Here is a 57,671-nt window from a genome sequence, read left to right as displayed (position 1 = left end):
GGGGACGTATACGAGCAGCGCCCACACGGGGACGAAGACCAGCCACGCGGAGAATTTCGCCCGGTCGGCGATCGCGCCGCTGACCAGGGCGGCGGTGACGATCGCGAAGGTGAGCTGGAAGGTGGCGAAGAGCAGGGTGGGCACGGTTCCCCGGACGCTGCCCGGGCCGAGCCCGGCCATTCCGGCGTGCGCGAGCCCGCCGACGAGCCCGCCGCCGGCGTCGTCCCCGAAGGCCAGCGAGTAGCCGCCGGCCAGCCACACCACCGTCACCAGGGCGATCGAGACGAAGCTCATCATCAGCATGTTGAGGACGCTCTTCGTGCGGACCATGCCGCCGTAGAAGAGGGCGAGGCCCGGGGTCATCAGCAGGACGAGGGCGGTGGCGGCGAGCAGCCAGGCGGTGTCGCCGGTGTCGACGTGCGCTGCGTGTGCTGCGTGTGCTGCCTGCGCTGCGGCGAGGATCACGGGTGTCTCCAACGGTGCGGGGCCTCGTCAGAGGGTCACCGGCGCGCGTTTCCGGTTGCGTACGGGTGTGTTTCCGTGACGTTTCGTTGCGCGCGGGTTTCCGGAACCTCACGGGGAGGGCCGATGGTGCCCGCCGGTGCGGCGGGGCCTTGTGGATCAGGGACAATGAACGCCATGAGCGTGCGTACCCAGTCATCCGAAGAGCCGGGCGAGACCGTCCACCGTGCCGGCTTCGCCTGCTTCGTGGGCCGCCCCAACGCGGGCAAGTCCACCCTTACGAACGCTCTGGTCGGGCAGAAGGTGGCGATCACCGCGAACCAGCCGCAGACGACGCGGCACACGGTACGCGGCATCGTGCACCGGCCCGACGCGCAGCTCATCCTGGTGGACACCCCCGGGCTGCACAAACCACGCACGCTGCTCGGCGAGCGGCTGAACGACGTGGTCCGCACGACCTGGGCCGAGGTCGACGTGATCGGTTTCTGCCTGCCCGCGAACGAGAAGATCGGTCCCGGTGACCGCTTCATCGCCAAGGAGCTGGCCGGGATCCGGAAGACCCCGAAGATCGCCATCGTCACCAAGACCGACCTGGTGGACTCCAAGACCCTCGCCGAGCAGCTGATCGCCATCGACCAGCTGGGCAAGGAGCTGGGCTTCGAATGGGCGCAGATCGTGCCGGTGTCGGCGGTCGGCGACAAGCAGGTGGGTCTGCTGGCCGACCTGCTGGTCCCCCTCCTGCCCGAGGGCCCGGCGCTCTACCCCGAGGGCGACCTCACGGACGAGCCCGAGCAGGTCATGATCGCCGAACTCATCCGCGAGGCGGCGCTGGAGGGCGTCCGCGACGAGCTGCCGCACTCCATCGCGGTGGTCGTGGAGGAGATGCTTCCGCGTGAGGACCGCCCGGCCGACAAGCCCCTCCTCGACATCCACGCCAACGTCTACATCGAACGGCCCAGCCAGAAGGGGATCATCATCGGTCCCAAGGGCAAGCGTCTGAAGGACGTCGGCATCAAGTCCCGCAAGCAGATCGAGGCGCTGCTGGGCACGCCGGTCTTCCTGGACCTGCACGTGAAGGTGGCGAAGGACTGGCAGCGGGATCCGAAGCAGCTGCGCCGACTGGGCTTCTGACCCTCCGACCCCGCCGGAGGACCGCGCCGGCCCCGTGGCCCCCGCTCGGCCCGCCCGGTACTGGCGGTCACTCGACCCCTCTGATCCGGTCCACCAGCACCGCCCCCGCCAGCCCGATCACGGCCGCGACCAGGTACAGCACCCGGTAGCCGCCCAGGTAGGTCACGATCGGCGCGGCGAGGGCGGGGGCCGCGACCTGGGGGAGGGCGTTGGCGACGTTGATCACGCCCAGGTCCTTGCCGCGGTCCAGCGCCTTGGGCAGGACGTCCGTCATCAGCGCGAAGTCGACGGAGGTGAACACGCCGAAGCCGACGCCGAGGACCGCCGCCGCCACGATCGCGCCGGGCCAGGTCTGCCAGCCGGCCAGGACCGCCGTCGCGACCGCCATCAGCACGCCCGACCACACCACGAACGGCTTGCGCCGGCCCACCCGGTCCGACCACACGCCGCCGACCACCACCGTGGCCAGCAGGGTCACCCCGTTCACCGCGGTCAGGACCAGCACGCCCTCGTCGGGGTCGTGGTAGTGCAGGCGGTCGCGCAGGTAGTACAGGAGGTACAGCAGCACCAGCGCGTTGCTGAGGTTGATCAGGAAGCGGGTCAGCCAGGCCCAGCCCAGGTCGGGGTACCGGCGCGGGCTCAGCCAGAAGCCCGCGAGGAAGCCGCGCCAGGACCACGGCGGGCGGTCCTCGACGGCCAGCCGGAGGTCCGCGTAACGCCACACGTACGGCAGCACGCCCACCGCCGTGAACACCGCGCAGGCCGCGTAACCCGCCCCGACGCCCCCGGCGGCCGTCGCCAGTCCCGTCCCGCCGACCACGCCGAGGATCTGCGCCGCCCCCAGCCAGCCGCCGACCGAGCCCCGCTGGAGCCGGGGCACCCGGTCGGGGACCGCCGCCGTGACCGCGGCGAAGGCCGCGTTGAGCGTCAGCTGGACCAGGCACCAGCCCAGCGTCATCGTGGCCATCCGGCCCGCGCCCGCGAGCAGCAGCAGGGACAGCGCGCCGCCCGCCGCCCCGGCCACGATCCACGGCGTGCGGCGGCCCCGGCGGGACGTCGTACGGTCGGACAGCGCGCCGAAGAGCGGGTTCGCCACCAGCGACACCACCGCGCCGGCGCCCGTCACCCACGCCAGCATCGTCTCCTTCGACATGCCGGAGCCGGGCGCGAAGTCCCCCGCCTGCGAGGCGAGCAGGATCTGCAGGGGGCCGTACCAGCCCACCCAGATCGCCCCGTTGGCGAGCGAGAGGGACGCCGTCCAGCCCCGGCCGACTGGTTCGACGGGCTCGGTGAGCGCGCCGGGCGCGCGGACGGTGGTCATCTCTGCGCCCGCAGCAGCTCCCGGTACCAGCCGTACGACGCCTTCGGGGTGCGCTCCAGCGTCGCGTAGTCCACGTGGACCAGCCCGAAGCGGCGCGTGTAGCCCTCCGCCCACTCGAAGTTGTCCAGCAGCGACCAGACGAAGTAGCCGCGCACGTCCACCCCGGCCTCCAGCGCCCGGTGCAGCGCCCGTACGTGGCCGTCCAGGTAGGCGATCCGGTCCTGGTCGTCGACGCCCTCGTAGGAGCAGCCGTTCTCGGTGACGACGACCGGCGGGAGGCGGTCGCCGTAGCGGTCGCGGAAACCCGTCAGCAGCTCCGTCAGTCCCTCCGGGACGACCGGCCAGCCGAAGTCCGTGACCGGGCGGCCCTCGATCTCCCTTACCGAGAAGGGAAGTTCGGCGGGCATGGTGATGCCGCCGAACTCGATCTCGGTGCCCTGCGGGGCGCCGACCCTCGTCGGGGCGTAGTAGTTGACGCCGTACCAGTCGACCGGTTCGGAGATGACCTTCAGGTCCGCGGCGACATCACCGGGCATCAGCTCGCCGAGCCCGGCGGGGTACTCGCCGAGGATCAGCGGGTCCGCGAAGAGCCGGTTCAGCAGCAGGTCGTAGAAGTCCGCCGCCTCGACGTCGGCGCTCTCGGCGGAGGCGGGCCAGGTCGGCCCGTGCGAGTTGGCGATCCCGATGTCGGCCGCGCCCGCCGCGCGCAGCGCCCGTACCGCGAGGCCGTGGGCCAGCAGCTGGTGGTGGGCCACCGGCAGCGCGTCGAACAGGAGCTTCCTGCCGGGCGCGTGGACGCCGAGGGCGTGGCCGAGCAGGGTGTGCTCGGCGGGCTCGTTGAGGGTGATCCATTTCGGCACGCGGTCACCGAGCCGTTCGGCGACCACCGCCACGTGATCGGCGAACCGGGACGCCGTGTCCCGCTCGAGCCAGTCCAGCGCGGCCGGCAGGTCCCAGTGGAAGAGGGTGGGGACGGGCCGTACGCCCGCCGCGCACAGCTCGTCGACCAGACGGTCGTAGAAGTCCAGACCGCCGGGGGAGTTCACCCGGGGCCAGGAGACGGAGAAGCGGTACGCGTCCACGCCCAGCCCGGCCAGGAGGGCCACGTCCTCCCGGTAGCGGTGGTAGTGGTCGCAGGCCACGTCCGCCGTCGAGCCGTCCCTCACCCGTCCCGGCCCGGCCGTGAACGCGTCCCACACGGAGGGCTCGCGCTCGCCCGCGGCTCCCTCGATCTGGTGGGCCGAGGTCGACACGCCCCACAGGAAGCCGGCCGGGAACCGGGGTATCGGGTTGTCTGCATCAGTCGCCATGGGCGTGATCATCCGTACCGCCGGTAACGGAAGTCAACGCCCGGGCGTGAAGTGCCGGTTACGCACCCTCCTTGAGGACGCGCGAGACCAGTTCCCGCTGCTCCGGCGTCAGGCGGGGATCGGCGGCGTACACCGTCGTGCCGTCCACGGTGATCGCGTAGCCGAAGCCGTCCGGCACGCCCGCGGGGGGCGTGCCCCGGCCGTCGGCCAGTGCCTTCTCGGCCAGGGCCCGCCACTCCTGGGCGTCGGGCCGCCCCGAGGTGTCCACCTCGGCGCGGCGCTCGATGCCCGCGAAACCGCCTGTGCGCCTCACCCGAATCCGCATGGGTCCTGTCTAGTACGGATCCGCCCGGAATCACAGCGTCCGCACGCCGACCTCCTCCCACGCCTTCTGCACGGCCTGCAGCTCGTCCCCGGCGCCGTACCGCTCGCGCGCGGCCTTCACGGTCAGGGTGGCGAAGTCCGCGAACAGGGCGTCGGTCCGCAGCTCGCCGCCGGTCAGCACGTCGTACCAGATCTGGCCGGCCTTCTCCCAGGAGTGGCCGCCGAGGGCGGTGGCGGCCAGGTAGAAGGCGTGGTTGGGGATGCCGGAGTTGATGTGGACGCCGCCGTTGTCGCGGCCGGTGCGGACGTAGTCGTCCATGGTCGCGGGCTGCGGGTCCTTGCCGAGGACGTCGTCGTCGTAGGCCGTGCCCGGGGCCTTCATCGAGCGCAGCGCGGTCCCGGTGACGCGCGGGGCGAGCAGCCCGGCGCCGATCAGCCAGTCGGCCTCGGCGGCGGTCTGGCCGAGGCCGTACTGCTTGATCAGGGAGCCGAAGACGTCGGAGAGCGACTCGTTCAGCGCGCCGGACTGGCCGTAGTACTCCAGGTTCGCGGTGTACTGGGTGACGCCGTGGGTCAGTTCGTGGCCGATGACGTCGACCGGGATGGTGAAGTCGAGGAAGATCTCCTCGTCCCCGTCGCCGAAGACCATCTGCTCGCCGTTCCAGAAGGCGTTGTCGTAGTTCTCGCCGAAGTGCACGGTGGCGTCCAGCGGCAGCCCGTTGTCGTCGATGGAGTGGCGGCCGTACGCCTTCAGGTACAGCTCGAAGGTGGCGCCGAGGCCCGCGTAGGCGCGGTTGACGGTGGCGTCGTCGCCGGGGTCGGAGCCCTCCGCGCGGACCTTGTCGCCGGGCAGGTCCTCGGTGTGTCCGGCGTCGTAGACCGTGCGGTGCGGCTGGTCGGCGGCGGCACCGGCGGGCGGGGCGGCGGCGGGTACGCCGAGGACCGTGTTCAGGTGGCGGCGGGTGCGCTGGTAGGCGTCGTGCTCCAGGGAGCGGCGGGCGGGCGCGGAGATCGCCGGGTCCTCGTGCCGGGCGAGCCGGTCGAGGACGTGCGGCGGCACGATGGTGCAGAAGACGGGCTGGAAGCCCCCGTTGGTCGTCATGTCCGGCACCATCGCACTGAGTGACGTCCGTGTCACTACGCGCCACCATGATTGGTGAAATACCCGGACATCCGGCGTAGCGGAGCGTCACGGAGTGGTATGGCGCACTTTTTGTCCGGTTCATTCGCGCGGTCCCGCATACTGGGACGGTCCCGCGTATCCAGCGGGGCTCGGCTAGGCTGCGGAGCATCATGCGTTTCGGGCTGCTTCTCCTTAGCTGCCGCGGCGAGGGCCTGTAGACAAGGCCGACTCCCTCCCCGCGGAGCTTGGTGCTGCGTCGTCGGCCGTCCTTCCGGACACCGGTCACACCGGACTTCTCGAGGAGCCCACGCAATCATGGCGAACCGCCAGCAGCCCACTTCCATGCCGATCCACAAGTACGGCCGGTACGACCAGGTCGACATCCCGGACCGCACCTGGCCGAACAACCGGATCACCGTCGCCCCCCGCTGGCTCTCCACGGATCTGCGCGACGGCAACCAGGCCCTGATCGACCCCATGTCGCCCGAGCGCAAGCGCCGGATGTTCGACCAGCTGGTCAAGATGGGCTACAAGGAGATCGAGGTCGGCTTCCCCGCCTCCGGCCAGACCGACTTCGACTTCGTGCGCTCCATCATCGAGGAAGAGGGCGCGATCCCCGAGGACGTGACGATCTCCGTCCTGACCCAGGCCCGCGAGGACCTGATCGAGCGGACCGTGGAGTCCCTGAAGGGCGCCCGCCGGGCCACCGTCCACCTGTACAACGCCACCGCGCCGGTCTTCCGCCGGGTCGTCTTCCGCGGCTCCAAGGACGACATCAAGCAGATCGCCGTCGACGGCACCCGCCTGGTGATGGAGTACGCCGGGAAGCTGCTGGGCCCGGAGACCGAGTTCGGCTACCAGTACAGCCCGGAGATCTTCACCGACACGGAGCTGGACTTCGCGCTGGAGGTCTGCGAGGCGGTCATGGACGTCTGGCAGCCCGGCCCGGGCCGCGAGATCATCCTCAACCTGCCCGCCACCGTGGAGCGTTCGACGCCGTCCACGCACGCGGACCGCTTCGAGTGGATGCACCGCAACCTGTCCCGCCGCGAGTACGTCTGCCTGTCGGTCCACCCGCACAACGACCGGGGTACGGCCGTCGCCGCCGCCGAGCTGGCCCTGATGGCCGGCGCCGACCGCGTCGAGGGCTGCCTGTTCGGCCAGGGCGAGCGCACCGGCAACGTCGACCTGGTCACCCTGGGCATGAACCTGTTCTCGCAGGGCGTCGACCCGCAGATCGACTTCTCCGACATCGACGAGATCCGTCGTACGTGGGAGTACTGCAACCAGATGGAGGTCCACCCGCGCCACCCGTACGTGGGCGACCTGGTCTACACGTCCTTCTCCGGCTCCCACCAGGACGCCATCAAGAAGGGCTTCGACGCCATGGAGGCCGACGCGGCCGCCAAGGGCGTCACCGTCGACGACATCGAGTGGGCGGTCCCGTACCTGCCGATCGACCCCAAGGACGTCGGCCGCTCCTACGAGGCCGTCATCCGCGTCAACTCCCAGTCCGGCAAGGGCGGCATCGCCTACGTCCTGAAGAACGACCACAAGCTGGACCTGCCCCGCCGGATGCAGATCGAGTTCTCCAAGATCATCCAGGCGAAGACGGACGCCGAGGGCGGCGAGGTCACCGGCTCCGACATCTGGGCGGTCTTCCAGGACGAGTACCTGCCCAACCCCGAGAACCCCTGGGGCCGCATCCAGGTCCGCACCGGCCAGTCGACCACCGACACCGACGGCGTGGACACCCTCACCGTCGAGGCCACGGTCGACGGCGAGGACACCGTCCTGAGCGGTTCCGGCAACGGCCCGATCTCCGCCTTCTTCGACGCGCTGGAGTCCATCGGCGTCGACGTACGCCTGCTGGACTACCAGGAGCACACGATGAGCGAGGGCGCCTCCGCGCAGGCCGCCTCCTACATCGAATGCGCGATCGACGGCAAGGTCCTGTGGGGAATCGGCATCGACGCGAACACGACGCGTGCGTCACTCAAGGCGGTCGTGTCGGCCGTGAACCGCGCGACCCGCTGACCCCCTCCGACCAGCGCTTTCGGTGCCCTGACCACCCTGTGCGGCGGTCAGGGCACCGTCATGTATCGGCCATCTGTTCGTGAAGGTCACGGACAGGTCTCGTACGGGGTACTGACTCCACCTCGACAATGTGGCTAACATCACGCCAGCGCGGCGATGATGCCGCGCCCTTACGGAGGTGCGACGTGCTGCCAGTACGGGGACGAGACGGCCGTGCCACCAGGCTTGTCCGCATCGCGGGTACCCGCGTCGCGTGGACGCCCGTGGGCGACGGTGAATTCTTCTGCCCGGGCTGCGGGGGCGACCGCAATTACGAGCGCCTCACCGGCCGCCGCCGCTTCACCCTCCTCGGCGTGCCCGTGCTGCCGCGCGGGGTGACCGGACCGGTCGTGGAGTGCGCCTCCTGCCGTCACCACTTCGGCACCGAGGTCCTCGACCACCCCACCACCACCCGCTTCTCCGCCATGCTCCGCGACGCCGTGCACACGGTCGCCCTCGCCGTCCTCACGGCGGGCGGCACCTGCGCCCGCGCCTCCCTGGAGACCGCGGTCGGCGGGGTCCGCGCCGCCGGCTTCCAGGACTGCACCGAGGAGCAGCTCGCCGCGCTCGTCGAGGCGCTCCACGCGGACACCGGCCGGGTCTTCGAGCAGCCGGGCGGCGCGAGCCTGGCCATAGAGCTGCACGAGTCCCTCGACCCGCTCGCCCCGCACCTCGCCCCCGCCGGCCGCGAGGCGATCCTCCTCCAAGCCGCCCGCATCGCCCTCGCCGACGGCCCCTACACCCCGGCCGAACGCGACGCCCTGATCACCGTCGGCGCCGCCCTGACCATCCGCGCCGACGACGTGACCCGGCTGCTCGCGGCGGCCCGGACACCGTCGTAGGCCTCCCTGCCCGCGTCAGCCGGATCATGGACGAGCCGGGCGCGCGGGGCCGGGCCCGGCTGGTCGTCGTGGCCTACGAGTCGTGGCCTACGAGTCGTGGCCGACGAGTCGGGACCGGTGACTGCGGGAAACATGACACCGTGACCCCCCTCAGCCGCGTCCTCCTCGCCGCCACCGTGCTCCTCGCCCCGCTCGCCACCACGCGGGCCGCCCACGCCGCACCCGGTTGCGTGTCCTCCGTGCCGTACGTCTCCGGCGAGGGCGGCTACGACACGTACCGCGTCCCGGCCGCGGTCGTCACCCAGAACGGCACCCTGCTGGCCTTCGCCGAAGGCCGCCACGCCGGTGCGGGCGACACCGGTGACATCGATGTCGTCCTGCGCCGCTCCACCGACGGCGGCTGCACCTGGGGCCCGCTGCGGGTGGTCGCCGCCGGGCACGGGGACACCCGGGGCAACCCGGCACCGGTGGTGGACCCGCGCACCGGCACGATCGTGCTGCTGACCTCCTACAACAGCGGTGCCGTGACCGAGGCGCAGATCATGCGCGGCGAGGTCGCCCCCGGGCAGGGCCGCCGGGTGTTCGTGCAGCGCAGCCGGGACGACGGCCGGCACTTCACGCGCCCCCGGGACATCACCGACGAGGTGAAGCCGCGCGGCTGGCGCTGGTACGCGACGGGACCGGGGCACGCGGTGGCGCTCACCCGCGGCCCGCACGCGGGACGGCTGGTGGTCCCCGCCAACCACTCGGCGGCCCCGCCCGCCGGTTCCGCCGACACCGGCCGGGAGGCGAAGTACTACGGCGCCCACGCGCTCTACAGCGACGACGGCGGGCACAGCTGGCGGCTGGGCTTCGTGGACGACTCCTACGACGGCCGGGACAACGCCAACGAGAACACGGCCGCCCAACTCCCCGACGGACGGCTCTACTTCAGCGCCCGCGACCAGAACGGCGCCGACCCCGGCAATCGCCTCGACACCTACTCCAGTGACGGCGGGCAGACCCTCGACCGGCCCTACGCCGTCCAGCCGGCGCTGGACGACGTGCCGGTGGTCCAGGGCAGCGTGCTCCAACTGCGCGGGCCCGGGGCCCCGTTGCTGTTCTCGGCGCCGTCCGTGCCCACTGCCCGCCGCGCCATGGCGATCTGGCGCAGCACGGATGACGGGGCGACCTTCACCAGGGCGCTGACCCTGTCCGACCGGCCGGCCGCCTACTCCGACCTCGTGCAGCTCGATGACGGCACCGCCCGGGCCGTCGGAATCCTGTACGAGACGGGCACGACGGGACCGTACGAGACCATCGAGTTCCGCCGGCTGGACCTCTCCCGGCCGTCCTAGAGCAGACCCGCCGCCGCCAGGAACTTCCCCACCTGCTCGACCTCCTCCGCCGACAGCGGGATCTGCGGCTCGGCGGTCAGCGGGCAGTCGATCACGCCCCGCAGGTGCAGTGCCGCCTTGAAGGCGCCGATGGCCGACGAGTTCCCGCCCATCCGCGCCGGGTCGCCGACGCCCACCATCCGGTACAGGGCGCACAGCCGTTCCTGCTCGGCCCGGGCGGCGTCCCGGTCACCCGCCCGGCACAGCTCGTCGAGGCGGACGTAGCCGTGCGGGTCGACGTTGGCGAGGCCGGGCACGGCCCCGTCGGCGCCCAGGGCGAGGGCGGCGTCGACGATCAGCTCGGAGCCGGTGAGCACACTGAAGCCGCTGATGCCCCGGCCGCCGGTGACGACCTGCCGGAACCCGCCCAGGTCACCGCTGGAGTCCTTCAGCCCGGCCAGCACGCCGTCGGCGGCCAGCTCCAGCACGAGCTCGGCGGGCAGTTCGGTGTGCACGGCCGTCGGGATGTCGTACGCGAACACCGGGACCGGGCAGACGGCGGCGATCCGGCGGTAGTGGCGGGCGATCTCCGCCGGATGGGTGCGGGTGTAGAAGGGGGCGGTGACGACGACGGCACGGGCGCCGGCCGTGGTGACCTTGCGGACGTCGTCCAGCACCCGGGGCGTGGTCATCTCGATCGCCCCGGCCAGCACCGGGAGCTGACCGCCGACGTGGCCCACGACCGCCTCCACCACCAGCCTGCGCTGGAGGTCCGTGAGGAACGCCGCCTCGGAGGTCGAGCCGAGCACGAACAGGCCGTGCACCCCGGCCGCCACCAGATGGTCGACCAGCCTGAGGAGCGAGGGGACGTCCACCTCGCCGTCCGGTGTCAGGGGCGTGCACACGGGCGGTACGACACCGCAGAGCGGGGCGGGCAGGGTCATGAGGGCTCCCTGGTCTGGTTCTGGGGTACGAGATCGCGGGTCGGACGGTCCTCCTCCACAGGATGGTGGCAGCGGTAGCGGTGCCCGGGGTCCGACGCGGCCGAGAATTCCGGCATCCGGGCCGCGCACGCCTCGTCCGCCTTCCAGCAGCGGGTGCGGAACGGGCAGCCGCTCGGCGGCCGGGTGGCCGACGGCACCGGCCCGGTCAGCGGGATCGGGTCGATCGGGTCCAGCAGGCCCGGCGTCGCGGAGAACAGGGCGCGGGTGTACGGGTGGCGGGAGCGGTCGGTGACCCGGCCGGCCGGGGTCTCCTCGACGATCCGGCCCAGGTACATGGTGATCACGCGGTCGCTCATCCGCCGTACCGTCTGGATGTCGTGCGAGACGAAGACCATGGCCAGGCCCAGGCGTTCCCTCAGGTCGAGCAGCAGGTTGAGGATCTGGGCGCGCACCGACACGTCCAGCGCGCTGGTCGGTTCGTCCGCCACCACCAGCTCGGGGTCCAGGGCGAGTGCCCGCGCGATGGCCACCCGCTGCCGCTGCCCGCCCGAGAGCCGGCCCGGCAGCGCGTCGGCGAGGGCTCCGGGGAGGCCCACCAGGGACATCAGCTCCCGCACCCGCTCCTCCCGCTGTGCCTTCGTCCCCCGGTGGTGCACGTCCAGCGGGTCGCGCAGGATCCTGCCGACCGGCAGCCGGCGGTTCAGCGCCGTGGACGGGTCCTGGAACACCATGCCCGTCCCCGCCCCGACGGCGGCCCGGCGCTCGCCGGCGGACATGGACCACAGGTCGCGGCCGTGGAAGGACACCGTCCCGGAGGCCGGCCGCTCGATCCCCATCAGCACCTTCGCCAGCGTCGACTTCCCGCACCCCGACTCGCCGACCACCCCCACCGTCTCACCCGGGGCCACGGTCAGATCGGCGCCGGTCAGGGCGTACACCCGGTCCCGGCTGAACAGACCCCCGCTGCGGGCCCGGTGGACGACGTGGACGTCCGCCAGCTCCACGACGGCGTTCACGTCACCGCCCCGCTTTCCGGGCGTCGCGTGCCGTCCGTGCCGTCCGTGACGTCCGGCGAGGCCGGACCGACCGCCGGGTGGTGGCAGGCCGCCCGGTGCGTGGGGGTGCCCAGCAGGCCGGGGACGGTCGTGCGGCAGAGCCCGGTCGCCAGCGCGCAGCGGTCGGCGAAACGGCAGCCCGCCGGGAAGTCGCCGGGGGACGGTACGACCCCCTTGATCTGCGTCATGCGTGCCTCGGCCGACTCCAGTGAGAGCACGCTGCCGAGCAGCCCGCGCGTGTAGTGGTGGGCCGGTGCCGCCACCAGGTCGGCGGTCACGCCCGTCTCCACGATCTGCCCGCCGTACATCACCGCCACCCGGTCGGTGACGTCCGCGACCAGTGCCAGGTCGTGCGAGACCAGGACCAGCGCGAAGCCCAGCTCCTCGCGCAGCCGCAGCAGCAGCTCCATGACCTGGGCCTGCACGGTGACGTCCAGGGCGGTGGTCGGCTCGTCGGCCACGATCAGGGCGGGGTCGCGGGAGAGGGCCATGGCGATCAGGACGCGCTGGCGCTGGCCGCCGGAGAGCTCGTGCGGATAGCTGCGCAGGGTGCGGCCGGGGTCGAGGCCGACCAGGGCCAGCAGCTCCTGCGGGCCGCGCCGGCCGCCGCGCCGCACGAGCTGCTTCAGCTGGGCGCGGACGGTCATCGCCGGGTTCAGCGAGGACAGGGCGTCCTGGTGGACCATCGCCATCTCGTGGCCGAGCAGCCGCCGCCGTGCCCGCAGCGGCTCGGCGAGCAGGTCCCGCTGCCGAAAGCGCACGTGGCCGCGCACCCGGGCGCCGGGGGGCTGGAGCCCCATGACGGTGAGCGCGGTCAGCGACTTGCCGCAGCCCGACTCGCCGACCAGCCCCAGCACCTCGCCGGGACGCACCTCGAAGCTGACACCGGCCACGACGTCCACACCCCGGTGCCGCCCGGGGAAGCCGATGGCGAGGTCCTCCACCGAGAGGACCGGCGGGCCGCCGGGGACGGGCCGGGCCCGTGCGCGCAGCCGCCGGGCGGCGTCGGCCAGGCCGGGCAGCGGGAGCACCTCGCCGGTGCCGGTGCCCACATTGGCGTCGGCGTCGGCGTGCGGTGTCCGAGGACGGTCCCCGGGTGCCTCCACCTCCCGGGACGACGGCCCGGCCCAGGCGTCCGACACGCCCTCGGACAGGACGTTCAGCGCCAGCACGGTGAGCAGCATCAGCAGCCCCGGGAACACGGTCGCCCACCAGCCGCCGGTCAGCACCATGTTCTTGCCGTCCGCGATGACGCTGCCCCAGGACGGGTCCGGGGGCCTGACGCCCGCGCCGACGAAGGACAGCGACGCCTCGAAGACGATGGCCTCGGCCACCTGCACCGTGCAGAACACCAGCACCGGAGCGGCACAGTTGACGGCCACGTGCCGCAGCACGATGTGCGGCGTCCGGGCGCCGATCACCCGTTCCGCCGTCACATAGTCCTCGCCGTACTGATCGAGGACGTTGGCCCGGACCACCCGGGCCACCGGCGGGGTGAACAGGAAGGCGATCGCGCAGATCAGCACGGTGATCCCGCCGCCGAACACGGCCACCAGGACGGCGGCCAGCGCGATGCCCGGGAACGCCATCACCACGTCCAGGCAGCGCATCAGCGTCTCGTCGACCCCCTTCCGGGAGGTCGCCGCCACCGCCCCGATCAGCGCCCCCGCCACCAGGGCCAGCCCGGTCGCGCCCAGCCCGATCGCCAGCGACCAGCGGGCCCCGTACATCAGCCGGCTGAGGATGTCCCGGCCGAGGCTGTCCTGGCCCATCCAGTGCGCGGCGGACGGGTGCCCGGTGCCGCCGGCCGGGGGCTGCTGGTCGAGCGGGTCGTCCGGGGCGAGGACCGGGGCCAGCAGTGCCGTCAGTACGACGACCGCCAGGAAGCAGACGGCCGCCTTCGACAGCGGGGGCAGCCGCCGCCATCCGCGCGGCCGGACGCCGGGCCGGGAGAGCCGCTCGGTGAGGCTCGCGCGCGTGACCATCAGGCGGCCCGCAGCCGTGGGTTGACGAGCAGGTGAAGGAGGTCGATCACCAGGTTGACCACGACGAACCCGGTCGCCGTGGTCAGCACGACCCCCTGGACGACCGCCGGGTCACCGTTCTGCACCGCGTCGATCATCAGCTTGCCCATGCCCGGCAGCGAGAAGATCGTCTCGATGACCACCGCGCCGCCCAGCAGATAGCCGACCCGCAGACCGAGCACGGTGAGCGGGTTGATCAGGGCGTTCCGCAGGACGTTCCGCCCGATCACCACCCTCGGCGGCAGCCCGCTGCCGATCGCGGTCCGTACGTAGTCCTTGTCCAGCTCCTCCACCACGGCCGTCCGCACGATCCGGGTCAGCTGCGCGGCGACCGGCAGCGACAGCGCGAACGCCGGCAGGGTCATCGTCCGCAGCCAGCCGGTGACGGAGTCGGCCGCGTTGACGTAGCCGCCGGTCGGGAACCAGCCCCGGTCCACCGCCAGGTACTGGATCATCAGCAGCGCCAGCCAGAAGCCGGGCGCGGCGACCCCGGTCAGGGACACCACCCGGATGACCTGGTCGGGCAGCCGGTCCCGGTGGATCGCCGCGGTCACCCCGCCGGCCAGCGACAGCACCACCGCGATGGCGAGGCCGAGGAAGGTCAGCTGGAGGGTGAGCGGCAGCGCGGTGGCGACCTGGTCGGCGACCGGCGCCCGGGTCAGCGCGCTGGTGCCGAGGTCGCCGTGGAGCAGGTCGCCGACGAAGTGGACGTAGCGGACCGGCAGCGGGTCGAGCAGGCCGTTGCGCTCGCGGAAGTCGTGCAGCTGCCGGGGTGTCGGGTTGGCGCCCTGGAAGAACGCGGACGCCGGGTCGACGTCCGAGAACCGCATCACCAGGAACACGAACAGCACGATGCCCAGCATCAGCGGCACGAGCAGGGCGACACGGCGGAGCAGGATCCGTACGACGGCCGTCATGCCGTCAGGCCCACTTGGCCTGGAGCAGGTTGACCCCCGGGTACGGCTGGGCCCTTGTCCCGGTCAGTTTCCGCGGGTCCCAGGCCGTCATCAGCTCGTTGTGGACGACCGGGTAGAGCACGGCCTGCTCGGCGACGACGTCGATGTAGTCCTGGATCATCGCCTTCTTCTTCTCCGGGTCCGGCTCCCGGGTCGCCCGGTCCATGTCCTGGAAGAGCCGCTTGGCTACGGGGTCGTCGGCCCACCGGGTGTACCGCATCCACAGATTCTCGGGGCCGTGGTTGTAGCGCATGATCAGGTCCGCGTCGAGGCCGAACTGGTTCGGGTTCGAGGCCGCGGCCACGACCTGGTAGTCCTGCTTCTGGTCCAGCTTGGTGAAGACGGCGGTGGTCTCCTGCGGGGACAGGGTGGTCTCGACGCCGATCGCGTCCCACGAGGCCTTGACGGTCGGCAGGCAGTCCACGATCCAGCTGACGTTGACGGCGAGCACGTCCACCTTCAGACCTCTCACGCCGGCGGCCTTCAGCAGCGCCTTCGCCCGGTCGGGGTCGTGGTCGTAGACGGTCTTCGCCCGCCGGTAGGCCGGGTTGCCCTCGTCGAGGAAGGACGAGGACGGCTTCCCGTGTCCCTTCAGGGCCACCTCCACGATCTTGCCGGTGTCGATGGCGTAGTGGAGCGCCTGGCGTACCCGCACGTCGTCGAAGGGCTTGTGCCGGGTGTTGAACATCAGGAACAGGTTGTTCATCCCGGCCCCGCCCGCGACCGACAGCCCGCCCTGCCTCAGGCTCGCGATGTTCGCGTACGGGATGTTGTCGGCGATCTGCGCGCCCGCGCTCGCCCCGGAGATCTTCGCCACCCGGGATGCCGCGTCCACGATCGTCAGCCAGTTCATCCTCTTGAACGCCGGTCTGCGCGGCCCGTTGTAGCCGTCGAACGCCTCGAAGGTCGTGTTGGACTTCGGGTGGTGCGCGGTCTGCCGGTACGGCCCCGAGCCGATCGCCTTGCCCCTGACCGCCTCGTCCCAGGCGCCGGGCCGGGAGAACACGTGCTTCGGCATGATCTTGGCCAAGGTGAGCCGGGAGACGCCCTCCGGGAACGGGAACCGCAGCACGAGCTCCACGGTCCGCGCGTCGACCTTCCGGACCTCCTTCAGCCAGCTCGCGAAGAACCCCTTGGCGAGGGTCTGCGTCCCCGGGTCCAGGATCCGGTCGAAGACGAAGACGACGTCGTCGGCGGTGACCGGCTTCCCGTCGTGGAAGGTCGCCCCCGCCCGCAGCGTGAACCTCCAGGACGTGCTGTCCGGGTTCCCGGGCACCTCGGTGGCGAGCGCCGGGTACGGCTCGCGCGTGATGGGGTCCGTGTCCAGCAGCCCCTCGTAGATGTGGTTGTTGGCGGCCATGGCGAACGCGGACGCCGTCTGCGTCGGGTCCCAGCTGCCGTCGTTGCCGTAGCCGATCACCGCGGTCAGCGTGCGGTCGGCGCCGCCCCCGCCGCCGGTGTCGTTCGTCGACTCCGGACCGGACGAGCAGGACGTCAGCGCCGCCGACGAGGCGGCGAGGGCGGCGGCCGCGCCCAGCGCGCCGGTGTACTTCAGGAACGACCGGCGGTGCACCGCCGGCATGTCGTGGGTCACGTCGCGCACGGGTCCTCCAGCGGGGGAGATACGACGTCCTACGTCCGGTCGGTCAGCGTGACCATATGAGGGCCCGCGGGGGCGGTCAAGGGAGCACACACGAATGGCGTAGCCGCCAGAGGTCGGACCAATGGCGCCCGGGAGTACGGGAGTTGACGCAGGCAGGCGAGGAGGGGGCGCGGGGAAGAGGCTCGGACGGCCACGTTCCACCGGGTGCTGGGGGTCACACCGAGGGGATGCTTCCCGGCCCCGGCCCCGCCCGGTCGCCGTGAGGGAGAATGAACCCCATGAGTCTGTTCCGTGACGACGGCGTCGTGCTGCGCACCCAGAAGCTGGGTGAGGCGGACCGCATCATCACGTTGCTCACGCGGGGGCACGGGCGGGTGCGGGCGGTGGCCCGTGGGGTGCGGCGGACCAAGTCGAAGTTCGGGGCGCGGCTCGAGCCCTTCTCACACGTGGACGTGCAGTTCTTCGCGCGGGGAAGTGAACTGGTGGGCCGCGGGCTGCCGCTGTGCACGCAGAGTGAGACCATCGCGCCCTACGGCGGCGGGATCGTCAGCGACTACGCCCGCTACACCGCCGGGACGGCCATGCTGGAGACCGCCGAGCGGTTCACCGACCACGAGGGCGAGCCGGCCGTGCAGCAGTACCTGCTGCTCGTCGGTGCCCTGCGGACGCTGGCCCGTGGCGAGCACGCGCCGCACCTCGTGCTCGACGCCTTCCTGCTGCGTTCGCTCGCCGTCAACGGGTACGCCCCGAGCTTCGGCGACTGCGCGAAGTGCGGGATGCCCGGGCCGAACCGGTTCTTCTCGGTGGCCTCGGGTGGTTCCCTGTGCGTGGACTGCCGGGTGCCCGGCAGTGTCGTACCGTCGCCGGCGACCCTCGAACTGCTCGGTGCACTCCTTACGGGAGACTGGGAGACCGCGGACGCGTGCGAGCCGCGGTACGTCCGGGAGGGCAGCGGGCTGGTGTCCGCCTACCTGCACTGGCATATGGAGCGCGGGCTGCGCTCCCTTCGGTACGTGGAAAAGTCCTAGCAGCAAGCACGAGGAGACGAGAAGCACATGGTCGTACGCGGGATCCTGGGGCGCCAGCGCCGCGAGTACAGGACGCCCGAGCCCCACCCGTCCGGCGCTCGCGCGCCCAAGCTCCCCGGTGAGCTCGTCCCGAACCATGTGGCGATCGTCATGGACGGCAACGGCCGCTGGGCCAAGGAGCGCGGGCTGCCGAGGACGGAGGGGCACAAGGTCGGGGCCGAGCGCGTGCTGGACGTGCTCCAGGGCGCGATCGAGGTCGGCGTGGGCAGCATCTCCCTGTACGCCTTCTCCACCGAGAACTGGAAGCGCTCGCCGGACGAGGTCCGCTTCCTGATGAACTTCAACCGCGACTTCATCCGCAAGACCCGCGACCAGCTCGACGCGCTGGGCATCCGGGTGCGCTGGGTGGGGCGGATGCCCAAGCTGTGGAAGTCGGTCGCCAAGGAGCTTCAGATCGCGCAGGAGCAGACCAAGGACAACGACCGGCTCACCCTGTACTTCTGCATGAACTACGGCGGCCGGGCCGAACTCGCGGACGCGGCGAAGGCACTGGCGGAGGACGTCAGGGCGGGCCGCCTCGACCCGGACAAGGTCAGCGAGAAGACCATCCAGAAGTACCTCTACTACCCGGACATGCCGGACGTGGACCTGTTCCTGCGGCCCAGCGGTGAGCAGCGCACCTCCAACTACCTGCTCTGGCAGAGCGCGTACGCCGAGATGGTGTTCCAGGACGTGCTGTGGCCGGACTTCGACCGCCGCGACCTGTGGCGCGCGTGCGTCGAGTTCGCCTCCCGCGACCGGCGCTTCGGCGGCGCCGTGCCGAACGAGCAACTGCTCGCCATGGAAAGGGACATGAGGGGGCGGCCGGCCACCTCGTAGCCACCGGGGGTTCACGCGTGTCGCCGACGGTCCGGCCATGAAGCGTGTCACCCCCGTCCTCGCCCTGTGCGCCCTGCTGGTCGCCGCCCTGCCCGCGCGGGCCGCCGGCCGGCAGCCCGCGCGCCACGACAGTGACGGCACCAAGGCGCCGTACGCCCCCCGGCAGAACCCGCGTACGTACCAGCAGCCGCCGGCCGGGTTCACCCCCGTCCTCACGGAGACCGTCTCCCGGCACGGTTCCCGCTCCGCCACCGGCTGCGAGGACGGCGACCTGATCCTGCGGGACGGCACCAGCGACCGCGGGGCCGAGTTCCGCTTCACCCACGCCGAGGAGATCGTCCCGCTCGCCGCGCTGATGGGCCTGCCCGGCAGCACGCGGCCCGCGACGCCCGCGCAGCCGTACACCTACGCCGACAACCCCTGGCGGGGCGCGGAGGTGGCCCCGCTGGGCGCCAACATCCAGTGGGACGTGTTCCGCGGCAAGGGCGGACGGTACCTGGTCCGCCGCTTCGGGCGGGAACAGTGGACGACCCGGGCACTGGACCTCGCCGAGGCCCACGGGCGCCCGGATCCGGCCGACCGGCCGGAGCGGAACGCGTGGCTCCGGGCGGGGGCGGCCGCCGGCGCGCCGGACACGGCGGACCAGGGCACCAGCCGGCCGGGGGAGAGGGCTGAGAGCCCGCGGGGAGCCGTCAGAAGGACCCGTGGCTCACTTCGCGGCGCACTCCGCGCAGGTGCCGAAGATCTCCACCGTGTGCGCCACGTTCACGAAGCCGTGCTCGGCCGCGATGGCGTCCGCCCACTTCTCGACCGCGGGGCCCTCGACCTCGACGGCCTTGCCGCAGACGCGGCAGACGAGGTGGTGGTGGTGTTCGCCGGTGGAGCAGCGGCGGTAGACGGACTCGCCGTCGGAGGTGCGCAGGACGTCGACCTCGCCGGCGTCGGCGAGGGACTGGAGGGTGCGGTAGACCGTGGTCAGACCGACCGAGTCGCCCTTGTGCTTGAGCATGTCGTGGAGTTCCTGAGCGCTGCGGAACTCGTCGACCTCGTCGAGGGCTGCCGCCACGGCGGCGCGCTGCCGGGTGGCGCGGCCCTTCACGGGCGGTCCAGCGGTCGTCACCGGTTCCTCCTTCTGTCGGCTCGTTCGCCCGCGGGGCGCTGGGTGCCGGTGCCGGGGGACCACGACCGTGCTCAGCCCTTCGGCTCGTCCGCGCTGCACGGTTCGCACCCGACCCGCGGCCATTGTGCCAGCCCGGCCTGTGCGCGGTCAGACGCCGAGCTCGTCGGCGGCGTCCCTGGCGACCGGGATCGCGTACGGTGCCGGGTCTGCGGAGTCCCGCGCGGCGGCGGCCGCCCGGGCGCGGCGGCGGGCCAGGGGAGTGGCGAGGGCGGTCAGGGCGACGAACGCCGCGATGGTCAGCAGCACGATCGTCGCGCCGGGCGGGACGTCCTGGTAGTACGAGGTGACGGTGCCGCCGATGGTCACGCTCACGCCGATCGCGACGGCGATCGCGAAGGTGGCGGCGAAGCTCCGGGTGAGCTGCTGCGCGGCGGCGACCGGGACCACCATCAGCGCGGAGACCAGGATCAGGCCGACCACCCGCATGGCGACGGTGACCGTGACGGCCGCGGTGACCGCCGTGAGCAGGTTCAGGGCGCGGACCGGAAGCCCGGTGACCCGGGCGAACTCCTCGTCCTGGCTGACCGCGAACAGCTGGCGGCGCAGCCCCAGGGTCACCAGGACCACGAAGGCGGCGAGCAGCGAGACGGCGGTCACGTCCGACGGGGAGACCGTCGACAGGGAGCCGAAGAGGTACGAGTTCAGGTTGGCGTTGGAGCCGCCGGGCGCGAGGTTGACGAACATCACGCCGCCGGCCATGCCGCCGTAGAAGAGCATGGCGAGGGCGATGTCACCGCGGGTCTTGCCGTACCAGCGGATCAGCTCCATCAGCACCGAGCCGAGCGCGGAGACGGCGGTCGCCATCCACACCGGCGAGGTGTTCAGCAGGAAGCCGAGGCCGACGCCGGTCATCGCCACGTGCCCGATGCCGTCGCCCATGAGGGGCTGGCGGCGCTGGACCAGGTAGATGCCGATCGCGGGGGCGGTGACGCCGACGAGGACGGCGGCGAGCAGCGCCCGCTGCATGAAGGCGTAGTCGAGGAGTTCCATCAGATCGGCAGTCCCGTGCGGTGGGGGTGGGTGGCCGTGGGCCCGTGCGGATCGGAGCAGTGGTGCGACGCGCCTCCGCCGAGGGCGGTGCCGGGTGGGGGGTGGGCGGGGTCGTGGCCGGTGGTGCGCGGGGGCGGGCCGTCGTGGGTGACGCGGCCGTCGCGCAGCACGACCGCCCGGTCGATCAGGGGCTCGAGGGGGCCCAGTTCGTGCAGGACGAGCAGCACGGTCGTACCGGCCCCGACCTGCTCGCGCAGGGTCCGCGCGAGCACCTCCTGACTGTCCAGGTCGACGCCGGCCATCGGCTCGTCCATGATCAGCAGCTCGGGTTCGGCGACCAGGGCACGGGCGATCAGTACCCGCTGGTGCTGGCCGCCGGAGAGGGCGTCGACGGAGTCCCCCGCCCGCTCCGCCATGCCGACCAGTTCCAGGGCGCGCCGCACGGCCTCGTGGTCGGCCCTGCGGAAGAGACCGAAGCGGGTGCGGGACAGGCGGCCCGAGGAGACGATCTCGGTGACGGTGGCCGGGACGCCGCCGGCGGCCGTGGTGCGCTGCGGTACGTAGCCCACCCGCGCCCAGTCGCGGAAGCCGCGGCGCGGGGCGCCGAACAGTTCGATCTCGCCGGCGCTCACCGGCACCTGGCCGATGAGCGTGCGGATCGCGGTCGACTTGCCGGATCCGTTCGCGCCGAGCAGCGCGACGACCTCGCCGCGGCGCACGGTGAGGTCGATGCCGCGCAGCACCGGGCGGGAGCCCAGCTCGGCGCGTACCCCGCGCAGACGTATGACGGGCTCGGTCATGGCGTCGTCCTCCATGGCTGTCACGGGGTCCCCAGGGCCTTCCGCAGGGCCTCGAGGTTGGACTCCTGGACCGAGAAGTAGTCCGTGCCGCGGCTCTTGGACGTGATGCCCTCGATCGGGTCGAGGACGTCCGTCCTCAGCCCGGTGTCGGCGGCGATGGTCTTCGCGGTCCTGTCGCTGACGAGCGTTTCGTAGAACACGGTGCTGACACCGTCGGCCTTCGCCATCCGCTCGAGGTTCCTGACCCGGGCGGCGCTGGGCTCGGACTCGGGGTCGAGGCCGTTGATGGCCTCCTCGGTCAGGCCGTAGCGCTCGGCGAGGTAGCCGAAGGCGGCGTGGGTGGTGACGAAGACCTTGGTCCTGGTGTCCGCCAGCCCTTCCCTGAACCGCCTGTCGAGGTCGTCGAGCTTCTCGACCAGGGCCGCGGTGTTCTTCCGGTAGTCGGCCGCGTGGCCGGGGTCGGCCTTCTCGAAGGCCTTGCCGACGCCCTCGGCGACCTGGGCGTAGCGCACCGGGTCGAGCCAGATGTGGGGGTCGAGACCGGCCGGTTCCCCGCTCGCGGAGGAGTCGTGCTCGGCCGCGTGGCCCCCGACCTCGTTGCCGTGCTTCTCCAGCGAGGTCAGGGAGGCGGCGTCGATCTTGGTCTTGATCCCGGACTGGGCGACCGCGTCGTCGACGGCGGGCTGGAGGTTCTTGAGGTAGAGCACCGCGTCGGACTCCTGGAGCCGCGCGGTCTGCCGGGCGCTGATCTCCAGGTCGTGCGGTTCCTGGCCGGGCCGGGTGAGACTGGTGACGTGGACGTGGCTCCCGCCGATCCGCTCGGCGAGGAAGGCCATCGGGTAGAACGACGCGACGACGTCGAACCTGCCCGTGGTGCCCGCGGCGGTCGTGGCGGAGCAGGCGGAGAGGGTGGCGAGACCGAGGGCGGTGGCCGCGGCCGTCGCCACCGCGGGTATGCGGCGTCGTCGAACGTTCATGGAAGTCATTTTCAACAAATATGGAAACCGTTGTCAACAACGGTTCGAGGGCCCACCGATTTGGTCGAGGGGGAGCCCACGCCGGTACGCTGAAGCATTCGCTGGAAGCAACTCGCTTCGTCGCCCGTCGTCGTAATGAAGAGAGCACCGTGGCCGCCGACAAGATCGACACCATCGTCAGCCTGAGCAAGCGCCGTGGCTTCGTTTTCCCGTGCAGTGAGATCTACGGCGGACAGCGTGCCGCCTGGGACTACGGACCGCTGGGTGTCGAGCTCAAGGAGAACATCAAGCGCCAGTGGTGGCGCTACATGGTGACGTCGCGCGAGGACGTGGTCGGCATCGACTCGTCCGTCATCCTGGCCCCCGAGGTCTGGGTCGCCTCCGGCCACGTCGCCACGTTCACCGACCCGCTGACCGAGTGCACCTCGTGTCACAAGCGGTTCCGCGCCGACCACCTGGAAGAGGCGTACGAGGAGAAGAAGGGCCACGCCCCGGCGAACGGCCTGGCCGACATCAACTGCCCGAACTGCGGCAACAAGGGCCAGTTCACCGAGCCCAAGCAGTTCTCCGGCCTTCTCTCCACCCACCTCGGCCCGACCCAGGACTCCGGCTCCGTCGCCTACCTGCGCCCGGAGACCGCGCAGGGCATCTTCACCAACTTCGCCCAGGTGCAGACCACCTCGCGCCGCAAGCCGCCGTTCGGCATCGCGCAGATGGGCAAGTCCTTCCGCAACGAGATCACGCCTGGCAACTTCATCTTCCGCACCCGCGAGTTCGAGCAGATGGAGATGGAGTTCTTCGTCAAGCCGGGCGAGGACGAGAAGTGGCAGGAGTACTGGATGGAGCAGCGCTGGAACTGGTACACGGGCCTCGGCCTGCGCACCGAGAACATGCGCTGGTACGAGCACCCGAAGGAGAAGCTCTCCCACTACTCCAAGCGCACCGCCGACATCGAGTACCGCTTCCAGTTCGGCGGCAGCGAGTGGGGCGAGCTCGAGGGTGTCGCCAACCGCACCGACTACGACCTCGGCGCCCACGCCAAGGCCTCCGGCCAGGACCTCTCCTACTTCGACCAGGAGGCCGGCGAGCGCTGGACGCCGTACGTCATCGAGCCCGCGGCCGGTGTCGGCCGTACGATGCTGGCCTTCCTCCTCGACGCCTACGTCGAGGACGAGGCGCCCAACGCCAAGGGCAAGATGGAGAAGCGCACGGTCCTGCGCCTGGACTACCGCCTGGCCCCGGTGAAGGTCGCGGTGCTCCCGCTGTCCCGCAACCCGGAGCTGTCGCCGAAGGCCAAGGGCCTCGCCCAGGCGCTGCGCCAGCACTGGAACATCGAGTTCGACGACGCCGGCGCCATCGGCCGCCGCTACCGCCGCCAGGACGAGATCGGCACGCCGTACTGCGTCACCGTCGACTTCGACACCCTCGAGGACAACGCGGTCACCGTCCGCGAGCGTGACTCGATGAAGCAGGAGCGTGTGTCGCTCGACCAGATCGAGGGCTACCTCGCGAGCCGCCTGATCGGCTGCTGACGGTCCGTCTCCACCGGTGCCGGGTCCCTCCGGGGGCCCGGCACCGCTGCGTTCACGGAGATGCGGAGGGCCGGCTGACCCGGATCGTCGAGGCGGGCGCCGGCGGCGCCGGACCCGCTGCCGCGCGGTCTGAGGCGCGGTCAGCCGCCGGCCGGTGCGCCGGGCCGCTCACGCCGCCGCGGTCGGGTCCACCGTCGCCTGGTGCGCCTCGGCCAGGTGCTCCGCGGCCCTCGCCCAGGACAGGAACGGCGCCGCCCTCCGCCAGCCGCAGGTCTCACACCTGACCGTGCGCCGCACGCCCGTGCGCAGCGCCCTGACGACGTACCGCCGGCCGTGCCGGTCCCAGCGGCTGACCTCGTCCGTGCTGTCCCGAGCCATGTGCCCTCCCCGTGCCCGCACCCGCGTTCCCCGACGTTCTACGTCAACAGCGTTCCCCCGGAGACGACTTCACCGAGCTGTGGTTCATCTCTCACCCCACCGTCCGCGGCAGCCGCAGGCTGAGCAGCCCCGTCAGGACCACCCCGGCCAGCTGCACCAGGAGCGCCGTCACCAGGGCGTCGCGCATGCCGTGGGCGGGGACGAGGGAGAGGAAGAGGGTGCCCAGGGTGGCGACGCCGAGGGCGAGGGCGGACTGCTGGGTGGTGACCATCACGCCGCCGCCGACACCGGCCCGGGCGGGCGGCACCTCGGAGAGCACGACCCGCATGACGACGGGCAGTTGCAGCGCCTGGCCCGCGCCGGCGACCGCCGCGCCGGGCAGCAGCCCGACGAAGCCCAGGTCCGGCCAGTCCCGCCGGACGGCCAGCACGATCAGCGCCAGGCCGACCCCCTGGACGAGCGCCCCCGCGGTGACGACGCGCGTGCCGTGGCGGGCCACCAGGCGCGGCCCGGCGAGCGAGACGAGGAGGAACGTCACCGCCATCGGGGCCAGCGCGAGGCCCGCCGGGACCGGACCGAGGCCCGCGCCGCGCTGCAGGGCCACCGCGATGACGAACATGAACCCGCTGAAGCCGATGGAGAACGGCAGCATCAGCACCAGCCCCCGGCGCAGCGACGTCAGCGCGAACAGGCTCGGCGGCACCAGGGGCGTACGGCCCTGCCGGTCCGCCCGCCGCTCCACCGCGTAGAACGCCGAGACGACCCCCGGGAACGCCGCCAGCGACAGCCACGTCCACACCGGCCAGCCCGCCGCCCGGCCCTCGGTGAGGGGGGCGAGCAGCGTGAGCAGGGAGAGCGCGAGCAGGACCGTGCCGGGGCCGTCGACCGGCTCGGGCCGCTGGGAGCGGGTCTCCGGGACGGCACGGGCGGCCAGCACTCGGCCTCACTGTCAGCCGACGCCCGCTGCTTCGCGGACCTCGTTGGACTGAAGCTGCCGGGCGGTGTGCTCGGCGGTGCGGCGGGCCCAGCGGCCGCTGGTGAGGGCGCCGAAAACGAGGACGGCGAGCCCGCAGGCGGTGAGGATCCACCAGGCCGGCCGGGCCGCGGCCACGAACGTGGTGCGGTACGGCGCCGAGCCGACCCCGGACGCCAGCACCGCGCCGATCACGGCGACCCCCAGGGTCTGCCCGAGCTGCCTGCTGGTGGAGGCGACGGCCGCGGCGACCCCGGCCTGCGCCCGCGGCATCCCGGACACCGCCGTGTTGGTGATCGGCGCGTTCACGAACCCGAACCCGATGCCGAACAGCACGTACCCGAGGACCAGCGTGGCGTCCGACGTCTCCGCCTCGAACGCGGCGAACAGCACCCCGCTCGCGGTCATGGCGGTCCCGGCGATCAGCAGCGGCAGCCGCGGTCCCCGCGAGCCGACCAGCCGTCCGGAGAGCGGCGCGCACAGGAACGTCGGCGCGGCCAGGGGCAGCATCCACAGGCCGGCGTGCAGGGCGTCCAGCCCGCGCACGTTCTGCAGGTACAGCGTCGACAGGAACAGGAAGCCGCCCAGCGTCGCGAAGGCGCTGATGGCGATCACCGTGGCCCCGCTGAACGGCGCGGACCGGAAGAAGCGCAGGTCGATGAGGGGTTCGGCGCGCCGGGGCTCGTACCACAGCAGCCCGAGGAGGGCACCGAAGGCGATCAGCGCGAACGGCAGCACCGTGCCGGTGCCCGAGTCCGGCGCCTCGATGATCGCGTACGTCAGGGAGCCGAACAGGGCGATCACCAGCAGCTGCCCGACCGGGTCGGGCCGGCGGGCCTTGGGCGCGCGGGACTCGGCGACGAAGCGCAGGGTGAGCAGGACCGCGACCAGGCCGACCGGGAGGTTGACCCAGAAGATCGAGCGCCAGCCGACCGACTCCACCAGCAGGCCGCCGACCAGCGGGCCCGCGGCCATGGATATGCCGACGACCGCACCCCACACGCCGATCGCGCGGGCGCGCTCGCGCGGGTCGGTGAAGGTGTTGGTGATGATCGACATGGCGACCGGGTTGAGCATCGAGCCGCCGACCGCCTGGATCATGCGGAAGACGACCAGCGCTTCGAGGCTGGGCGCGAGGGAGCACAGCAGCGACCCGGCCGCGAACACGGTCAGGCCGGTCACGAAGACCTTCTTGCGGCCGATCCGGTCGGCCGTGGAACCCGCCAGCATCAGCAGCGAGGCCAGCACCAGGGTGTAGGCGTCGATCGTCCACTGCAGGCCGGAGGTGGTGGCGTGCAGGTCGCGCTGCATGGACGGCAGGGCCACGTTCAGGGCGGTGACGTCGAGGCTGACGATCAGCAGGCTCATGCAGCAGATCGCGAGCACGAGCAGACGTCGGCGAGGGCTCAGCTCGGGCATGCGTTCCATCGTACGCCAGTTTCGATAGTGCGTCTAACTAATGAGTGCTACATGATCATTGCCGATGGGTGACAATGGGGCAATGCCCACGCCCACGACGCCCCTGCGGATCGGCCCGCACACCGTCCAGCCGCCCGTCGTCCTCGCCCCCATGGCGGGTATCACCAACGCGCCCTTCCGCACGATGTGCCGGAACTTCGCCGAAGGCGGAACCTTCGCCGGAGGCGAAGCGAAGGACGCAGCCTCCGGCGGCAAGGGCCTGTTCGTGAGCGAGATGATCACGACCCGGGCGCTGGTCGAGCGCAACGAGAAGACCATGCAGCTGATCCACTTCGACGCGACCGAGAAGCCGCGCTCGATCCAGCTGTACGGCGTCGACCCGGCGACCGTCGGCAAGGCCGTCCGCATGATCGCGGAAGAGGACCTCGCCGACCACATCGACCTCAACTTCGGCTGCCCGGTGCCGAAGGTGACCAGGAAGGGCGGCGGCTCGGCCCTCCCGTACAAGCGCAACCTGCTGCGCGCCATCCTGCGCGAGGCCGTCAGCGGCGCCGGGGACCTGCCGGTCACCATGAAGATGCGCAAGGGCATCGACGACGACCACATCACCTACCTCGACGCCGGACGCATCGCCGTCGAGGAGGGCGTCACCGCCATCGCCCTGCACGGCCGCACGGCCGCCCAGCACTACGGCGGCACCGCGGACTGGGACGCCATCGCCCGTCTGAAGGAGCACGTCCCGGAGATCCCCGTGCTCGGCAACGGCGACATCTGGTCCGCCGAGGACGCGCTGCGGATGGTCCGGGAGACCGGCTGCGACGGCGTGGTCGTGGGACGCGGCTGCCTGGGCCGCCCATGGCTCTTCGCGGACCTGGTGGCGGCCTTCGAGGGCCGTACGGAGGCCGTCGCGCGCCCCGCCCTCCGGGAGGTCGCCGACGTCATGGTCCGCCACGCCACCCTGCTCGGCGAGTGGATCGGCGACGAGTCCAGGGGCGTCGTCGACTTCCGCAAGCACGTCGCCTGGTACCTGAAGGGATTCGCGGTCGGCTCCGAGATGCGCAGGCGCCTCGCCGTCACCTCCTCCCTGGCGGAACTCCGCTCCGGCCTGGACGAGCTGGACCTCGACCAGCCGTGGCCCGCCGGCGCGGACGGCCCCCGCGGCCGCACGTCCGGCAACAACCGGGTGGTCCTGCCGGACGGCTGGCTGAAGGACCCGTACGACTGCGCGGGCGTGAGCGAGGACGCGGAGCTGGACACCTCCGGCGGCTGATGCGGTCTCGACACCGGCAGCGGGCCGCGCCGACACTGATCGGCGTGGCGGACAGCGCGTTATGGGTCGCGGCCCTCACCGGCGGCACGGCGGTGCTCGCGAGCTGGGTGACCAACCTCGGCAGCGTGCGGGCGGCCAGGACGCAGGCCGAGGCGTCGGCGCGGGCCCAGCACCGGCAACGGGTGCGCGAGGGACGGCGCGCCGCGTACCTGGAACTGATGGAGCGGGCCCATGTCATGGGCGAGCTGTACCGGCGGGTCGTGGACGCGCGCTTCCAGCTCGGCGAGGGCGAGGAATTCCTGACGCGCGTCCAGGAGCTGCGGGGGGCGGTGCGCGAGGCGTACGACCCGCTCATGCGCGGGGTCCGCGCGATCGCGCTGGAGGGTCCCGCCGAGGCGGCCGGGGCGGCGCAGACCGTGCTGGCCGCCGCGACGGAGGTCAGCCGGTCCCTGTGGCACGTCTCCCTCGGGGAGGACGGCGCGCGCGCCCGCTTCGACGCGGCCAGGGAGGAGTACCTGAACTCCCTGGAACGGTTCGCCGAAGCGGGGCGCGCGGCGATGGAGGGCTACTGAGAGCGGTCGGTCCTTCCGGTCGGTCAGCCCTTCTTCGGGTGCGGGGTCGAGCCGTACGCCGTCAGGAACCTGTCCCGGAACGAGCTCATCTTCCACACCGGGGCGTCGTGCGCGGGGCGCAGGCCGTCCGTCCAGTTCCAGTCGGCGATCTTGTCCAGGACCTTCGGGTCCTTGGCGACGATGGCGACCGGGACGTCACGGCTGGCGTGGTTGCCGCTGACCCGGGCGATGGGCTGGTGATCGCCCAGGAAGACCAGGACGGTGTCGTCGTCGCCGTAGCGCTCCAGCCACTCGGTGAGGGCGGTCACCGAGTACTGGACCGACTTGCCGTACTCCTGACGGGACTTGGTGGTGTCCGCGATGACGTCGGCCGACTTGTTGCCCGCCGCCTCGATGCCCTTGAAGACCGAGCCGTCGCCCAACTGGTCCCAGCCGACCATCTTCGGGATCGGCGCCCAGGGCTGGTGGCTGGAGGTCAGGATGAGCAGCGACATCCGCGACTTGCCGGCGGTGGGCTTCTTGCTGTGCACCCGCTCCTGGTACTGCTGGAGCGCGTACTGGTCGGGCATGGTCGACCAGCTGAACTTCGGGCCCTTGTAGCCCAGCCGGAAGGCGTTGTAGACCTTGTCGAGGCCGTACCACTTCTGCTCCGGCCAGCCCTTCTGCACGCCCGGCATCACGCCGACCGTGTCGAACGCGCCGGTCTTCTTGAAGGCGTCGGTGAGGCTCATGTGGTCGCTGGCCATGACGGTGCGGTAGCGCTGCTGGTTGCTGATCCACAGGCCCGACATGGTGGTGGAGTGGCCGAGCCAGCTGCTGCCGCCGTAGGTCGCCGAGGTCAGCCAGCCGCTCTTGGCGTGGAAGCCCGCCTTGGCCAGGGCCTTGGTGCGGGCGTCGAGCGTCGCGTCGACGCCGGGTGCCTCGATCGGGTCCTCGATGGCGCTGCGGCCGTAGCTCTCGATGAACGTGAAGATCATGTCCTTGCCGCGCAGGTCGGGCACCAGCTGGCTGCCCGGCGTGTCACCGAAGGCGTCGACCTTGGCGACCTTCTGGAACTCCGCCTCGTCGCGCAGGGTGTCCGCGACGTTGCGCGCCTCGATCTTCAGGGCTGAGGCGGTGCGGTCGGAGGCGATCGGCACGCCGGATATCTGGAGGCCGAGGGAGGAGCAGGTGATCCAGGCGACGCCGGCGATCAGCGTGCCCCGGGTGGCCGCGCCGGTGTTCCGGGCGAGCAGGTTGCCCAGCCGGACCGTGGACAGGGCCAGCAGCAGGAACAGCAGCAGCACGAGGAGGACGACGCCGATGGTGGCGGCGAGCGTGACCGTCCTGCCGAGGGAGTCGTTCAGGTACGACTGCGCGTCGCTGAGCAGAGTCCAGTCCAGGATGGGGTTGAAGGTCCGGCCGAGGTACTGCTTGAACCCCATGTCGAGGAAGTTCAGTACGGTCACCGCACCGAGCGCGACGCCGGAGACGGCCGCCAGCGCGATCCGGGGACGGCGGGGCAGCGCCAGCATCACGGCGGCCCCGATGATCGCCTCCGCCGGTATCCGCGCGAACTTCACCGGCCTGAGCCCGACCACGGTGTTCGGCAGCAGCAGCGCGCCGACCACCAGCACGGCGGCCAGCACGGTCACGGTCACCGACAGCACGGTGGCAGCCGTCGGATGCGCCGCCCGCCACGCCTCCCGCCGCCGACGCAACCGCTCCCGCCCACGGCGCACGGGACGATGAACGACGGGCGCCTCGCCGACGGCCTCGGGGGCGCCGGTCTCGGTCGAGTCGGCTGTGGTGTTGTCTGCCTCGGGGGTGGTCGCGGGAGGGGCCACGGTGCGCGCGGCTTCCGGACCGGGCGCTGCGGGAGCGGGTGCCTCGCCGGCGGTTCCGGCGGTGCCGGTCTCGGTCGAGTCGGCTGTGGTGTTGTCTGCCGCGGGGGTGGTCGCGGGGGTGGTCGCGGTGCGCGCGGCTTCCGGACCGGGCGCTGCGGGAGCGGCCGCCTCGGGAGCGGCCGCCTCGGGGGTGTCCTCCGGCGGGGTGGCCGGGGTGGTGGATGCCTCGAGGGCGTCGGCCTCGGTGGTGTCGGTCTTGGGCGCGTCGGCCTCGGGGGTGTTCGCCTCGGCGGCAGGGGCCCCGTGGGTGTGGGCCTTGGGCCCGGCCGGCTTGGGGGTCTTCTTCGGGGTGGCCCGGGCGGTGGTGGCCTCGGGTGTGGCTTGCGGGCCGGGTGCCTTGACGGCGGCTTCGGGAGCGGTTGTCTTCGAGGTGGCCGGGGAGGCCGTGGCCTCGGGGGTGTCCTTCGGGGCGGCGGACCGCCGGCCGGCGGGCTTGTTCGAGGCTGCCGGGGCGGGGGCCTCGGGAGTGCCTGCTCCGGGGGCGGTGTCCGCGTCGGCGGTGCCGGCCGACGCCCGGTGGGGCGCCGCTTCCGCCTCGACGGGGGTACCGCCCTCGGTCTCGGCCCCGGGTTGCTCGGATCCCGGCCGGGCGGTGGCGCCGTCCGTTTCCGGTGACTGGCGAATGCTCGTGTGCTGAGGCAACCCGGAGGTCCTTCCGTGCGCGACCCGTGAACGGCGGCGGCCCACGCGGGGAGGCACGGGCCGGCCGCCATCCCGTACGGTCCGCCTCCGGCGGCTGTTCAGGGCCCCCGGCAAACACCCGGCAAACGGCTCGCCAACACTCCGCCGGACGGGCCCGCCGCCCCGGACCCCAGGGACCATTCCCGTCTGCCGCGCGACGCCCTGCACGCTCCCCCAGCGGGGGGTGCCCCCACTCGCCGCACCGGGCACACCCCCAGGTACGTCCCGTACGCGGCCGCCCTCCGGGCGACGACGGGAAGGGTCAGGCAGGCTCTAGGCGCCCCCGACCGCGGTGAGCAGGGCCAGCGGTGCCGCCGCCGAGCGGGATTCGCGGACGCACGCGTGCGGGTAGGGCACGGGCTCGGCGTGGGTGTCGCGGCCGTATCCCGCGAGGACCTCCGGCAGCCGGTGGCCGGTGGCCGTCGCCGCGTCGACCAGGGCGTGGGCGACCGTGCGGGCCTCGTCGTGCAGACCGTAGCGGGCCAGCCCCAGGGTGAGCAGCGCGTTGTCGTGCGGCCAGACCGAACCGCGGTGGTAGGACAGGGGGTGGTACGCCGGTTGCCCGGCCGCCAGCGTGCGCACGCCCCAGCCCGAGAAGAAGTCCGGTTCCAGGAGCCTGCGGCCGACCACCTCCCCGTACTCCTTGTCCAGCAGCCCCGACCACAGCAGGTGCCCCGCGTCCGAGGCCAGCGCGTCGACCTGGCGGCCCTCCCCGTCCAGCGCGAGCGCCGGGAAGGAGCGCTCCCGCATCCAGAAGTCCCGCTGGAAGCGGTCCCGCAGGTCGGCGGCGGCCTGTTCCAGCAGGGCCGCGTACGTCCCGTCGCCCCATACCGTGCGCGCCACCCACGCCGTGCGGCGCAGCGCGTCGTAGGCGTAGCCCTGGGCCCCCGCCGCCACCACCGGCCCGTGCGGGCGGGTGCCGTCGGCCGAGCAGATGGCGCCGGGGGAGTCCTTCCAGTTCTGGTTGGCGAGGCCGCCGCGGTCGGCGCGGTAGACCAGGTAGCCGCGCGAGGTGAGCCCGCCGTGGTCGAGCATCCAGTTGATCGCCGCGCGGGCATGCGGTTCCAGACGGCGGGCGAGGGCCGTGTCCCCGGTCTGTTCGACGTACGCGCCGAGCAGGACCAGGAACAGCGGGGTGGCGTCGACCGAGCCGTAGTACCGCCCGTACGGCACCTGCCCGAAGTGCGCCAGCTCGCCGTGCCGCACCTCGTGCACGATCTTGCCGGGCTGGGCGACCGAGGCCGGGACGCTCCGGGTCGCCTGGGTGGCGGCGAGCGCGGGGAGCGTCGCGGCGGCCAGGCGGGGGCGGTACGGGAGGGCGAACAGCGACGTCAGCAGGGCGTCGCGGCCGAGGAGCGTGAGGAACCAGGGCGCGCCCGCCGCCGGCACGCGCAGTTCCTCCCCGTCCGGTCCGGTCGCCGGGACCTGGAGCGAGGCGAGGTCGGTCAGGCCCCGGGCGCAGGCCGCCGCCAGCTCCGGCCAGCCGGTCGGGAAGGCCACGCCCTCCACGAACTGCCCCTCGAGGGCGAGCAGGTGCTCGTTCACCGAGGCGGGGGAGCGCGGCACCCTCAGCGCCCGTTTCTCGCCGTGCGGCCGGGCGATCACGCGCAGCACCAGCTCGGCCGTGCCGTGCGGTTCGAGCTCGAGGGTCCACACGAGCCGGCGGGCTCCCGTGCCGGTCTCCTCCACGCCGTCGGGGGCGGGGTCGGCCGTGATGGTCGTACAGGACCGCCACTCGCCCCGGCGGTAGGTGAACTCCAGGCCGTCGTCCAGCACCTGGCGCGAGCGCACGGCGCCGGTCTTGGCGTAGGTGCGGTGGTCGGAGCGCAGCTCGAACTGGTCGGTGAAGTCGGCGTCGGCGGTGATGGCCAGGCGGACCGTGGTGGGCGCCGGGCGGTTGCTGGTCACCCGCAGTAACTCCACGAACGAGCTGTCACCGACCGCCTGTTCACGGAACAGGGTGTGCGCGGGCGGCTCCTGCCGGCCGCCGCGCGGGACCAGGACGCAGCGCGCCCCGTCGCCGTCCGCGACCGGCGTGAGCACCTCGGGCACCGCGCCGTCCACGGTGAGCTGCCAGCGGCTGAGGTGCCGGGCGTCACGGACGAACAAGCCGTCCGGCGAGCCGCCGCCCCGGACGCCGCTGATGTCGCCCCGGTCGCCCACGGCGGCGAAGGTCGCGCCGTGCACGAGCAGATGATGCCGGTCCGTCATCCCCGTTCCCCTCCCTTGTCACTCCTGTCGGACGTGCCGAGGCCCGCGGGGGACACACCGTGCCCGGGGGACTCGTGAAGCAGGTCGAGCGTGAGCGCGGCGGTCCAGCCGAAGCCGAGCGCGCCGCAGGCCTCGCCGGTGTACGGGTCGACGTACTCGGCGAACCCGGTCGCCCCGGCGGTGTGCAGGAGCGCCTCGCGCAGCGCGTCGGCCCGTTCCCGCGCGCCGTGCGCGCGCAGCCCCCGCTCCACCAGCCAGCCGGTGTTGAACCAGGCCGGGCCGCGCCAGTAGCGGTGCGGGTCGAAGGCCTCGCCGAGCAGGTCGTAGCTGGGCACCAGACGGGTGCTGTCGCCCAGGCCGAAGTGCGGGCCGGTGAGCGTACCGACCAGGGCGGTGGCGATCTCGCGGGGCAGGCCGGGCAGGAGGAGCGGGACGAGGCCGGACACGCCGCGCTCGGGAATGGGGCCGCCGCCCCGTACGTCACGGCAGAAGAACATGGACTCGGCCGGGTTCCACAGCCGCTCCACCAGCGCCGCCGTCAGGCGCCGCGCACGCGCGTGCCGGGCCGTGCCGGTCGCGCCGAGTTCCTCCGCGATCCGGGCCAGGGCGTGCTCGGAGGCGATGAGCAGGGCGTTGAAGGCCGGGTCCTCCACCGCGAACGCTCCGGCGCCGTCGGCATAGCCCCCGTCCCGGTAGTCCGTCGCCAGCCGCACGTACCGCCCGTAGTCGAGGTCCGTCGGCCGGTCGTCCGCCGCGCCGTGGTCGAGGTCGGCGCGGCGGAAGGTGCGGGCCGGCGCCGGGGTGACGCGGGAGAGCGGGACGTCCCAGCAGGGGCTGTTGTCCATGCCCTGCTCCCAGGGGTGCACGACGGACGCCAGTCCGCCGCCGCCCAGGTCCCGCCGGTGCAGCAGATAGCGGTGCCAGGCGGCCAGTCGCGGGTACATCCGGGCCAGGAAGCCCCGGGCCCGCGACAGCCCCGGGTCGGCGGCGTGCACCAGCCAGGCCGCCAGCGCGTGCACCGGTGGCTGCACGATGCCGGAGGTCTGTACGGTGCGCGGGGCGCCCGCAGCGCGCCCCGCGGTCGAGGAGCGCCAGAAGTCGGGGCTCGGGAAGTACGCGTCGAGCGGTACGGAGGGGTTGAAGACGATGTGCGGGACACGCCCGTCGCCCCACTGGGCGGCCAGCAGTGTTTCCAGTTCCGTCTGGGCCCGTAACGGCGAGATGTGCCGCAGGCCGATCGCGATGAACGCGGAGTCCCAGGACCACTGGTGCGGGTACAGGCTGCGGGAGGGGACCGTGGACGTGCCCGTCCAGTTGCCCTCCAGCACGCGCGCGGCGCTGACGTGCAGCGACCCGGCCGACCCGGCCGACCCGGCTGGGGGCGGCGGATCGTATGCGATCGCGTGCTCGGTGCGGTGGGCGGTGAGCTGGGCAGTGCGATCCACTCGGGCTCCCCGAAAACACGTCCGGCCGACCGGTTCGGCCGCGGCTACCGTAGGGTTACGTCTATTTAACACGCAAAACTCAATATGTAATGCAAGCTTGAGAAACACAAGGGGGTGCGCATGAGCGGTCGGAGTCAGGCGAGCGCCGGCGAGCTGCTCGAACTGGTGCGTACCGGGCGTGCCACCACGCGCGGTGCCCTCCAGCAGGCCACCGGACTGTCCCGGGCCACCGTCGGCCAGCGGCTCGACCGTCTCTTCCGGGCCGGCTGGCTGCGCGAGGGGGCCGGCGGCCCGGTCGACTCCCCGCTGGGCGGCCGTCCGTCGATCACCCTGGAGTTCGACGACGCCCACGCCATCCTCCTCGCCGCCGACCTCGACACCCGGCACGCGCGCGCGGCCGTCCTCACGCTGACCGGCGAGATGCTCGCCGAGCACTCCGGCCCGCTGGCCGTCGAGGAGGGCCCGGACACCGTGCTGGGCGAGCTCGGCCGGTGGTTCGCCGAGCTGCTGGAGAAGGCGGGGCACCGGGCGGAGGAGGTGTGCGGCATCGGGCTCGCCGTACCGGGTCCGGTCGACATCGGGACGGGCCGGGTCGTCCAGCCGCCGATCATGCCGGGCTGGGACGGCTACGACATCAGGGGCCGCCTGGCCCGCGCCCTCACCGAGCGCACGGGGTGCCCGCCCGTCCCCGTGCTCGTCGACAACGACGCCAACCTCATGGCGTACGGCGAGCAGCGCACCGGCTACCCGGACTGCTCGGCGTTCGTGCTGGTGAAGGTGTCGACCGGGATCGGCGCCGGCGTCGTGGTGGGCGGCTCCGTCTACCGGGGCGTCGACGGCGGCGCCGGGGACATCGGGCACATCAGGGTGCCGGAGGGCGCGGAGGCGCTGTGCCGGTGCGGGTCGTACGGCTGTCTGGCCGCGGTCGCCAGCGGTGGCGCCGTGGCCCGGCGGCTCGTCGAGGCGGGTGTGCCGGCCGCCAGCGGCTCGGACGTGCGGGACCTGCTGGCGGCCGGGCATCCGGCGGCGGCGGCGCTGGCCCGGGAGGCCGGTCGCCGGGTCGGGGACGTCCTGGCCACCGTGGTGACGCTGCTGAACCCCGGGGTGCTGATGATCGCCGGTGATCTGGCCGGGACGGCCTTCCTCACCGGCATACGGGAGCTGCTCTACCAGCGGGCCCTGCCGCGTTCCACCGCTCACCTGGACGTCGTCACCTCGCGGCTCGGGGAGCGGGCCGGGCTGGTGGGGGCCGGTGCGCTGGTCGTGGAGCACCTGTACGCGCCCGAGCGGGTGGAGGAGCGGCTGCTGGCGCTGGGCGTGTGACGTCCGCATGGTGAAAAGCGGCCCGCTGTGGCAGCGTGATTCTCGCCACCCTTGATAAGGGTTGCGCTCAGATGAGCGGATCATATGAGGCTGCACTTCTCCAAGGGGTGGCACTGGGTGCCACCCCTTGGTTGTTCATCGACCGAAATCAGACGTGCCATCATCCGCTCATGTGAGCGGAAAATTGCCTCCGCGGCGCACTCGTGCGTTCAAGAAGTGAAAACATTCGCCGGTCTCCGCTTGCCAAGCTTTGACTTTCGATCCGCTGGCGGACGACTGGTTACGGGCGCATGACACGCAAGTGGACGTACCCAGAGGCCTTGGATCTGGGTATGTTCCTCGCCGTCAGGGCAGCCACCGCGGCCTCAAGGAGTCGAGACCCGTGTCGGAAAACAAAGAACCCCACGTAGCGAAGTTTGTTTACGACTTCACCGAGGGCAACAAGGACCTCAAGGACCTCCTGGGTGGCAAGGGCGCCAACCTCGCCGAGATGACCAACCTGGGTCTCCCGGTGCCGCCCGGCTTCACCATCACCACCGAGGCCTGCAAGGTCTACCTCGACAGTGGCGAGGAGCCCGCGGCACTGCGTGACGAGGTGAGTGCGCACCTCGACGCCCTCGAGCGGAAGATGGGCAAGAAGCTCGGCCAGGCCGACGACCCCCTCCTCGTCTCCGTCCGCTCCGGCGCCAAGTTCTCCATGCCCGGCATGATGGACACCGTCCTGAACATCGGCCTCTCCGACCGGTCGGTGCAGAGCCTGGCCAAGCAGGCCGGCGACGACCGCTTCGCCTGGGACTCCTACCGCCGCCTCATCCAGATGTTCGGCAAGACCGTCCTCGGCGTCGACGGCGACCTCTTCGAGGAGGCCCTGGACAAGGCCAAGGAGGCCAAGAAGGTCACGGTCGACACCGAGCTGGAGGCCGCCGACCTGAAGAAACTGGTCACCGCCTTCAAGAAGATCGTGAAGAAGGAGGCCGGCCGGGACTTCCCGCAGGACCCGCGCGAGCAGATGGACCTCGCCATCAAGGCGGTCTTCGACTCCTGGAACGGCGACCGCGCCAAGCTCTACCGCCGCCAGGAGCGCATCCCGCACGACCTCGGCACCGCCGTCAACGTCTGCTCCATGGTCTTCGGCAACCTCGGCCCCGACTCCGGCACCGGCGTCGCCTTCACCCGCGACCCCGCCTCCGGCCACCAGGGCGTCTACGGCGACTACCTGCAGAACGCCCAGGGCGAGGACGTGGTCGCGGGCATCCGGAACACGGTCCCGCTCGCCGAGCTGGAGCGCATCGACAAGAAGTCGTACGACCAGCTGATGCAGATCATGGAGACCCTGGAGAACCACTACAAGGATCTCTGCGACATCGAGTTCACCATCGAGCGCGGCCAGCTGTGGATGTTGCAGACCCGCGTCGGCAAGCGCACCGCCGGTGCCGCCTTCCGCATCGCCACCCAGCTGGTGGACCAGGGCCTGATCGACGAGACCGAGGCGCTCCAGCGCGTCAATGGCGCCCAGCTCGCCCAGCTGATGTTCCCCCGCTTCGACGAGCAGGCCAGGACCGAGCAGGTCGGCCGGGGCATCGCGGCCTCGCCGGGCGCGGCGGTCGGCAAGGCGGTCTTCGACTCCTACACCGCCGTCAAGTGGTCCCGCTCCGGCGAGAAGGTCATCCTGGTCCGCCGGGAGACCAACCCCGACGACCTGGACGGCATGATCGCCGCCGAGGGCATCCTCACCTCCCGCGGCGGCAAGACCTCCCACGCGGCCGTCGTCGCCCGCGGCATGGGCAAGACCTGTGTCTGCGGCGCCGAGGAGCTGGAGGTCGACACCAAGCGGCGCCGGATGACGGTCCCGGGCGGGCACGTCGTCGAGGAGGGCGACGTCATCTCCATCGACGGCTCCACGGGCAAGGTCTACCTGGGCGAGGTCCCGGTGGTCCCGTCCCCGGTCGTGGAGTACTTCGAGGGCCGGATGCACGCCGGCGCCCAGGACGCCGACGAACTGGTCGAGGCCGTGCACCGCATCATGGCCTTCGCGGACCGCAAGCGCCGCCTCCGCGTCCGCGCCAACGCCGACAACGCCGAGGACGCGCTGCGCGCCCGCCGCTTCGGGGCGCAGGGCATCGGCCTGTGCCGCACGGAGCACATGTTCCTCGGCGAGCGCCGCGAGATGGTCGAGAAGCTGATCCTCGCCGACACCGCGGAGGAGCGCGAGGCGGCCCTGTCGGAACTGCTGCCCCTGCAGAAGAAGGATTTCGTCGAGCTGTTCTCGGCGATGGACGGCCTCCCGGTGACGATCCGCCTCCTGGACCCGCCGCTGCACGAGTTCCTCCCCGACATCACCGAGCTCTCGGTCCGCGTGGCCCTCGCCGAGTCCCGGCAGGAGCCGCACGAGAACGAGCTGCGCCTGCTCCAGGCCGTGCACCGGCTGCACGAGCAGAACCCGATGCTGGGCCTGCGCGGCGTCCGCCTCGGCCTGGTCATCCCCGGCCTGTTCACCATGCAGGTCCGGGCCATCGCCGAGGCCGCCGCCGAGCGCAAGAACGCCAAGGGCGACCCGCGCGCCGAGATCATGATCCCGCTCGTCGGCACCGTGCAGGAACTGGAGATCGTCCGCGAGGAGGCCGACCAGGTCGTCGCGGAGGTCGAGGCGGCCACCGGCACCCAGCTGAAACTGGCGATCGGCACGATGATCGAGCTGCCGCGCGCCGCGCTCACCGCCGGTCAGATCGCCGAGGCGGCGGAGTTCTTCTCCTTCGGCACCAACGACCTCACCCAGACGGTGTGGGGCTTCAGCCGGGACGACGTCGAGGCCAGCTTCTTCACCGCCTACCTGGAGAAGGGCATCTTCGGCGTCAGCCCCTTCGAGACGATCGACAAGGACGGCGTCGGCTCCCTGGTCAAGGCGGCGGCGAAAGCGGGCCGGGAGACCCGCCCCGACCTCAAGCTCGGCGTCTGCGGCGAGCACGGCGGCGACCCGGAGTCGGTCCACTTCTTCCACGAGGCCGGCCTCGACTACGTCTCCTGCTCCCCGTTCCGCATCCCGGTCGCCCGCCTGGAGGCCGGCCGCGCGGCCACCCAGTCGGAGGGCAGCGACCACCGCTGATCCTCCGCGAGACCCCGGAGCCGTCGTCGGTCCCCGACCCTCAACCGATCGCCGGCGGCTCCGGTGCACGAGAAGAAGGGGCGGCACCCTGTGCGGGGGTGCCGCCCCTTCCGGCATCATCTGCGGGACTGACACCCGAGCCCGGCCGGCCGCAACCATTTCCGCACCTCGCGGGTCACACCTGTGAAGCACGGCGGGCCGGGACCCTCCCGGTGCACGGGGAAGGTTTCGGTCGGATGGCACGACGATCACGGGTACGCGCGGTCGCGACGGCGGCGGCGGGCGCGGTGGCGCTGGTGGCGGGGGTGTTCGGCACGGGTCCGGCCCGCGCCGGCACGGCGGACGCCGCACGGGAGATGACGGTCCGGTTCGCCGAGCACGAGCTCTTCATCGGGACGGAGCCGGCGAGCGTGGCCCTGTCCTACCGGTGGAAGGTGGCCGGCGGGGGAACGGCACACCACGTCCACCTGACCGTCGACCTGTCCGGAGTGGCCGACTTCGCCGAGCCGGCACCGTCGGAGCACTGCGAGGGCAACCTCTGCACGCTGGACCTGGCGTCCGCCACCTCGGACTTCCACGCCATCACGCTGGTGCCGAAGCCCGGTGCGGCGGTCGGCAGCAGCGGCACCGTGACCGTCTCCGGCACGTCGTCGGACGCCACCGTCACCGGCGACCACCTCACCCTGACCAACGGCGCGACGCAGCTGAAGGTGAGCGCGTCCGCCGAGCAACTGCACCAGGTGCCGGGCGACATACTGACCTTTCCGCTCGACGTGTGGAACAACGGCCAACTCCCGGCGGCCAAGGGGGTGGAGCTGCGGATCGACACCACCGCCGGGCTGCACCTGCAGGGCTCCTGGGCCAACTGCCGCGACGTGCCCGCGAGCGACCGCGGGGGGCACATCGTGCGCGAGACCCTGTGCGACTTCCCCACCCCGGTGGAGCCCGGCCGGCAGTACGCGTTGTCGTCGCCACTGCGCGTCAAGGTCGGCGACGAGGCCCTGCGCGACAAGATCTTCTACGAATTCACCCCGCTGACCAGCGCCGCCCCGGCGAACGGCCCCGGGACCCCGCTGACCCTGGTCCCGAGGGGCGCGATGCCGTCCGACGGGAACACCGACCCGTACTTCACCACCTACGTCAACAGCGTCAACCACGCCGACTTCGCCGTCACCGGGGACACCGTCACCGGGCGGCGCGGCGGTCACGCCACGCTGCACGCCACGGTGACCGACCGGGGGCCGGCGGTGGTGCAGGACCTCCTCGACGACGACGCCTTCCTCCCGGTCCTCGTCGAGTTGCCGCCGGGCACGAAGGCCACGAAGATCCCGGACAACTGCCAGCCGCCGCCCACGGACGACGGGTCGGACCCCGGCCCCCGGATGGGCCGGTCCTCCTACCAGTGCTCCTTCGGCGACCCCGCCCCGGGGGACAGACACGTCCTGTCGTTCACCGTCGCCATCGGCCCCCGTACCCCGGCCGTCTCCACGGGCCGCATCCGCACGCTGGAGGTCATGAAGGGGCTCGACCCCGACGCCTCCAACGACAGTGCGGCGCTGACCCTGCGGCTGGCGCAGGGCGGATCCGGGGGCGGCGGTACGGCCGGCGGGTCCGGCTCCGGCGGCGCGGCCGGAGCGTCCGGCTCCGTTTCGGGCGGCCCCTCCGCAGGGTCCGGACCGCTGGCCGACACCGGATTCGGCGGCGGCTGGATCGTCTGGGCGGCCGGCGCGCTGTTGCTGGCCGGTGGTGTGGCCGTAGCGCTCTCCCGACGGTCCCGCGGCGGGAACTGACACGTCGTCCGGAGGTCCGGAGCTGCGGCACCCCCCGAACCCCCTGCTCAGGGGGTTGGCCTTGCACCCTGTGCAGGGGCGCCGCCCCTTCGGGGTGTTCAGATGGTGCCCTCGGTGTTGACCGGGCCGACCTGGAAGACGCCGGAGCAGATCTTCCAGTCGGCCGGTACGAGGACCGCCTTGTGCAAGGCCGGGGGATAGAACCGCAGGTAGGTGCCGGTGCGCAGGCAGGGACCGCCGACGGGCCCGTTCGTGGTGCGGATGACCGCGGAGGCGGAGTGGCCGGGGGCGAGGGTGACGGACGAGTAGGAACTGCCGCTCCGGGTGGCGGCCGGTCCGATCTGCCGGTGCGCGGTGTCGAGGACGCTGACGCCCGGGTAGCCGCGCAGGGCGCAACCGGTGGTGCTGGTGTTGGTGAACCGGACCGGCCAGTAGAGCGAGCCCGCCGCGCCCTCCTTGCGGCCCATGGAGAGGTAGAGGTCGCTCACGGTACAGGTGCGCGGGCCGCTCGACGCCTGGGACACCTGGGACGCCTCGGCCGTCGTCGTGATGCTCCAGGTGGCTCCCGCGGTGGCGAGCCCCGCGAGGACGGCGGTCACGGAGGCGGCGAGGCCGCGCCGGGAGAAGTGGTGAAAGGGCAGGGACATGGCGCATCCGCCTCCATCGGGCGAAAGGGTGCAGGTCGGTATGTTGGACACGGCCGCGATGGGAAGGGTTGTACACGTATACGGGGTACCCCCGTCGAGCCGGCAGGACCGCGGGATCGCGGGATCGCGCCTCGGGCCTGTCTGACCCTTCCCGTCGTCGCCCGGAGGGCGGCCGCGCGGCGTCAGGTGCGTGCTCCGGGGGTCCCCCCGGCCGAAGGCCGGTGGAGTGCCGGGCATGCACCCACGTACGGGATGTACCTGGGTGTGTGCCCGGTGCGGCGAGTGGGGGCACCCCCTCTGGGGGAGCGTGCAGGGCGTCGCGCGGCAGACGGGAATGGTCAGACAGGCCCTAGGCTGAAGGCGGCAACGGGACGACGGCGACAACGGCGGCATCGCGGAGCGGCGACGCGGAAAGGGTGTGGCATGCCCGGCTGGAACACCTCCGACATCCCCGACCTCACCGGTCGCCTCGCCGTCGTCACCGGCGCCAACAGCGGGCTCGGGTACGTCACCGCACGGGAGCTGGCGCGCCGGGGCGCCCGGGTGGTGTCGGCGTGCCGCAGTGAGGCGCGGGGGAGGGCGGCCGTCGAGCGGATCAGGGCGGAAGTGCCCGGGGCTTTTGTCGAGTTGGGGCTGCTGGACCTCGGCGACCTCGCGTCCGTACGGGCCTTCGCCGACGGGTTCGGGTACGACCGGATCGACCTGCTCGTCAACAACGCCGGCGTGATGGCGCTGCCGTACGGGACGACGGCCGACGGCTTCGAGACCCAGTTCGGCGTCAACCACCTGGGCCACTTCGCCCTCACCGGCCTGCTGCTGCCCGCGCTGCTCGCCGCCCCCGGCGCCCGGGTCGTGACCGTGTCCAGCATGATGCACGCGCTGGCCGACATCGACCCCGCCGATCTCAACAGCACGCGCACGTACCGTCGTTGGGTCGCCTACGGCCGCTCCAAGACGGCCAATCTGCTCTTCACGCACGAGCTGGCGCGCCGGCTGGCCGCCACCGGCGCCGACGTCGTCGCGGCCGCCGCGCACCCCGGTTACGCCGCCACCAACCTCCAGACCGCAGGTCCCCGCGCCGAGGGCCGCCGGGCCGCCGAGCGGCTGATGCAGCTCGGCAACCGGGTCGTCGCCCAGTCCGCCGAGGCGGGTGCCCTGCCCACGCTGCACGCGGCGACCGCCCCCGGCGTACGGCCCGACGCCTTCCTCGGCCCGTCGTTCGCCATGTGGCGGGGCGCGCCGGCACCGTCCTGGCGAGCACCGTGGACGCTCAGCGACGCGACGGCAGCGCGGCTGTGGGGGGAGTCCGAGCGGCTGACGGGAGTCGCGTACGACGCGCTGAAGGCGTGACGCGCCCGGAGCGGGGCGTGTCCGGCATGCGGGGTCGGGGAGACCGGCCGGTCAACAAAGGTCCGGTTGCCCGTCGGCGGTGGCCGGGAGGTGAGCGTCAGGAGGCCCGTACCTCGTACGCGGCGACGCGCACCGAGTCGTCGTCCAGGCACTCCCCGCTGACCAGGTCGAAGCGCTGCTTCAACAGCGGGGAGGCGACGAACGGGCGGCCCTGGTGGGTGCCGGTCAGACCGCGGGAGAGGACCGCCGCGCCGCCGAACGGATCGCGGTTGTCGATGCCGTACAGACGGCCGTTCCGGTCGCGGAACAGGGCGACCTGGCGGCCGTCCGGCAGCAGCGCGGCCACGCCCCGGCCCGGGGTCAGGGCGCTGAGGTCGCAGACCGTGAACCAGTCGTCGTCCTCGGTGTCCAGCTGGAGCTGGACCTTCAGGTCGGTGGTCTCGGGTGCCAGGGTCATCGCTGGGCGCTTCCTTCCAGAATGTCTTCGGTGGGGCGCATGCCGATGGACAGCAGCGGCAGGTCGGGCTTCATCTGGTCGCGTTCGGGGACGAATCCGACGACCGGGTCGGGGGTGTCCGGGGCGTTCACGAAGGACACGAACCGGGCCAGCTTCTCGGGGTCGTTGATGGTCTCGGCCCACTCGTCGCGGTAGCCCGCGACGTGCGCCGCCATCAGCGCCTCCAGCTCCGCGCAGATGCCGAGCGAGTCGTGCACCACCACGTCCCGTACGTGGTCCAGGCCGCCCGGGATCCGCTCCAGCCAGGTGGAGGTGCGCTCCAGACGGTCGGCGGTGCGGATGTAGAACATCAGGAACCGGTCGATCAGCCGGACCAGTTCGGCGTCGGACAGGTCCTGGGCCAGCAGGTCCGCGTGGCGCGGGGTCGCGCCGCCGTTGCCGCCGACGTACAGGTTCCAGCCGCCTACGGTGGCGATGATGCCGAAGTCCTTCGACTGGGCCTCCGCGCACTCCCGGGCACAGCCGGAGACGGCGGACTTGAGCTTGTGCGGGGAGCGCAGCCCCCGGTAGCGCAGCTCCAGGTCGATCGCCATCCGTACGGAGTCCTGGACCCCGTAGCGGCACCAGGTCCGGCCCACGCAGGACTTCACCGTGCGCAGCGACTTGCCGTAGGCGTGCCCGGACTCGAAGCCGGCGTCCACCAGCCGCGCCCAGATCAGCGGCAGCTGCTCCACGCGGGCGCCGAACATGTCGATCCGCTGCCCGCCGGTGATCTTCGTGTAGAGGCCGAAGTCCCGGGCGATCTCACCGATCACGATCAGCTTCTCCGGGGCGATCTCACCGCCGGGGATGCGCGGCACGACCGAGTACGAGCCGTTCTTCTGCAGGTTGGCGAGGAAGTGGTCGTTGCTGTCCTGCAGGGCCGCCTGCTCGCCGTCCAGGACGTAGCCGCTCGCGCCGATCGTCGGGGCGAGGGAGGCGATGATCGAGGCCACCGCCGGCTTGCAGACCTCGCAGCCGTCGCCGCCCCGGGCCTCCTCGCGGCCGTACCGGTCCAGCAGGTCCTGGTACGACGTGACGCGCAGGGCGAGGACGATCTCGTACAGCTCCTCGCGGCTCTGGCCGAAGCAGCCGCACAGGCCCTTGTCGACCTCGACGCCGCTCGCCTCCAGCTCGGCGGTGACCAGCTGGCCGAGCACCTTCACACAGCTGCCGCAGCCGGTGCCCGCCCTGGTGCACTTCTTCACCTCGGGCACGGTCGTGCACCGGTGCTCGGTGACCGCGCCCCGGATCGTGCCCTTGCTGACGTTGTGGCAGGAGCAGATGACCGCCTCGTCCGGGAGGGCGGACGGGCCGAGCTGGCCACCGGAGCCGGCGGGCAGCACCAGTGACTCCGGCGAGACGGGCGGCACCGAACCGGTCAGCGCGCGCAGGGTGCCGTACGCCTCCGCGTCGCCGACCAGGATGCCGCCGAGCAGCGTGCCGTCCCGGCCGATGACCAGCTTCTTGTACAGGCCCGCGCGGGAGTCGGAGTAGACGACGTCCAGGCAGTCCTCGGTGGCGCCGTGCGCGTCGCCGAAGGAGGCCACGTCCACGCCGAGCAGCTTCAGCTTGGTGGACAGGTCGGCGCCGGTGAAGGACGCCTCGTCGGCGGCGATCGTGGCGGCGGCCGTCTCGGCCTGCTCGTAACCGGGCGCGACCAGACCGTACACCCGGCCGTCCGCGGCCAGCGCGCACTCGCCGATCGCGAACACGTGCGGGTCGGTGACCGTGCGGCACTGCTCGTCGACCGTGATGCCGCCGCGCTCGCCGACCGCGAGACCGCAGTCGCGGGCGAGCTGGTCGCGGGGGCGGACACCGGCGGAGAACACCACCATGTCGGTGGCGAGTTCGGAGCCGTCGGACAGCTTCATGCCGGTGACGGCACCCGAGGCGTCCGTCACGATCTCCTGCGTGCCCACGCCGGTGTGCACGGTCAGGCCCATGTCCTCGATGGTGCGCAGCAGCGCGGCGCCGCCGCCCTCGTCGACCTGCACCGGCATCAGCCGCGGCGCGAACTCCACGATGTGCGAGGTGAGTCCGAGGCCCTTGAGCGCACCGGCCGCCTCCAGGCCCAGCAGACCGCCGCCGACCACCGCGCCGACCGTCGCCGTCTTCGCGTACGCCTCGATCGCGAACAGGTCCTCGATCGTGCGGTAGACGAAACAGCCCTCGGCGTCCTTGTTGGGGACCGGCGGCACGAAGGGGTACGAGCCGGTGGCGAGGACGAGGGTGTCGTACGCGAAGACCCGACCGGACCTGGCCGTGACCTTCTTCGCTGCGCGGTCGACCGTCTCCGCCGGGTCACCGACGTACAGCTCGATGCCGTGCGTGTCGATGAACTCCATGTCGGTCATGGAGAGGTCCTCGGGCGTTCTGCCCGCGAAGTACGAGGTGAGCGCCACGCGGTCGTAGGCGGGACGCGGCTCCTCGCACAGCACGACCACGCGGTGCGTGGCGGTCAGGCCGCGCTCGGCGAGCGCTTCGAGGAAGCGCTGGCCGACCATGCCGTGGCCGACCAGCACGATCGTGGGGGTGGCCCCCAGGGTGGCGGTCATCAGGAGCCTCCATCGTTGGTGAGCAGGTGGAGCAGGGGGCCGCCGTCCGTGGGGAGCGGCTCTGCTCCCTCCCAGGCGCGGGCGAGCGCGCCGACGGTGCCGAGTTCGCCGACCAGGACGCCGCCGACCAGTCGGTCCTCGCGGACGACGACCTTGCGGTAGGTGCCCCGGGTGGCGTCGGTGAGCTGCACGACGTCGTCGCCGGGGCGCGGCTCGGGCTCCCCGAAGGCGGCGAGGTCGAAGGGGGAGTCCTGCCCGGTCAGGGTGAGCCGGGTCAGGGAACGGGTGCCGGTGTAGCGGGCGCCGGCGCGTCCCGCGAGCAACTCGGCCAGCGCCTCGGCCTGTTCCAGGGCCGGGGCGGCCAGGCCGTACACCGTGCCGTCGTGCTGGGCGCAGTCGCCGATCGCGTGGATGTACGCGTCGGAGGTGCGCAGTTCGTCGTCGACCAGGACGCCCTTGTGGACGGCGAGCCCGGCGTCCTGGGCGAGACCGGTGCGCGGGTGCACCCCGCAGGCCAGCACCACGAGGTCGGCATCGAGGGCGTACCCGTCGGCCATCTCCACCGAGCGGACCGCGCCGGCCACGCAGCGCACGTCCCGCACCCGGCACTCCGTGTGCACCTCGACGCCCAGGTCCCTCAGATGGCGCCGGACGAGCTTCGAGGCGGCCGGGTCGAGCTGGCGTTCCATCAGCCGCTCGCCCTGCTGGGCGAGGACGACCTGCGCGCCGCGCACCGCGAGCGCCCGCGCCGCGGACACCCCGAGCAGTCCGCCGCCGATGACGACGGCCCGCACACCCGGCCGGACCGCCTTGGAAAGCCCCAGGCAGTCGTCCATGGTGCGGAACGCGTGCACACCCTCGGGCAGTTCGTGGTCCGGGGTGAACAGGCCGCGCAGCGGCGGGAGCACCGGGTTGGAGCCGGTGGCCAGGACCAGCGCGTCGTATGCGATCACCGAGCCGTCCGCGCACCGCACCTGGCGCGCCGCGCGGTCGATACCGGTGACCCGGGTACGGAGCAGGTCCTCGGGGGCCGGGAGCGCGATCACCTCGGGTGCGTAACGGCCGGCCAGCACCTCGGCGAGCAGCACCCGGTTGTAGGGCCGGTGCTCCTCCTCGCCGACGAGCAGCGCGGGCGTGCCGAGGTCACCGAGCCGCCGGGCGAGCCGCACGCCCGCGAGGCCGGCGCCGATCACCACCACACGCGTATTCGAGGTCATGTCCTCGAGCCTGCGGTGCGGACGTTACCCGGCCGCATCACCTCTGTTTCCCGCGAGGAACGCTGCCCTCAGCGGGAGCCGGGCGGGGGTGTGAGGGCCCTGGGGGCGCGCAGGAGGAGGCTGTGAGGGGCTACCGGCTTCCCGTCAGGTGGGCGAAGACGACCACGTTCCCCTGGTAACCGGTGGTCTTCGAGTAGCCCCCGCCGCAGGTGATCACCCTCAGCTCGGGCCGCTTCGCCGCCCCGTACACCTTCTGGTCGGGGAAGTTCCGGGCCGAGTACACCTCCACCGCGTCCACGGTGAACACGGCCACGCTCCCGTCCCGCCGGTCGATCTCGATCGCGGCGCCGCGTCTGAGGGCGCCGAGGTCGTAGAAGACGGCGGGGCCCTCGGCGTTGTCCACGTGCCCGGCGACGATCGCGGTGCCCCGCTCGCCGGGGCTGGTGCCGGCCTCGTACCAGCCGGCGAGGTTCTTGTTGCCCGGGGGCGGCACGTCCAGACTGCCCGAACTCGTCAGGCCCAGCCCCGTCAGCGGGGCGTTCACGCGGATCGCGGGGATGCGGATGCGGGTGGGCGGTGAGGGTGCCAGCGCGGGGGACCCGAGCCGCTCCTCGGCCGGGTCGGGGCGGCCCTCGGCGGCGGACGGCTGGGGCGGGGCGTGCGTCCCGTAGCCGCTGCCCAGCAGCCACACCCCGGAGCCCAGGGCGACCACGGTGACCGCGGTTATCGCGGTGTCCCCGATCCTGCGCATGCGTGTCCCTTCCCGGATTCCTTCCCGGAGCCGGCCCCCGCCCCCCTCCGGGCCACGAGGGGCATCGGACCCGGAGGGGGAGGGAGTCGCGGTACCGCTGACGGACAGCGGAGGGTGTCCGTCAGAACCCGTCGCCTCTCGCCCGGCGATGCAGGAGCCAGGTACCGCCCGCGGCGGCGACGGCCAGAGCCGCCACACCCGCCGTGGTATGCGCGGGGTCAGGGCCCAGAGCGCCCCCGACCCCCGTCTTCACACTGCCGTGCGGCTGGAGCTGGTCACGCGCCCCCGCCGTCACCAGCGTCACCACCAGATCGCCCGTCAGTCGCTTGCCGCCCTCGGCCTTGCCGTCCGCGGCCGTGCCGCCTCCGGCCCTGCCACCCTCGGCCTTGTCGCCCTCGGCGCACTGCGCGACGATCTCGTACGTGCCCTGCTGCGCGCTCGACGGCACCCGGAACTGCCCGATCGCCTCGCCCTCGTGCGTACTGGGCGCCAGCATGAACGTTCCGGCACCCACCGCGGTGGCGTCCCCGGCCGCCGCGCCGCGGCCCCCGCAGCCCGCCGTGTTCACGGTGACCGTGTCCCCGGGTGCCACGGTGGCCGGGTACACGTCGAGACCGGTGGTGTTCCCGGCGTACGCCGGCGTGGTGGCCAGCCCGGCGGCGGCGAACGCGGTACCGGTCAGCAGACGGGCGGTGCGACGCATGGTGCTCCCTCGGGCTCGTCCGACTCGTTGACGTGCTCTTCCGAGGTAAGTGGCAGATCGCCGCCCGCGCTTGTCGAGCGCGGGCCCGGGAATGGGATGAACGGGTGTCACCACCCGCCCGCCGAACCGCGTTCCGGCAGGTCACGGGCGTGCGAGAGGCTCCGTGCAAGAGCACCCGAACGGCCGGGCACCCCGGGTGAACGGCTGGGGCCCAGGATCTTTCGTTCGGATCAGGCCCCGCGAGCCCGGCCTGATCCGAACGAAAGGCCCTGGCGGTGGGAGCGGGTCCGGCAGCCGCAGCGCCAGGCCGTCCAGGACGACGCCCAGGCCGTAGGCGAACTTGGCGTCGCGCAGCTTCGCGGGGTCCTCCGCCGCCGCCGAGACCCCGGCGTAGGACGCGGCGAGGTGGTCGTGGGCGGCCGCGGCCTGCTGGGCGGCGGGCAGCATCCGGGCGGTGTACTCGGATGCAGGCGGCGGGGTTCCCGGAGCCGTGCTGGGCCGGTGAGGGCGAGTATGGGTATCCAGGCCGGCAGGTCGAGGGCGATCTGGACGATCTCGAGTCAGACCTTGTTCTGGGCTGTGGTGTGGAGGGGCGGGTTGCGCAGGCCGGCGGCCCGGGCGGCCCGGATCCGGTCCTCGGCCCGGACCCGCAGCCGGTGACGGAGTTCGAGGGCGGCGATCGGCCGGTCAGGGGTGTGGGTGGCGAAGCAGGTGATCCGCATGCCGTCCGCGCGTCGACTGATCGGCCGACCGGCCGGAATGGCCGGCGCCCGCTACGAGCGCCGGCCTGCACCAGCTCAGTTCACGTTGACCGCGCTCCACGCCGCCGCCACCGTGTTGTACTCCGTGCTGCCCGCGCCGTAGAGGTCCTTCGCCGCGTTGAGGGTCGCCGTGCGGGCGCCCGCGTAGTTGGTGGAGGACGTCATGTAGACGGTCAGGGCGCGGTACCAGATCTTGCCGAGCTTGTCGCGGCCGATGCCGGTGACCGTGGAGCCGTTGGAGGTGGGGGAGTCGTAGCTGACGCCGTTGACGGTCTTGGCGCCGCTGCCCTCCGCGAGGAGGTAGGCGAAGTGGTTGGCGACGCCCGAGGAGTAGTGGACGTCGAGGTTGCCGACCGACGAGCTCCAGGAGTCCGCCGAGCTGCCGTCCTTGGAGGGCTTGTCCATGAAGCGGAGGGCCGCCTTGCCGAAGCCGGACTTGACGATCTCCTCGCCGATCAGGTAGTCGCCCTGGTCGGAGGGGTTGCCCGCGTACCACTCGACCAGCGTGCCGAGGATGTCGGAGGTCGCCTCGTTCAGGCCGCCGGACTCGCCCGAGTAGGTCAGCGCGGCCGTCTTGGAGGTGACGCCGTGCGTCATCTCGTGGCCGGCGACGTCCAGGGCCACCAGCGGGCCGAAGGTCGTCCCGTCACCGTCGCCGTAGGTCATGCAGAAGCAACTGTCGTCCCAGAAGGCGTTGTTGTAGCTGTTGCCGTAGTGGACGCGGTTGTACGAGCCCTTGCCGTCGCCGGCGATGCCGTTCCGGCCGTGGACGTTCTTGTAGTAGTCCCAGGTCTCGTTGGTGCCGTACTGGGCGTCCACCGCCGCCGAGGAGCGGTCGCTCGTGGCTCCCGTGCCCCAGTGGTTGTCGGCGTCGGTGTACAGCGTCGCGGGGGCGCGGCTGAAGCAGATGCCGAAGATGCACAGGTCGGTCTTGTTCTCGGCGTCGCCTGTGTAGGTGTTGCCGCGGGTGGCGTCCTTGAGCTGGTACGTCGAGCCGGACTGGGTGGTCTCCAGCGGCACCGTCCCGCTGTACAGGGACTGTCCGTCGCCGGTGGCCGTCTCGATGCTGTCCCAGGCGTCGATCTGCGCGCCCGTGCGGGCGTCGGTCAGTACGGTGCGGGCGACCGGGTTGCCGAGCGAGTCCTTGCCGACGGCGTTGGTGCGCCAGGCCAGCCTGGGCTTGCCGTGCAGGGCGTCGACGACCAGTTGCGGCTTGGCCTTCAACTGGTGCACGTATTCGCCGAGGTTGGCCGCGCGCAGGGCGTTCGCCGCGAGGTCGGCGGCCTTGGGTGCGGAGATCTTCGGGGTGATGGACGACAGGGATATCGCGCCGCGTGTGGCGCGGTCGGCGCCGCGGTACGTGCCGTTGGGCTTGAGGTGGACGACGAAGTCGCCGCCCAGGACGGGAAGTTGCCGGTAGGTGCGGTCGTAGCGGACGTGCTGGGTGCCGTCCTTGTCGACGATCACGTCGCGGACGCTGGTGTCCTGCGCGGAGGTGAGGCCCAGGCCGGTGGCGTGGGCGGCGAGCGCCGAGGCCGCGTTCTCGATCGCGGTGGCCCGGGTGGGTCTGCCGTCGGCGTGCGCGGCGGTGGAGAGTGCTGCGGCCAGCAGGGTGGCGGTCGTGGCGGCGATGCCGGCCGTGGCGAGACGGGATCCTCGGTTGTGCCGTGTCCGACTCATCGGTCTCCTTGGGAAGGCGCCTCGAAGGCGTGGGGGTGGCGCGCTGTGTCCCTGAGATTTAAAGGGGCATGACATGTCATGTCCATAGCGCCTCCGCGAAGACGTGTGCGGAGTCGGCGGGGATCCAGAATCGTTTCCGTGACCCTGCCGTTCTTCGTCTACGGAACCCTCCGCCCCGGCGGGGGCTACCCCACGGGGCTTATGGCCGCACCGCCTCCACCCGTACCGCGCACGCCTTGAACTCGGGCATCCGCGAGGTCGGGTCGAGTGCCGGGTTGGTGAGGGTGTTGGCGCGGCCCTCGCCCGGCCAGTGGAAGGGCATGAACACGGTGTCGGGGCGGATGCCGGTCGTGATGCGGGCCGGGGCCACCGCGCGGCCGCGCCGCGAGACCACGGCCACCGGGTCGCCCTCGGCGGCGCCGAGCCGGGCCGCCAGCCGCGGGTGCAGCTCCACGAACGGTCCGGGCGCGGCGGCGTTCAGCTCGGGCACCCTGCGGGTCTGGGCGCCCGACTGGTACTGGGACACCACCCGGCCGGTCGTCAGCAGCAGCGGGTACTCGTCGTCCGGCTCCTCGGCCGCCGCCCGGTGCGTCACGGCGACGAACCTCGCGCGGCCGTCCTCGGTGGCGAACCGGTCGAGGAAGAGGCGGGGCGTGCCGGGATGCGCGATCGGCTCCGCCGGGTGCGCGGTGGCCGGGCAGTCGGGGGCACCGGGGCGCGCCACCGGGTCCGCCGGGTCCGCCGAACCCGCGGAGTCCGCCGAGCCGGCGGAGCCCACAGCTGCCATGGAGTCGGCGGCGGCCATCGTCCCGTCCGCCGGCTCAGGGCACGGCCAGAACACCCCGTTCTCCTCGGCCAGCCGCCGGTAGGTGATCCCCGAGTAGTCCGCGGGCCCGCCCGCACTCGCCCGGCGCAGCTCCCCGAAGACCTCCTCGGGGTCGGTCGGGAAGCCCTTCTCCACGCCCAGCCGGGCGGCGAGTCCGTGCAGCACCTCCAGGTCGCTGCGGACCCCGTCGGGCGGGGTGACCGCCTGCCGCCGCAGCAGCACGCGGCCCTCCAGACTGGTGGTCGTGCCGGTCTCCTCGGCCCACTGGGTGACCGGCAGGACGACATCCGCGAGGGCCGCCGTCTCCGACAGCACGACGTCCGCCACCGCGAGGAAGTCCAGTGACCGCAGCCGTTCCTCCACGTGCGCGGCGCGCGGCGCGGACACCACCGGGTTGGAGCCCATCAGCAGCAGCGCCCTGATGTCCGTGCCCAGCGCGTCCAGCAACTCGTATGCACTGCGGCCCGGGCCCGGCAGTGAGTCCGGGTCCACGCCCCACACCCCGGCGACGTGCCGCCGCGCGGCCGGGTCGGTCAGCTTGCGGTAGCCGGGCAACTGGTCGGCCTTCTGGCCGTGTTCGCGCCCGCCTTGGCCGTTGCCCTGTCCGGTCAGGCAGCCGTACCCGGACAGCGGGCGGCCCGCCCGGCCGGTCGCCAGGCACAGGTTGATCCAGGCGCCCACCGTGTCGGTGCCCTTGGACTGCTGCTCCGGCCCGCGCGCGGTCAGTACCATCGCCGCCTCCGGCTCGCAGAACAGCCGTACCGCTTCCCGGAGTTGCGGAACGGGCACCCCCGTGATCCGCTCCACGTACTCCGGCCAGTGCGCCATCGCCGCGGCCCGCGCCTCCTCCCAGCCGGCCGTGCGCCGCCCGATGTACTCCTCGTCCGTGCGGCCCTCGGCGACCACCAGGTGCAGCAGGCCCAGGGCCAGAGCCAGATCGGTGCCCGGGCGGGGCGCGAGGTGCAGGTCGGCCTGTTCGGCGGTCTTCGTGCGGCGCGGGTCGACGACGATCAGCGTCCCGCCGTTGTCGCGCAGTTCGCCGAAGAAGCGCAGCGACGGCGGCATGGTCTCGGCGAGGTTGGAACCGACCAGGATCACGCAGCCCGTCCTCGGGATGTCCTCGAGGGGGAACGGCAGCCCGCGGTCCAGGCCGAACGCCTTCGTGCCGGCCGCGGCGGCCGACGACATGCAGAAGCGGCCGTTGTAGTCGATCTGCGAGGTGCCCAGCACCACCCGGGCGAACTTGCCGAGCGCGTACGCCTTCTCGTTGGTCAGCCCGCCCCCGCCGAACACCCCGCACGCGTCGGGACCGTACGCGGTACGGGCCGAGGCGAGACCCGCGGCGATCCGGTCCAGGGCCTCCTCCCAGGAGGCGGGCACCAGCTCATCCCCGGACCGCACCAACGGCGAGGTCAGCCGCACCGCGGAGGACAGCAGCACCGGGGCCGTCCGCCCCTTGCCGCACAGCGCGCCCCGGTTCACCGGGAAGTCGGGGCGTTCGGTCACCTCGACGCCCCCTCCCGGCGTGGGCGACACGTTCATCCCGCACTGCAGGGCGCAGTACGGGCAGTGGGTGGGCGTCGAGGCGGTCTCCATGCCGCCCAGCGTGCTTCGCACGTGTTACGTGCCGTGACGGTTCCCTGTTACGCGGCCGGGACGGCGACCTCCCCGCCGCGGCCGGGCCGCCGTGAGGCACAGACCCGGCCACCCTTGGGTCGCCGCGGACGGTACGGAAGTTGCCGTCGTGGCAGAAGACACCACATCTGACGCATTACCTCTCATAGTTGGCCGATCGTACCTGGTTGAGGATTGAAGAACCGGGACTACAGTCATCCCCTGCTCCCCTGCTCCCCTGCTCCCCTGCTCCCCGCGCACGACCCCGCACGGCTTTCGGCACACCGGCCGGCCCCGAGCCCACCGCCGCCGCCCGGACCCGGCTTTCTCCCCCCGAAACAGCCAGGAGGTCTACCGAGCCATGCCCCTGCGCCACCTCACCCCCCGCGACCAGCAACTCTTCTGGCAGTACGGCCGCGGCCCCGCCGTACCCGTCCCCGACCCGCTCGTCCACCGCGCCGTCGAACGGCAGGCGGCCGCCCGCCCCGACGCCGTCGCCGCCGAACACCAGGGCGCGGCCCTCACCTACGGCGAGCTCGACCGCCGCGCCGACGCCCTCGCCGCCCGTCTGGTCCGCGAGGGCGTGCGCCCCGGCGACCACGTCGGTCTCTTCGTCCGCCGCTCCCTCCCGATGCTCGTCGGCCTGCTCGCCACCCTGAAGGCGGGCGCCGCCTACGTCCCCCAGGACATCGGCCTCACGCCCCGCCCCCAACTCGACCACGTCGTCCGGACCGCCGCGACCCGGGTGATCCTCACCCAGCGGGAACACGCCTCCCGCGTCCCCGTGCCGCCCGGCCACCGCCTGATCACCCTGGACGACGTCACCCCGGACGACATCACCCCGGACGGACCGGAGCCGTACGCACCGGCACCCGTGATCCGGGCGGCCCCACCGCGCCCCGACGACGGCTGCTACGTCCTGTTCACCTCCGGCACGACCGGACGCCCCAACGGCGTGAAGGTCACCCACCGCAACGTCGCCAACCTCCTGCTCACCGAGCCGGGCGGCCTCGGCGTCCGCCCCGGCGACCGGGTCGCCCAACTGCTCAACATCGCCTTCGACATGGCCGCCTGGGAGATCCTCGGCTGCCTCACCCACGGCGGCACCCTCGTCATCCGCGGCAAGGACATCGCCGCCGCGGCCCGCACCGCCGACGTGCTGATCGCCACGCCGACCGTGCTGTCCGGCATCGACCCGGGCGCCTGCCCGCGGGTGCGCACGGTCGCCGTCGCCGGGGAGCCGTGCCCCCGCCCGCTGGCCGACCGGTGGGCGGGGCGGGCCGCCTTCCACAACTGCTGCGGCCCCACCGAGGTGACCATCGTCAACACCGTGCGCCGCCATGACCCGGCCGCCGCCCTGCTCACCATCGGCACCCCCACCCCGAACAACACCGTGTACGTCCTCGACGCCCACCGCCGGCCGCTCCCCATCGGCGAGGTGGGCGAGATGTGGGCGGGCGGCGACTGCGTCTCGGCCGGCTACCTCGGCAACGACGACCTGACCGCCGAGCGGTACGCCCCCGACCCCTTCCTCGGCGGGGGCAGCCGGATGTTCCGCACCCGGGACCTCGGCCGCTGGACCGCGGACGGCGAGCTGGAGCACCTCGGCCGCACGGACGACCAGGTCAAGGTGCGCGGCTTCCGTGTCGAGCTCGACTCCGTCTCCTCGGTACTGGAGTCGGTGGAGGGCTGTCTGCGGGCGGTGACGCTGAAACGGGACGCGCGCAGCCTGGTGGCCTTCGTCTGCCCGGCCGGCATCGACCCCGAACGGGCCCGGCGCGCGGTGGCGGACGCCCTGCCGTACTACTGCGTCCCCTCGGACGTCTTCCCGCTCGCCGCGCTGCCCGAGACCGACCGCGGCAAGATCGACAGGCCGGCCCTGCTTCGGCTGGCCGAGGAGCGCCAAGGGGTGCTCCGATGACCACCGCACCCCCGGCCGCGGTGCGGGACGTCCCGCTGCCGCCGCTCGCCCCGGCAGCCAGGCGGCTGTTCAAACACCCGCGCCTGATGCACTACAACCGGCTGGCGGCCCTGGTCGTCGCCGTCAACCTGGCCTGGGCGGCCGCGCGGTGGCCATTGCCCGCGTCGTCGCCCGGCCACGCGGCGCTGGCGAACCTCGCGCTCGCCGTCCTCGTGCGCCAGCAGTACGTCATCAACCTCATGTTCCGGCTGGCGACCCGGCCGCCGACCAGCTGGCCGCTGAAGGTGCGCTGGACGCTGGGCAAGGTCTACCACTTCGGCGGGCTGCACGTGGGCGGGGCGCTGGCGGGTACGGCCTGGTTCCTGGCCGCGGCGCTCACGGAGCCGGACGGGCCCGGCAGGGCGGTGGGCCTGGCGCTCGTCGGCCTGCTGGCCCTCGTCGTCGCCACCGCGGTACCCGCCTTCCGCTCCCGGCACCACGACCTCTTCGAGAAGGTCCACCGCTTCGGCGGCTGGACCGCGCTGCTGCTGTTCTGGGCGCACACCCTGCTGTCCGGTGCGAGACCGGTCCCCGTGGCGGTGCTCGCCGTGGTCACCTTCAGCGTCGCCCTGCCCTGGCTGCGGCTGCGCAGGGTCGCCGTACGGATCGAGCGCCCCTCCCCGCACGTCGCACTCGCCCGCTTCGACCACGGCGTCACGCCCTTCGCGGGCTCCTCGACCGCGATCAGCCGCAGCCCGCTGAGGGAATGGCACTCCTTCGCCAACGTGCCGTCCCCCGGCGAGCCCGGCTTCCGGCTCACCATCTCCCGCGCGGGCGACTGGACGGGCTCCTTCATCGACGACAGGCCCGCACGGGTATGGGTGAAGGGCATCACGACGGCCGGGGTCGCCAACATCGAGACCCTGTTCGAGAAGGTCGTGTACGTGGCCACGGGCAGCGGTATCGGCCCCTGCCTGCCGCACCTCCTGGCCGCCCAGGTCCCCTCCCGCCTGGTCTGGGCGACCCGCGACCCCCGGGCCACCTACGGCGACGCCCTCGTCGACGAGATCCTCGCCGTCCAGCCGCACGCGCTCGTCTGGGACACCTCCCGGCACGGCAAGCCCGACATGGTGCGGCTCGCCTACGCGGCGTACCGGGACTTCGGGGCCGAGGCGGTGATCTGCATCTCGAACAAGAAGCTCACCTGGCAGGTCGTGCACGGGCTGGAGCGGCGCGGGATTCCGGCGTACGGCGCGATCTGGGACTCGTAGCGGACCGGTGGAGAGAGCCGGTGACAGGGAGAGGGAGAGGGAGAGGGAGAGGGAGATGGACACTCTGAAAGTGGAACGCCACGACCGTGTGGTGACCGTACGCCTGCACCGCCCGCACGTACGCAACGCGCTGGACTCCGCACTGCTCGCCGAACTCCTGGAACTTCTCCGCCCGTTGGACAGCGACCCGGAGGTCGGCTGCGTCCTGGTGACCGGCTCCGGCGACGTCTTCAGCGCGGGCGCCGACATCAGGGAGATGGCCGGGAGGACGGCCGTGGAACTGGCCGCGGAGGACTACTTCGGCGCGTGGGAGGAGTTCGCGGACCTCCGCACACCGAAGGTCGCGGCCGTCAGCGGGCTCGCCCTGGGCGGCGGGTGCGAGCTGGCGATGATGTGCGACCTGGTGATCGCCGGGGAGTCGGCCGTCTTCGGCCAGCCGGAGATCCGGCTCGGGGTGATCCCGGGCATCGGCGGCACCCAGCGCCTGACCCGGCTGGTCGGCCGCGCCAAGGCCATGGACCTCGTCCTCACCGGCCGCACGATGGACGCTCACGAGGCGGAGAGCTGCGGCCTGGTCTCCCGCGTGGTCCCCGACGACCGGGTCCTGACCGAGGCGCTTCAGGCCGCCGCGACCATCGCCTCGTACTCCCGCACGGCCGTCACCGCCGCCCGCGACTGCGTCGACCGGGCCCTGGAGACCGGCCTGCGCGACGGCATCCGCTACGAACGCCGCGTGTTCCACGCCCTGTTCGCCACCGAGGACCAGAAGGAGGGCATGACCGCGTTCCTGGAGAAGCGCCCGCCGCGCTTCACGGGCCGCTGAAGCGCTCCGACGCGCTCGGCCACCGCGCGCTCGGCGGGCCCCACCGGACCCGCCGCGCTCACCCCGCACCGCCGCCCAAAGGGGAGCCCACGTGCCCACTGCAACGACCACGAACTCCGACGCCACCGTCCGCGGACCCTCCGGGGGGCT

Annotated in this window: 44 protein-coding genes and 2 pseudogenes (1 of these 46 running past the window's edge); 16 read left to right on the top strand and 30 right to left on the bottom strand. The window is 72.5% G+C overall.

The genetic code is table 11. From position 1 onward, the window contains the following. Positions 1-465: the beginning of an ammonium transporter gene (locus ABZX30_RS11250; protein ID WP_355931691.1), read on the bottom strand. 870 nt of this gene lie to the left of the window's left edge; 465 of the gene's 1,335 nt are visible here — the first part of the coding sequence; the start codon lies at positions 463-465; its stop codon lies off the left edge, out of view. A 174-nt stretch (positions 466-639) separates the two neighbouring features. Between ABZX30_RS11250 and era the strand changes: the two genes are divergently transcribed. After that, positions 640-1,593 (top strand): GTPase Era, encoded by a 954-nt coding sequence (era, locus tag ABZX30_RS11245; protein ID WP_355931689.1) that lies wholly within the window; start codon positions 640-642, stop codon positions 1,591-1,593. A 67-nt stretch (positions 1,594-1,660) separates the two neighbouring features. Here era and ABZX30_RS11240 read toward each other — a convergent pair whose 3' ends face one another. From ABZX30_RS11240 to ABZX30_RS11225, 4 genes are read right to left on the bottom strand one after another with little or no spacing between them, the layout of a single operon-like run. Further along, complete coding sequence (locus tag ABZX30_RS11240; protein WP_355931686.1) at positions 1,661-2,914, bottom strand: MFS transporter; 1,254 nt, start codon at positions 2,912-2,914, stop codon at positions 1,661-1,663. Next, positions 2,911-4,224 (bottom strand): GH1 family beta-glucosidase, encoded by a 1,314-nt coding sequence (locus tag ABZX30_RS11235; RefSeq protein ID WP_355931684.1) that lies wholly within the window; start codon positions 4,222-4,224, stop codon positions 2,911-2,913. The genes ABZX30_RS11240 and ABZX30_RS11235 overlap by 4 nt, the downstream gene beginning before the upstream one ends. 58 nt (positions 4,225-4,282) lie before the next feature. Further along, a complete protein-coding gene (locus ABZX30_RS11230; RefSeq protein WP_355931682.1) occupies positions 4,283-4,549 on the bottom strand; it encodes a protealysin inhibitor emfourin in 267 nt (88 codons plus the stop codon). A gap of 30 nt (positions 4,550-4,579) precedes the next feature. Beyond that, positions 4,580-5,650 (bottom strand): M4 family metallopeptidase, encoded by a 1,071-nt coding sequence (locus ABZX30_RS11225; protein ID WP_355931680.1) that lies wholly within the window; start codon positions 5,648-5,650, stop codon positions 4,580-4,582. 336 nt (positions 5,651-5,986) lie between these two features. Here ABZX30_RS11225 and leuA point away from each other — a divergent pair, with 336 nt between their 5' ends. From leuA to ABZX30_RS11210, 3 genes are all read left to right on the top strand, one after another. Further along, complete coding sequence (gene leuA / locus ABZX30_RS11220; RefSeq protein ID WP_355931678.1) at positions 5,987-7,708, top strand: 2-isopropylmalate synthase; 1,722 nt, start codon at positions 5,987-5,989, stop codon at positions 7,706-7,708. 185 nt (positions 7,709-7,893) lie between these two features. After that, positions 7,894-8,589 (top strand): TerB family tellurite resistance protein, encoded by a 696-nt coding sequence (locus ABZX30_RS11215; RefSeq protein WP_355931676.1) that lies wholly within the window; start codon positions 7,894-7,896, stop codon positions 8,587-8,589. A 140-nt stretch (positions 8,590-8,729) separates the two neighbouring features. Continuing rightward, positions 8,730-9,926: a sialidase family protein gene (locus ABZX30_RS11210; protein WP_355931673.1), complete on the top strand. Its 1,197-nt coding sequence runs from the start codon at positions 8,730-8,732 to the stop codon at positions 9,924-9,926. Here ABZX30_RS11210 and ABZX30_RS11205 read toward each other — a convergent pair. The 5 genes from ABZX30_RS11205 to ABZX30_RS11185 are packed head-to-tail and all read right to left on the bottom strand — an operon-like array spanning position 9,923 to position 16,487. Next, the gene (locus tag ABZX30_RS11205) at positions 9,923-10,849 is read right to left on the bottom strand and encodes a dihydrodipicolinate synthase family protein (RefSeq protein ID WP_355931671.1); all 927 of its coding nucleotides are present in this window, start codon (positions 10,847-10,849) and stop codon (positions 9,923-9,925) included. The two genes, ABZX30_RS11210 and ABZX30_RS11205, sit on opposite strands and share 4 nt — an antisense overlap. Then, on the bottom strand, positions 10,846-11,865 hold the full coding sequence (locus ABZX30_RS11200; protein WP_355931669.1) for an ABC transporter ATP-binding protein: 1,020 nt from the start codon (positions 11,863-11,865) through the stop codon (positions 10,846-10,848). The genes ABZX30_RS11205 and ABZX30_RS11200 overlap by 4 nt, the downstream gene beginning before the upstream one ends. Next, complete coding sequence (locus tag ABZX30_RS11195) at positions 11,862-13,889, bottom strand: dipeptide/oligopeptide/nickel ABC transporter permease/ATP-binding protein (RefSeq protein ID WP_355931667.1); 2,028 nt, start codon at positions 13,887-13,889, stop codon at positions 11,862-11,864. The genes ABZX30_RS11200 and ABZX30_RS11195 overlap by 4 nt, the downstream gene beginning before the upstream one ends. After that, positions 13,889-14,845, bottom strand: a complete 957-nt coding sequence (locus tag ABZX30_RS11190) for an ABC transporter permease (protein WP_355931665.1) — start codon at positions 14,843-14,845, stop codon at positions 13,889-13,891. Before ABZX30_RS11190 ends, ABZX30_RS11195 begins: the two co-directional genes overlap by 1 nt. Before the next feature lie 4 nt (positions 14,846-14,849). Beyond that, positions 14,850-16,487, bottom strand: a complete 1,638-nt coding sequence (locus tag ABZX30_RS11185) for an ABC transporter substrate-binding protein (protein ID WP_355931664.1) — start codon at positions 16,485-16,487, stop codon at positions 14,850-14,852. Positions 16,488-16,765: 278 nt separating this feature from the next. Here ABZX30_RS11185 and recO point away from each other — a divergent pair, with 278 nt between their 5' ends. Further along, entirely contained in the window at positions 16,766-17,515 is a 750-nt protein-coding gene (gene recO, locus ABZX30_RS11180; RefSeq protein WP_355931661.1) for a DNA repair protein RecO, read from the top strand. 27 nt (positions 17,516-17,542) lie between these two features. Beyond that, entirely contained in the window at positions 17,543-18,394 is an 852-nt protein-coding gene (locus ABZX30_RS11175; RefSeq protein WP_355931659.1) for an isoprenyl transferase, read from the top strand. 709 nt (positions 18,395-19,103) lie between these two features. On the opposite strand, the gene ABZX30_RS11170 is transcribed toward ABZX30_RS11175, so the two are convergent. The 4 genes from ABZX30_RS11170 to ABZX30_RS11155 form a co-directional block, all read right to left on the bottom strand. Next, entirely contained in the window at positions 19,104-19,514 is a 411-nt protein-coding gene (locus ABZX30_RS11170) for a transcriptional repressor (protein WP_355931657.1), read from the bottom strand. Positions 19,515-19,661: 147 nt separating this feature from the next. Continuing rightward, a complete protein-coding gene (locus ABZX30_RS11165; RefSeq protein WP_355931655.1) occupies positions 19,662-20,564 on the bottom strand; it encodes a metal ABC transporter permease in 903 nt (300 codons plus the stop codon). Then, complete coding sequence (locus ABZX30_RS11160; RefSeq protein WP_355931653.1) at positions 20,564-21,364, bottom strand: metal ABC transporter ATP-binding protein; 801 nt, start codon at positions 21,362-21,364, stop codon at positions 20,564-20,566. Before ABZX30_RS11160 ends, ABZX30_RS11165 begins: the two co-directional genes overlap by 1 nt. 20 nt (positions 21,365-21,384) lie before the next feature. Continuing rightward, on the bottom strand, positions 21,385-22,341 hold the full coding sequence (locus tag ABZX30_RS11155; protein WP_355931651.1) for a metal ABC transporter substrate-binding protein: 957 nt from the start codon (positions 22,339-22,341) through the stop codon (positions 21,385-21,387). A gap of 149 nt (positions 22,342-22,490) precedes the next feature. Here ABZX30_RS11155 and ABZX30_RS11150 point away from each other — a divergent pair, with 149 nt between their 5' ends. Beyond that, a complete protein-coding gene (locus ABZX30_RS11150; protein ID WP_355931650.1) occupies positions 22,491-23,873 on the top strand; it encodes a glycine--tRNA ligase in 1,383 nt (460 codons plus the stop codon). Positions 23,874-24,041: 168 nt separating this feature from the next. On the opposite strand, the gene ABZX30_RS11145 is transcribed toward ABZX30_RS11150, so the two are convergent. The 3 genes and pseudogenes from ABZX30_RS11145 to ABZX30_RS11135 form a co-directional block, all read right to left on the bottom strand. Continuing rightward, positions 24,042-24,251: a hypothetical protein gene (locus ABZX30_RS11145; protein WP_355931648.1), complete on the bottom strand. Its 210-nt coding sequence runs from the start codon at positions 24,249-24,251 to the stop codon at positions 24,042-24,044. A 91-nt stretch (positions 24,252-24,342) separates the two neighbouring features. Next, positions 24,343-25,188 (bottom strand): annotated as a pseudogene (locus ABZX30_RS11140) (MFS transporter); the annotation flags it as partial. Positions 25,189-25,200: 12 nt separating this feature from the next. Beyond that, entirely contained in the window at positions 25,201-26,643 is a 1,443-nt protein-coding gene (locus ABZX30_RS11135) for an MFS transporter (RefSeq protein WP_355931645.1), read from the bottom strand. A gap of 82 nt (positions 26,644-26,725) precedes the next feature. On the opposite strand from ABZX30_RS11135, the gene dusB reads away from it, so the two are divergent. Together dusB and ABZX30_RS11125 are read left to right on the top strand one after the other, a co-directional pair. After that, complete coding sequence (gene dusB / locus ABZX30_RS11130; RefSeq protein ID WP_355931642.1) at positions 26,726-27,913, top strand: tRNA dihydrouridine synthase DusB; 1,188 nt, start codon at positions 26,726-26,728, stop codon at positions 27,911-27,913. A 44-nt stretch (positions 27,914-27,957) separates the two neighbouring features. Further along, complete coding sequence (locus ABZX30_RS11125) at positions 27,958-28,485, top strand: hypothetical protein (protein ID WP_355931641.1); 528 nt, start codon at positions 27,958-27,960, stop codon at positions 28,483-28,485. Between the two features lie 23 nt (positions 28,486-28,508). On the opposite strand, the gene ABZX30_RS11120 is transcribed toward ABZX30_RS11125, so the two are convergent. The 3 genes from ABZX30_RS11120 to ABZX30_RS11110 form a co-directional block, all read right to left on the bottom strand. Next, positions 28,509-30,185 carry a sulfatase-like hydrolase/transferase gene (locus ABZX30_RS11120; protein ID WP_355931820.1) on the bottom strand — a complete coding sequence of 559 codons (1,677 nt, stop codon included), beginning with the start codon at positions 30,183-30,185 and terminating at the stop codon, positions 28,509-28,511. A 1,140-nt stretch (positions 30,186-31,325) separates the two neighbouring features. Continuing rightward, positions 31,326-33,263 carry a glycogen debranching N-terminal domain-containing protein gene (locus tag ABZX30_RS11115; RefSeq protein WP_355931638.1) on the bottom strand — a complete coding sequence of 646 codons (1,938 nt, stop codon included), beginning with the start codon at positions 33,261-33,263 and terminating at the stop codon, positions 31,326-31,328. After that, positions 33,260-34,708, bottom strand: coding sequence for a hypothetical protein (locus ABZX30_RS11110; protein WP_355931636.1), 1,449 nt, complete (start codon positions 34,706-34,708; stop codon positions 33,260-33,262). Before ABZX30_RS11110 ends, ABZX30_RS11115 begins: the two co-directional genes overlap by 4 nt. Before the next feature lie 120 nt (positions 34,709-34,828). Between ABZX30_RS11110 and ABZX30_RS11105 the strand changes: the two genes are divergently transcribed. The 3 genes from ABZX30_RS11105 (at position 34,829) to ABZX30_RS11095 (ending at position 40,924) form a co-directional block, all read left to right on the top strand. Next, on the top strand, positions 34,829-36,031 hold the full coding sequence (locus tag ABZX30_RS11105) for an ROK family protein (protein WP_355931635.1): 1,203 nt from the start codon (positions 34,829-34,831) through the stop codon (positions 36,029-36,031). A 382-nt stretch (positions 36,032-36,413) separates the two neighbouring features. After that, entirely contained in the window at positions 36,414-39,134 is a 2,721-nt protein-coding gene (ppdK, locus tag ABZX30_RS11100; RefSeq protein WP_355931632.1) for a pyruvate, phosphate dikinase, read from the top strand. Positions 39,135-39,370: 236 nt separating this feature from the next. Next, on the top strand, positions 39,371-40,924 hold the full coding sequence (locus tag ABZX30_RS11095) for a hypothetical protein (protein WP_355931629.1): 1,554 nt from the start codon (positions 39,371-39,373) through the stop codon (positions 40,922-40,924). Between the two features lie 98 nt (positions 40,925-41,022). Here ABZX30_RS11095 and ABZX30_RS11090 read toward each other — a convergent pair whose 3' ends face one another. Then, entirely contained in the window at positions 41,023-41,571 is a 549-nt protein-coding gene (locus ABZX30_RS11090) for a DUF4232 domain-containing protein (protein WP_355931627.1), read from the bottom strand. Positions 41,572-41,994: 423 nt separating this feature from the next. On the opposite strand from ABZX30_RS11090, the gene ABZX30_RS11085 reads away from it, so the two are divergent. Then, positions 41,995-42,921, top strand: a complete 927-nt coding sequence (locus ABZX30_RS11085; RefSeq protein ID WP_355931625.1) for an oxidoreductase — start codon at positions 41,995-41,997, stop codon at positions 42,919-42,921. Positions 42,922-43,018: 97 nt separating this feature from the next. On the opposite strand, the gene nirD is transcribed toward ABZX30_RS11085, so the two are convergent. From nirD to ABZX30_RS11040, 9 genes and pseudogenes are all read right to left on the bottom strand, one after another. Further along, positions 43,019-43,378 carry a nitrite reductase small subunit NirD gene (gene nirD / locus ABZX30_RS11080; protein WP_355931623.1) on the bottom strand — a complete coding sequence of 120 codons (360 nt, stop codon included), beginning with the start codon at positions 43,376-43,378 and terminating at the stop codon, positions 43,019-43,021. Continuing rightward, positions 43,375-45,975, bottom strand: coding sequence for a nitrite reductase large subunit NirB (nirB, locus tag ABZX30_RS11075; RefSeq protein WP_355931620.1), 2,601 nt, complete (start codon positions 45,973-45,975; stop codon positions 43,375-43,377). Before nirB ends, nirD begins: the two co-directional genes overlap by 4 nt. Further along, the gene (locus ABZX30_RS11070) at positions 45,975-47,192 is read right to left on the bottom strand and encodes an FAD-dependent oxidoreductase (RefSeq protein WP_355931618.1); all 1,218 of its coding nucleotides are present in this window, start codon (positions 47,190-47,192) and stop codon (positions 45,975-45,977) included. The genes nirB and ABZX30_RS11070 overlap by 1 nt, the downstream gene beginning before the upstream one ends. A gap of 130 nt (positions 47,193-47,322) precedes the next feature. Continuing rightward, positions 47,323-47,943, bottom strand: coding sequence for a class F sortase (locus tag ABZX30_RS11065; protein WP_355931615.1), 621 nt, complete (start codon positions 47,941-47,943; stop codon positions 47,323-47,325). Between the two features lie 121 nt (positions 47,944-48,064). Then, the gene (locus ABZX30_RS11060) at positions 48,065-48,646 is read right to left on the bottom strand and encodes a hypothetical protein (protein ID WP_355931613.1); all 582 of its coding nucleotides are present in this window, start codon (positions 48,644-48,646) and stop codon (positions 48,065-48,067) included. Positions 48,647-48,787: 141 nt separating this feature from the next. Continuing rightward, complete coding sequence (locus tag ABZX30_RS11055; protein WP_355931610.1) at positions 48,788-49,093, bottom strand: hypothetical protein; 306 nt, start codon at positions 49,091-49,093, stop codon at positions 48,788-48,790. A 20-nt stretch (positions 49,094-49,113) separates the two neighbouring features. Beyond that, positions 49,114-49,377: pseudogene (locus tag ABZX30_RS11050) on the bottom strand (IS1380 family transposase); the annotation flags it as partial. Between the two features lie 66 nt (positions 49,378-49,443). After that, positions 49,444-51,087, bottom strand: a complete 1,644-nt coding sequence (locus ABZX30_RS11045) for a M4 family metallopeptidase (protein ID WP_355931609.1) — start codon at positions 51,085-51,087, stop codon at positions 49,444-49,446. 199 nt (positions 51,088-51,286) lie between these two features. After that, positions 51,287-53,509, bottom strand: coding sequence for a molybdopterin oxidoreductase family protein (locus ABZX30_RS11040; RefSeq protein ID WP_355931608.1), 2,223 nt, complete (start codon positions 53,507-53,509; stop codon positions 51,287-51,289). A gap of 379 nt (positions 53,510-53,888) precedes the next feature. On the opposite strand from ABZX30_RS11040, the gene ABZX30_RS11035 reads away from it, so the two are divergent. The 3 genes from ABZX30_RS11035 to ABZX30_RS11025 are packed head-to-tail and all read left to right on the top strand — an operon-like array spanning position 53,889 to position 57,521. Beyond that, positions 53,889-55,448, top strand: a complete 1,560-nt coding sequence (locus ABZX30_RS11035) for an amino acid adenylation domain-containing protein (RefSeq protein ID WP_355931606.1) — start codon at positions 53,889-53,891, stop codon at positions 55,446-55,448. Next, a complete protein-coding gene (locus ABZX30_RS11030; RefSeq protein ID WP_355931603.1) occupies positions 55,445-56,698 on the top strand; it encodes a hypothetical protein in 1,254 nt (417 codons plus the stop codon). Before ABZX30_RS11035 ends, ABZX30_RS11030 begins: the two co-directional genes overlap by 4 nt. Positions 56,699-56,753: 55 nt before the next feature. Beyond that, positions 56,754-57,521: an enoyl-CoA hydratase-related protein gene (locus ABZX30_RS11025; RefSeq protein ID WP_355931601.1), complete on the top strand. Its 768-nt coding sequence runs from the start codon at positions 56,754-56,756 to the stop codon at positions 57,519-57,521. Positions 57,522-57,671: the final 150 nt, after the last annotated feature.

Source organism: Streptomyces sp. NPDC004542 (assembly GCF_040610035.1).
Taxonomy (GTDB): domain Bacteria; phylum Actinomycetota; class Actinomycetes; order Streptomycetales; family Streptomycetaceae; genus Streptomyces.
The sequence above is the reverse complement of the archived record's forward strand: the minus strand, read 5'-3'. Positions and strand labels throughout refer to the sequence as shown.

Coding starts and splice junctions, on each gene's coding strand:
- nirD (WP_355931623.1), bottom strand. CDS start 43,378: ATGACCCTGGCACCCGAGACCACCGACCTGAAGGTCCAGCTCCAGCTG.
- dusB (WP_355931642.1), top strand. CDS start 26,726: ATGCCCACGCCCACGACGCCCCTGCGGATCGGCCCGCACACCGTCCAG.
- ABZX30_RS11045 (WP_355931609.1), bottom strand. CDS start 51,087: ATGAGTCGGACACGGCACAACCGAGGATCCCGTCTCGCCACGGCCGGC.
- nirB (WP_355931620.1), bottom strand. CDS start 45,975: ATGACCGCCACCCTGGGGGCCACCCCCACGATCGTGCTGGTCGGCCAC.
- ABZX30_RS11240 (WP_355931686.1), bottom strand. CDS start 2,914: ATGACCACCGTCCGCGCGCCCGGCGCGCTCACCGAGCCCGTCGAACCA.
- ABZX30_RS11225 (WP_355931680.1), bottom strand. CDS start 5,650: ATGACGACCAACGGGGGCTTCCAGCCCGTCTTCTGCACCATCGTGCCG.
- ABZX30_RS11065 (WP_355931615.1), bottom strand. CDS start 47,943: ATGCGCAGGATCGGGGACACCGCGATAACCGCGGTCACCGTGGTCGCC.
- era (WP_355931689.1), top strand. CDS start 640: ATGAGCGTGCGTACCCAGTCATCCGAAGAGCCGGGCGAGACCGTCCAC.
- ABZX30_RS11135 (WP_355931645.1), bottom strand. CDS start 26,643: ATGCCCGAGCTGAGCCCTCGCCGACGTCTGCTCGTGCTCGCGATCTGC.
- ABZX30_RS11040 (WP_355931608.1), bottom strand. CDS start 53,509: ATGGAGACCGCCTCGACGCCCACCCACTGCCCGTACTGCGCCCTGCAG.
- ABZX30_RS11055 (WP_355931610.1), bottom strand. CDS start 49,093: ATGCTGCCCGCCGCCCAGCAGGCCGCGGCCGCCCACGACCACCTCGCC.
- ABZX30_RS11230 (WP_355931682.1), bottom strand. CDS start 4,549: ATGCGGATTCGGGTGAGGCGCACAGGCGGTTTCGCGGGCATCGAGCGC.
- ABZX30_RS11115 (WP_355931638.1), bottom strand. CDS start 33,263: ATGACGGACCGGCATCATCTGCTCGTGCACGGCGCGACCTTCGCCGCC.
- ABZX30_RS11175 (WP_355931659.1), top strand. CDS start 17,543: ATGGTCGTACGCGGGATCCTGGGGCGCCAGCGCCGCGAGTACAGGACG.
- ABZX30_RS11095 (WP_355931629.1), top strand. CDS start 39,371: ATGGCACGACGATCACGGGTACGCGCGGTCGCGACGGCGGCGGCGGGC.
- ABZX30_RS11205 (WP_355931671.1), bottom strand. CDS start 10,849: ATGACCCTGCCCGCCCCGCTCTGCGGTGTCGTACCGCCCGTGTGCACG.
- ABZX30_RS11025 (WP_355931601.1), top strand. CDS start 56,754: ATGGACACTCTGAAAGTGGAACGCCACGACCGTGTGGTGACCGTACGC.
- ABZX30_RS11060 (WP_355931613.1), bottom strand. CDS start 48,646: ATGCGTCGCACCGCCCGTCTGCTGACCGGTACCGCGTTCGCCGCCGCC.
- ABZX30_RS11145 (WP_355931648.1), bottom strand. CDS start 24,251: ATGGCTCGGGACAGCACGGACGAGGTCAGCCGCTGGGACCGGCACGGC.
- ABZX30_RS11190 (WP_355931665.1), bottom strand. CDS start 14,845: ATGACGGCCGTCGTACGGATCCTGCTCCGCCGTGTCGCCCTGCTCGTG.
- ABZX30_RS11155 (WP_355931651.1), bottom strand. CDS start 22,341: ATGAACGTTCGACGACGCCGCATACCCGCGGTGGCGACGGCCGCGGCC.
- ABZX30_RS11035 (WP_355931606.1), top strand. CDS start 53,889: ATGCCCCTGCGCCACCTCACCCCCCGCGACCAGCAACTCTTCTGGCAG.
- ABZX30_RS11085 (WP_355931625.1), top strand. CDS start 41,995: ATGCCCGGCTGGAACACCTCCGACATCCCCGACCTCACCGGTCGCCTC.
- ABZX30_RS11195 (WP_355931667.1), bottom strand. CDS start 13,889: ATGGTCACGCGCGCGAGCCTCACCGAGCGGCTCTCCCGGCCCGGCGTC.
- ABZX30_RS11030 (WP_355931603.1), top strand. CDS start 55,445: ATGACCACCGCACCCCCGGCCGCGGTGCGGGACGTCCCGCTGCCGCCG.
- ABZX30_RS11090 (WP_355931627.1), bottom strand. CDS start 41,571: ATGTCCCTGCCCTTTCACCACTTCTCCCGGCGCGGCCTCGCCGCCTCC.
- ABZX30_RS11235 (WP_355931684.1), bottom strand. CDS start 4,224: ATGGCGACTGATGCAGACAACCCGATACCCCGGTTCCCGGCCGGCTTC.
- ABZX30_RS11165 (WP_355931655.1), bottom strand. CDS start 20,564: ATGGAACTCCTCGACTACGCCTTCATGCAGCGGGCGCTGCTCGCCGCC.
- leuA (WP_355931678.1), top strand. CDS start 5,987: ATGGCGAACCGCCAGCAGCCCACTTCCATGCCGATCCACAAGTACGGC.
- recO (WP_355931661.1), top strand. CDS start 16,766: ATGAGTCTGTTCCGTGACGACGGCGTCGTGCTGCGCACCCAGAAGCTG.
- ABZX30_RS11070 (WP_355931618.1), bottom strand. CDS start 47,192: ATGACCTCGAATACGCGTGTGGTGGTGATCGGCGCCGGCCTCGCGGGC.
- ABZX30_RS11160 (WP_355931653.1), bottom strand. CDS start 21,364: ATGACCGAGCCCGTCATACGTCTGCGCGGGGTACGCGCCGAGCTGGGC.
- ABZX30_RS11105 (WP_355931635.1), top strand. CDS start 34,829: ATGAGCGGTCGGAGTCAGGCGAGCGCCGGCGAGCTGCTCGAACTGGTG.